Origin of the sequence: Gemella sp. zg-1178 (genome assembly GCF_018790995.1) — a bacterium.
Lineage (GTDB): Bacteria > Bacillota > Bacilli > Staphylococcales > Gemellaceae > Gemelliphila.
The window spans coordinates 1-55,830 of record NZ_JAHKEI010000011.1; the positions used below are offsets into that span (position 1 = coordinate 1).

General features: G+C 30.4%; 48 protein-coding genes. 22 read left to right on the forward strand and 26 right to left on the reverse strand.

Translation table 11 applies throughout. The annotated features are described in order from the left end of the window. The 3 genes from KMP12_RS04365 to KMP12_RS04375 form a co-directional block, all read right to left on the reverse strand. On the reverse strand, positions 1 to 3,022 hold a 3,022-nt coding region (locus KMP12_RS04365; RefSeq protein WP_215756526.1), incomplete at its 3' end, for a DUF1542 domain-containing protein. Positions 3,023 to 3,346: 324 nt separating this feature from the next. After that, a complete protein-coding gene (rlmD, locus tag KMP12_RS04370; protein ID WP_215756527.1) occupies positions 3,347 to 4,696 on the reverse strand; it encodes a 23S rRNA (uracil(1939)-C(5))-methyltransferase RlmD in 1,350 nt (449 codons plus the stop codon). Positions 4,697 to 4,792: 96 nt separating this feature from the next. Beyond that, complete coding sequence (locus KMP12_RS04375) at positions 4,793 to 4,948, reverse strand: SE1561 family protein (RefSeq protein WP_215756528.1); 156 nt, start codon at positions 4,946 to 4,948, stop codon at positions 4,793 to 4,795. A gap of 123 nt (positions 4,949 to 5,071) precedes the next feature. Between KMP12_RS04375 and cls the strand changes: the two genes are divergently transcribed. Further along, positions 5,072 to 6,586 carry a cardiolipin synthase gene (gene cls, locus KMP12_RS04380; protein WP_215756529.1) on the forward strand — a complete coding sequence of 505 codons (1,515 nt, stop codon included), beginning with the start codon at positions 5,072 to 5,074 and terminating at the stop codon, positions 6,584 to 6,586. Positions 6,587 to 6,656: 70 nt separating this feature from the next. Next, complete coding sequence (locus tag KMP12_RS04385) at positions 6,657 to 7,607, forward strand: foldase protein PrsA (RefSeq protein WP_215756530.1); 951 nt, start codon at positions 6,657 to 6,659, stop codon at positions 7,605 to 7,607. A 66-nt stretch (positions 7,608 to 7,673) separates the two neighbouring features. Here KMP12_RS04385 and pflA read toward each other — a convergent pair whose 3' ends face one another. The 5 genes from pflA to KMP12_RS04410 form a co-directional block, all read right to left on the reverse strand. Continuing rightward, positions 7,674 to 8,456 (reverse strand): pyruvate formate-lyase-activating protein, encoded by a 783-nt coding sequence (gene pflA / locus KMP12_RS04390; protein ID WP_215756531.1) that lies wholly within the window; start codon positions 8,454 to 8,456, stop codon positions 7,674 to 7,676. A 140-nt stretch (positions 8,457 to 8,596) separates the two neighbouring features. Further along, entirely contained in the window at positions 8,597 to 10,843 is a 2,247-nt protein-coding gene (pflB, locus tag KMP12_RS04395) for a formate C-acetyltransferase (protein WP_215756532.1), read from the reverse strand. Between the two features lie 331 nt (positions 10,844 to 11,174). Beyond that, a complete protein-coding gene (mutM, locus tag KMP12_RS04400; protein ID WP_215756533.1) occupies positions 11,175 to 12,029 on the reverse strand; it encodes a bifunctional DNA-formamidopyrimidine glycosylase/DNA-(apurinic or apyrimidinic site) lyase in 855 nt (284 codons plus the stop codon). A 97-nt stretch (positions 12,030 to 12,126) separates the two neighbouring features. Next, entirely contained in the window at positions 12,127 to 13,935 is a 1,809-nt protein-coding gene (pepF, locus tag KMP12_RS04405) for an oligoendopeptidase F (RefSeq protein ID WP_215756534.1), read from the reverse strand. Positions 13,936 to 14,088: 153 nt separating this feature from the next. Beyond that, entirely contained in the window at positions 14,089 to 15,375 is a 1,287-nt protein-coding gene (locus KMP12_RS04410; protein ID WP_215756535.1) for a restriction endonuclease subunit S, read from the reverse strand. Between the two features lie 324 nt (positions 15,376 to 15,699). On the opposite strand from KMP12_RS04410, the gene manA reads away from it, so the two are divergent. The 6 genes from manA to KMP12_RS04440 all read left to right on the forward strand — a co-directional run bounded on the left by manA (position 15,700) and on the right by KMP12_RS04440 (position 20,704). Then, the gene (gene manA, locus KMP12_RS04415; RefSeq protein ID WP_371821664.1) at positions 15,700 to 16,683 is read left to right on the forward strand and encodes a mannose-6-phosphate isomerase, class I; all 984 of its coding nucleotides are present in this window, start codon (positions 15,700 to 15,702) and stop codon (positions 16,681 to 16,683) included. 348 nt (positions 16,684 to 17,031) lie between these two features. Beyond that, on the forward strand, positions 17,032 to 18,018 hold the full coding sequence (locus tag KMP12_RS04420; protein WP_215756571.1) for a mannose/fructose/sorbose PTS transporter subunit IIA: 987 nt from the start codon (positions 17,032 to 17,034) through the stop codon (positions 18,016 to 18,018). Between the two features lie 12 nt (positions 18,019 to 18,030). Beyond that, positions 18,031 to 18,840, forward strand: a complete 810-nt coding sequence (locus KMP12_RS04425) for a PTS mannose/fructose/sorbose transporter subunit IIC (protein ID WP_215756536.1) — start codon at positions 18,031 to 18,033, stop codon at positions 18,838 to 18,840. 13 nt (positions 18,841 to 18,853) lie between these two features. Then, positions 18,854 to 19,768 carry a PTS system mannose/fructose/sorbose family transporter subunit IID gene (locus KMP12_RS04430; protein WP_215756537.1) on the forward strand — a complete coding sequence of 305 codons (915 nt, stop codon included), beginning with the start codon at positions 18,854 to 18,856 and terminating at the stop codon, positions 19,766 to 19,768. 20 nt (positions 19,769 to 19,788) lie between these two features. Then, positions 19,789 to 20,154, forward strand: a complete 366-nt coding sequence (locus tag KMP12_RS04435) for a DUF956 family protein (RefSeq protein ID WP_215756538.1) — start codon at positions 19,789 to 19,791, stop codon at positions 20,152 to 20,154. Between the two features lie 325 nt (positions 20,155 to 20,479). Further along, entirely contained in the window at positions 20,480 to 20,704 is a 225-nt protein-coding gene (locus KMP12_RS04440) for a hypothetical protein (RefSeq protein ID WP_215756539.1), read from the forward strand. 73 nt (positions 20,705 to 20,777) lie between these two features. On the opposite strand, the gene ychF is transcribed toward KMP12_RS04440, so the two are convergent. Beyond that, the gene (gene ychF, locus KMP12_RS04445; RefSeq protein WP_215756540.1) at positions 20,778 to 21,878 is read right to left on the reverse strand and encodes a redox-regulated ATPase YchF; all 1,101 of its coding nucleotides are present in this window, start codon (positions 21,876 to 21,878) and stop codon (positions 20,778 to 20,780) included. 212 nt (positions 21,879 to 22,090) lie between these two features. Here ychF and KMP12_RS04450 point away from each other — a divergent pair, with 212 nt between their 5' ends. Together KMP12_RS04450 and KMP12_RS04455 are read left to right on the forward strand one after the other, a co-directional pair. Next, the gene (locus tag KMP12_RS04450; RefSeq protein WP_215756541.1) at positions 22,091 to 23,062 is read left to right on the forward strand and encodes a lysylphosphatidylglycerol synthase domain-containing protein; all 972 of its coding nucleotides are present in this window, start codon (positions 22,091 to 22,093) and stop codon (positions 23,060 to 23,062) included. Beyond that, positions 23,059 to 23,661 carry a glycerol-3-phosphate acyltransferase gene (locus KMP12_RS04455; protein ID WP_215756542.1) on the forward strand — a complete coding sequence of 201 codons (603 nt, stop codon included), beginning with the start codon at positions 23,059 to 23,061 and terminating at the stop codon, positions 23,659 to 23,661. The genes KMP12_RS04450 and KMP12_RS04455 overlap by 4 nt, the downstream gene beginning before the upstream one ends. A 414-nt stretch (positions 23,662 to 24,075) precedes the next feature. On the opposite strand, the gene KMP12_RS04460 is transcribed toward KMP12_RS04455, so the two are convergent. The 3 genes from KMP12_RS04460 to KMP12_RS04470 form a co-directional block, all read right to left on the reverse strand. After that, positions 24,076 to 24,240 carry a hypothetical protein gene (locus KMP12_RS04460; RefSeq protein WP_215756543.1) on the reverse strand — a complete coding sequence of 55 codons (165 nt, stop codon included), beginning with the start codon at positions 24,238 to 24,240 and terminating at the stop codon, positions 24,076 to 24,078. Between the two features lie 334 nt (positions 24,241 to 24,574). After that, complete coding sequence (locus KMP12_RS04465) at positions 24,575 to 25,309, reverse strand: GTP pyrophosphokinase (protein ID WP_215756544.1); 735 nt, start codon at positions 25,307 to 25,309, stop codon at positions 24,575 to 24,577. A gap of 21 nt (positions 25,310 to 25,330) precedes the next feature. Next, complete coding sequence (locus tag KMP12_RS04470; protein ID WP_215756545.1) at positions 25,331 to 27,499, reverse strand: hypothetical protein; 2,169 nt, start codon at positions 27,497 to 27,499, stop codon at positions 25,331 to 25,333. A 225-nt stretch (positions 27,500 to 27,724) separates the two neighbouring features. On the opposite strand from KMP12_RS04470, the gene KMP12_RS04475 reads away from it, so the two are divergent. The 5 genes from KMP12_RS04475 to KMP12_RS04495 all read left to right on the forward strand — a co-directional run bounded on the left by KMP12_RS04475 (position 27,725) and on the right by KMP12_RS04495 (position 31,885). Then, positions 27,725 to 29,185, forward strand: coding sequence for a helicase-related protein (locus tag KMP12_RS04475; protein ID WP_215756546.1), 1,461 nt, complete (start codon positions 27,725 to 27,727; stop codon positions 29,183 to 29,185). Between the two features lie 7 nt (positions 29,186 to 29,192). Continuing rightward, a complete protein-coding gene (locus KMP12_RS04480) occupies positions 29,193 to 29,792 on the forward strand; it encodes a ComF family protein (protein WP_215756547.1) in 600 nt (199 codons plus the stop codon). 150 nt (positions 29,793 to 29,942) lie between these two features. Then, positions 29,943 to 30,488 carry a ribosome hibernation-promoting factor, HPF/YfiA family gene (gene hpf, locus KMP12_RS04485; protein WP_215756548.1) on the forward strand — a complete coding sequence of 182 codons (546 nt, stop codon included), beginning with the start codon at positions 29,943 to 29,945 and terminating at the stop codon, positions 30,486 to 30,488. Between the two features lie 75 nt (positions 30,489 to 30,563). Continuing rightward, a complete protein-coding gene (locus KMP12_RS04490; RefSeq protein WP_215756549.1) occupies positions 30,564 to 31,292 on the forward strand; it encodes a gamma-glutamyl-gamma-aminobutyrate hydrolase family protein in 729 nt (242 codons plus the stop codon). 17 nt (positions 31,293 to 31,309) lie between these two features. Then, entirely contained in the window at positions 31,310 to 31,885 is a 576-nt protein-coding gene (locus tag KMP12_RS04495; protein WP_215756550.1) for a DJ-1 family glyoxalase III, read from the forward strand. Positions 31,886 to 32,122: 237 nt separating this feature from the next. On the opposite strand, the gene KMP12_RS04500 is transcribed toward KMP12_RS04495, so the two are convergent. The 4 genes from KMP12_RS04500 to KMP12_RS04515 form a co-directional block, all read right to left on the reverse strand. After that, a complete protein-coding gene (locus tag KMP12_RS04500) occupies positions 32,123 to 33,043 on the reverse strand; it encodes an ABC transporter permease (RefSeq protein WP_215756551.1) in 921 nt (306 codons plus the stop codon). Then, positions 33,044 to 34,111, reverse strand: a complete 1,068-nt coding sequence (locus KMP12_RS04505) for an ABC transporter permease (protein WP_215756552.1) — start codon at positions 34,109 to 34,111, stop codon at positions 33,044 to 33,046. A 12-nt stretch (positions 34,112 to 34,123) separates the two neighbouring features. After that, positions 34,124 to 35,635: an ABC transporter ATP-binding protein gene (locus KMP12_RS04510; RefSeq protein WP_215756553.1), complete on the reverse strand. Its 1,512-nt coding sequence runs from the start codon at positions 35,633 to 35,635 to the stop codon at positions 34,124 to 34,126. 183 nt (positions 35,636 to 35,818) lie between these two features. Further along, a complete protein-coding gene (locus KMP12_RS04515; protein ID WP_215756554.1) occupies positions 35,819 to 36,928 on the reverse strand; it encodes a BMP family lipoprotein in 1,110 nt (369 codons plus the stop codon). 777 nt (positions 36,929 to 37,705) lie between these two features. Here KMP12_RS04515 and KMP12_RS04520 point away from each other — a divergent pair. After that, positions 37,706 to 38,530 (forward strand): purine-nucleoside phosphorylase, encoded by an 825-nt coding sequence (locus tag KMP12_RS04520; protein ID WP_215756555.1) that lies wholly within the window; start codon positions 37,706 to 37,708, stop codon positions 38,528 to 38,530. A 12-nt stretch (positions 38,531 to 38,542) separates the two neighbouring features. Continuing rightward, complete coding sequence (locus tag KMP12_RS04525) at positions 38,543 to 38,968, forward strand: HIT family protein (RefSeq protein ID WP_215756556.1); 426 nt, start codon at positions 38,543 to 38,545, stop codon at positions 38,966 to 38,968. Between the two features lie 86 nt (positions 38,969 to 39,054). Here KMP12_RS04525 and KMP12_RS04530 read toward each other — a convergent pair whose 3' ends face one another. Next, entirely contained in the window at positions 39,055 to 39,684 is a 630-nt protein-coding gene (locus tag KMP12_RS04530; RefSeq protein ID WP_215756557.1) for an NAD(P)-dependent oxidoreductase, read from the reverse strand. A gap of 148 nt (positions 39,685 to 39,832) precedes the next feature. Between KMP12_RS04530 and KMP12_RS04535 the strand changes: the two genes are divergently transcribed. Continuing rightward, positions 39,833 to 40,261, forward strand: a complete 429-nt coding sequence (locus tag KMP12_RS04535) for an Rrf2 family transcriptional regulator (protein ID WP_215756558.1) — start codon at positions 39,833 to 39,835, stop codon at positions 40,259 to 40,261. A gap of 433 nt (positions 40,262 to 40,694) precedes the next feature. On the opposite strand, the gene dnaJ is transcribed toward KMP12_RS04535, so the two are convergent. From dnaJ to KMP12_RS04570, 7 genes are all read right to left on the reverse strand, one after another. Continuing rightward, complete coding sequence (gene dnaJ, locus KMP12_RS04540) at positions 40,695 to 41,852, reverse strand: molecular chaperone DnaJ (RefSeq protein ID WP_215756559.1); 1,158 nt, start codon at positions 41,850 to 41,852, stop codon at positions 40,695 to 40,697. A 204-nt stretch (positions 41,853 to 42,056) separates the two neighbouring features. Then, on the reverse strand, positions 42,057 to 43,886 hold the full coding sequence (gene dnaK, locus KMP12_RS04545) for a molecular chaperone DnaK (protein ID WP_215756560.1): 1,830 nt from the start codon (positions 43,884 to 43,886) through the stop codon (positions 42,057 to 42,059). A 74-nt stretch (positions 43,887 to 43,960) separates the two neighbouring features. Continuing rightward, positions 43,961 to 44,551 carry a nucleotide exchange factor GrpE gene (grpE, locus tag KMP12_RS04550; protein ID WP_215756561.1) on the reverse strand — a complete coding sequence of 197 codons (591 nt, stop codon included), beginning with the start codon at positions 44,549 to 44,551 and terminating at the stop codon, positions 43,961 to 43,963. A gap of 12 nt (positions 44,552 to 44,563) precedes the next feature. After that, positions 44,564 to 45,571, reverse strand: a complete 1,008-nt coding sequence (gene hrcA / locus KMP12_RS04555; protein ID WP_252344704.1) for a heat-inducible transcriptional repressor HrcA — start codon at positions 45,569 to 45,571, stop codon at positions 44,564 to 44,566. 637 nt (positions 45,572 to 46,208) lie between these two features. Beyond that, positions 46,209 to 47,090 carry an RluA family pseudouridine synthase gene (locus tag KMP12_RS07565; protein ID WP_215756562.1) on the reverse strand — a complete coding sequence of 294 codons (882 nt, stop codon included), beginning with the start codon at positions 47,088 to 47,090 and terminating at the stop codon, positions 46,209 to 46,211. Further along, positions 47,083 to 47,895 carry an NAD kinase gene (locus tag KMP12_RS04565; RefSeq protein WP_215756563.1) on the reverse strand — a complete coding sequence of 271 codons (813 nt, stop codon included), beginning with the start codon at positions 47,893 to 47,895 and terminating at the stop codon, positions 47,083 to 47,085. The genes KMP12_RS07565 and KMP12_RS04565 overlap by 8 nt, the downstream gene beginning before the upstream one ends. A gap of 1 nt (position 47,896) precedes the next feature. Then, the gene (locus KMP12_RS04570) at positions 47,897 to 48,448 is read right to left on the reverse strand and encodes a DUF402 domain-containing protein (protein WP_215756564.1); all 552 of its coding nucleotides are present in this window, start codon (positions 48,446 to 48,448) and stop codon (positions 47,897 to 47,899) included. Between the two features lie 179 nt (positions 48,449 to 48,627). Between KMP12_RS04570 and KMP12_RS04575 the strand changes: the two genes are divergently transcribed. Both KMP12_RS04575 and KMP12_RS04580 read left to right on the forward strand, forming a co-directional pair. Beyond that, positions 48,628 to 49,221, forward strand: coding sequence for a hypothetical protein (locus KMP12_RS04575; protein WP_215756565.1), 594 nt, complete (start codon positions 48,628 to 48,630; stop codon positions 49,219 to 49,221). A gap of 28 nt (positions 49,222 to 49,249) precedes the next feature. Further along, the gene (locus tag KMP12_RS04580; RefSeq protein WP_215756566.1) at positions 49,250 to 49,378 is read left to right on the forward strand and encodes an LPXTG cell wall anchor domain-containing protein; all 129 of its coding nucleotides are present in this window, start codon (positions 49,250 to 49,252) and stop codon (positions 49,376 to 49,378) included. 155 nt (positions 49,379 to 49,533) lie between these two features. Here KMP12_RS04580 and brnQ read toward each other — a convergent pair whose 3' ends face one another. Beyond that, positions 49,534 to 50,910, reverse strand: a complete 1,377-nt coding sequence (gene brnQ / locus KMP12_RS04585) for a branched-chain amino acid transport system II carrier protein (RefSeq protein ID WP_215756567.1) — start codon at positions 50,908 to 50,910, stop codon at positions 49,534 to 49,536. A 655-nt stretch (positions 50,911 to 51,565) separates the two neighbouring features. Continuing rightward, complete coding sequence (locus KMP12_RS04590) at positions 51,566 to 52,789, reverse strand: HD domain-containing protein (protein ID WP_215756568.1); 1,224 nt, start codon at positions 52,787 to 52,789, stop codon at positions 51,566 to 51,568. Positions 52,790 to 52,954: 165 nt separating this feature from the next. On the opposite strand from KMP12_RS04590, the gene KMP12_RS04595 reads away from it, so the two are divergent. Next, on the forward strand, positions 52,955 to 54,439 hold the full coding sequence (locus KMP12_RS04595) for a DUF1846 domain-containing protein (protein ID WP_215756569.1): 1,485 nt from the start codon (positions 52,955 to 52,957) through the stop codon (positions 54,437 to 54,439). Between the two features lie 295 nt (positions 54,440 to 54,734). Further along, complete coding sequence (locus KMP12_RS07710; protein ID WP_256442622.1) at positions 54,735 to 54,860, forward strand: hypothetical protein; 126 nt, start codon at positions 54,735 to 54,737, stop codon at positions 54,858 to 54,860. Positions 54,861 to 55,830 lie beyond the last annotated feature (970 nt).

Genomic DNA, 55,830 nt, shown 5'->3' on the forward strand with positions numbered 1-55,830 from the left:
CAGTTGCTGCTTGGTCTACTTCGTCTTTGGCTGCTTGCTGCTGTTCTGGGCTTAGGTGGTTATTTTGCTCAATTGCTGCTTTGGCGTTTGATCTGGCTAGTTCTACTTCTTCTATTGCGGCTGCTTTGGCTTTGGCCAGGTCTATTCCTGGTGCTGCTGTTTGTTTTGCTGCGTTTATGCCGTTTGTATCTGCTGCTGCGTTTACTGCTCCCATTGCATCTGCTGTTGCTGCTGCTATGGCTTGTTTAGCTAAGTCTTTGTCTGCAGGATCTACGTGTTGACTGCCATCTATTGCTTTATTTGCTTGCCCTTGTTTGTCTGCTAGGTCTTTTAGGGCGTCTGCCTTGTTTTCTCCTAGGCTTTTAGCTGCGTTTATTTCGTTTGTGTTTGCTGCATTGTTTACTGCATCCATTGCGGCTGCTGTTGCGGCTGCTACTTTTTCTTTTGCTGCTAATTTGTCTTCTGGTCTTAGGTCTGGGTTGTTGTTTATTGCTTCATTGACTTCGTTTTGTTTTTCTGCCAGGGCTTTTATTGCATTTACTTTGTCTGTTCCTGTTGTTTTTGCTGTGTTTAAGTCTGCATCTGTTGTTGCAGCCCCTGCTGCTAGTATGGCTGCATTTGTTGCCGTAGCTACTGCGTCTTTAGCTTTTTGTTTGTCTTGGTCTTCTAGGCCAGCTTTGCCGTCTATTTGACCGTCTGCATTTGTTTGGGCTTGTCCTAGTTCTTGTACTGCTGTGTTTACGCTCTCACCATTAAGTGCATTTTTGGCATTTTCTAATCTTGTTTCCGCCTCATTTACCTCTGTTTGACTCGCATCTGGTTTATCCTTAATTTTTTTAGCATTTTGCAGGGCTTGGTCGAAGGCGTTCCTAAAACTTTCATGTGCTGAAGTGTACTTAGTTTGACTTTTAAGACTATCTCCTTCTGTTACCTTTGTTATTAAGTTGTCCTTATCTGTTACGTCATAAGTAATACTTTTAGTTACGGTATCACTAGTACCGTCTGGAAAGCTATAGGTTACGACTATCCTAGCAGTCTTGTTAGTGCCAGCATTTGCTGTGTCAGGGGCTGTTTGCCAAGCGTAACTTATAGTCGTCCCGTTCATAGAATCTGCTTCGATAGCACTTCTATTGCTAATAAAATCTTCTGGACTACCAAGACTTGCATTTTTTGCTACGGTCTTCTTAGTCGTAGTTGGCAGGGCTTGGGGTAGGACTACCAACAAACCCGGGTCAAGGTCGACATCAGTTATAGTGTCTGAAGTACCAGAAAAATCTGTAGCTGAAGTTCTATATTTTAGACTTCCTTTCAATTCATATTCTTTCTTTTCCGTAATATTATCAGGAACGCTTACTGCAAACTTCAGAGTCTTGGGATTATCATGTGTAAGAGTTCCTTTCGCTACTCCCTTATTCCCAGTAAGAGTCCAAGAATTCCACTCATTATTATTATTTGGACCAGCTTCGGCAAAGCTTAATCCAGAATTATTTGGTGCCGTAACAACCCAACCTTCAAGCCTGGTTGGAGCTTCTTCGGCAAAAGCTTTGACACTTACGCCGTTGAATGTCGCCTTATGTGCCACCCCACCAGAAACAGCATACTTGGTTGTAGGAACATAGTCCGTAGTTACTCCCCCAGGGTTTACAACTCTAAAATTACGTGCTAGCATGGTTGAATACTTATGAGTCCAATCAGCCGCAGAGTAGTCATCCCACATTTTAATACGTATTTTATTAACATTATCAGGTATAGAAACAAATTTTATTTGATTACCACGATTTATTTTTGTATCTTGGACAATTGCATCCTGCTCATTTCCCATGCCGTCCACAGAATATATACTAATATGTACTGGATGTCTCGTATTACTAGAACCAATGACTAAATTTGCTGAGTCGGCTACCTCAAAACCAAAAACAAACTTTGAACCTGGATTTACATCAACATCCTGATAAAATCCCTCATAACCTGCTTCTCGACGGGCATTTTGTTTTTTAAAAGATTCAGCAAATTTTCCAAGAGATAGGTATTTTGTATTGGATTTTACCGATACCCCATCAAAAGCTGACTGCATGTAGTTTTCCATAACAGTTACATAACCATTTTGGGCTATGGGTTTCCAGCCAAATGCATTCCTCTGGTCTTCTGTCAAATCACTAGGCTTAACATCAAGATATTTGACCTGTCCACCTCTTTCGGCATAAGCATTACCAGTTCCTCGACTGGACATAACCAGGTTATTCAGGGATGCAGGGAGATTATCTAAGTTCCCATTAACAAATGAACCCTGATATTCTTTCTTGCTTTTTTCACGGTCTTGAGGAAGAGTAGTCGCATTATTTCTAAACTCATGCCCACGAATATTCGTAACATTATTATTTGGAGCTGGACTAGCCTGCCTTCTACTTCTTTTTAGGGGCTTGTTGGCCTTTTTGTATTCCTGGTAGGCTTCAGATTCTTGCAGGACCTTTTTTTGCTCATCCGATAGGCTGTTTACCAATTCTTGACTAGGTTTTAGGTCTTCAAAGTCTTTAAGAGTTAGCTTTTTTAAGTCTTCAGGCTCCATGTTTTTGAAGTCTTCAATGGTAATGTGCCTCTCTTTTTCTTCTGCTTTTTCCTCTGTTTTTTCTTCTGCTGCTTCTCTATCTTCAGCTTTTTTATTTTCAGTTGCTAAATTGGCTGGGCTTTTTTGCTCAGCTGGTTTCAGACTCTCCTCTTTTCCTAAGTCCTGGTCTCCTGTCTTAGTTTCTGCCCCACTTGGCAGGACGCTTGCTTTTTCCTTGTCTTCTTGTTTGTCCTCTTTCTTATTCTCTTTAGTTGTTGCCTTACCTGCTTTTGGGCTTGTTGGATTTTCTAGACCACTTGCTTCTTGGGCTGGTTGGACACTTGTTAGAGTATCTGGATTTTCCTTTTCACTGGCAAAAACTTGTGGCGTAACTAAGAGGAAAGATCCAAGGAAAATTGAACCTACTCCTATCTTGAATTTACGTATTGAAAACCTGTCTTTTTTCTTGTGATACATTATATCCTCCTATGATTTTTTCAAAATATATGTTTATTTCTTCTAATTATTTATTTTATTTGTTTAAATAGTATAAAAATTTAGTAGTTTTAGATATATTCTACCCCCCCCCCCCGATTTTGTCAAGATTTTCAGCCTAAATTAAAATATTGCTAATGTTTTTAAGTTTCTTTTATTTTATAATTTATTTTAATAGTTCTTGCTTTTTATGTGGTCTTCCTTTAAAAAAATATTCAAAACATTTTTAATTTAAGACTTTCCACTAATAAAAAAGACAAGTAGGCTATTTTAACTTGTCTTTAAAATACATTTTATAAGGGTTTTTTATGTCTTTCTTTTAGTCAATAAGGTTACTACTTCAACACTCGCTGTTTGGGGGAACATATCCACAGGTTGAACTTTTTCCAACTTGTATTTTTTCAGCAATATTTTTAAATCTTTTGCCAGTGTCGATGGATTGCAACTCACATAAACTATACGTTTGGCCTTTGTAGTCAATAAATATTTGGCCAAATTGCCCAGCCCTGCTCTTGGCGGGTCTACAATAGCTACATCAAATTTATGACCTTCTTTTTTTAATTTTGGCAGGACTTTACTAGCATGACCTAAGTAGTAATAACAGTTTTTTAAATTATTTAATTCTGCATTTTCTTTGGCATTTTTTATGGCTTCTTCTACTATATCTATGCCGTAAACTTCCTTGCAATATTTACTCACATACTGTCCTATACTTCCTACACCACAAAAAGCGTCTAAGACCAGTTCATTTTTCTTCAAATCAGCAAATTCTACTACCTTGTCATAAAGATTTTTAGTTTGCAGTGGATTTAATTGGAAGAAAGAATTAGCCGACAGTTTATACTCAATATCTCCTATTTTTTCTGTGATGTGGTCTTGACCGTAAAGAACTATATTTTCTTCTCCCATAAGCAAATGACTTTTTTCATTTCTTATATTCAAAACTATACTTTTAACAATGCGCTCTCTTTTTAATTCCCTTACCAACTTGTCTAAACCAGCAATATTTTCTGTATTGGCAACAAATATTACCTGCATATCCCCCTTGTAAAATGATACTCTTGTTGAAATATATTTTATACCCTCAAAGCGTTTTGAAATTGATACGGGAATTTTGAATTTTGCTATATATTTTTTACAGACTTCTATAATTCTATTACTGTCTTCATGCTGAACTATGCAATCCTTAATATCCACAAGTTCGTTTGTTGCCTCTTTGTATAGACCAGCTACAACTCTTCCATCTTTATTTATGGCGACTGGAAACTGATTTTTATTGCGATAGTGATACTGTTTAGGGCTTGGTAAGACTTGTTTAATTATATTTTCTGGATTTTTTATATTTAGGTATTTATTAAAGGCATCAATAACAATTTCACGCTTAAAGTCTAACTGCTTGGCATAATTTACATGGACTAGGCCGTAGGCTCCACTTTCTAAAAATTCAGGACGCACAGCCTCAAGCCTGTCTGGACTTTTTTCCTTGATACTCAATAATTTTGCCCTAATATATTTTGGAGTCTCCTCCTCAATTTCACAATTAACCACTTCATTTGGCAAGGCTCCTTTTACAAAAGTTATTTTCTTTTTGTAATAGCCGATACCCTCGCCATTAATTCCTATTTTTTTTATTGTTAATAAAATTTTTCTAGCCATGCATTCTCCTTTTTCAAATATAATTTTACAATTATTTACAAATAAAAAGATTCAAAAGTTTAATAAAAAACATTTAGAATCTTCAATTCATCAAAATTATTTTATTGTCTTTATTTCATTGTCCAATTCTTCAACTAATTCTATTAGTCTATCAATTTCTTTTAAATCTAGGTTTTCTGCTTCAATACTTTCTAATTCCCTGGCAAAATTTTCAAATTTATTTTTTAATTCTTCTAAAATATTAGTAGTCATATCTGCTCCTTTGTTTTGCTTAATTACTATTATATTATAAAACTTGCTAAATTTCTATATTTTTTATAAAATTGTAAGTAGCTTAGGCAATTATAGTTTACTTAAGGAAGGGTTGGTAGCATTATGGCATATGTAAATTCACTACATATAAGTTTTGGTGAGTATTTTTCTAACTTCACTAATTTTTTCAGTGGTTTTAACGCCTTAGCATTTTTTTATATCTTAAATATTGCCATTGTATTTGCAATTATATTTTTAGAGTTTGAAAGAGCCACTTCTTCTTGGTCTTGGATTTTAGTTTTATTACTAATCCCCTACTTGGGATTTATTCTATACCTTTTACTGGGGCGTCCAATTTATAGGGAAAAAATATTCCCCTATTCAAAAGAAGAAAAAATTGAATTTCAAAAAAAATTATTTAATCGGAAAGAAGCCTACAAGATTACAAAAGACGACCTTGTAACCTATAATAACAGAAATTTAATAGAACTTAATTACCAATCAGACCAGGCCTTTTTATCAACCAATAATGAAATAAGAATAATTTCAAATGGAAAAGAAAAATTTAAATTATTATTCGAAGATATTGAAAATGCTAAAAAATATATCCACATTCAATACTACATTTTGAAAAAAGATAAGATAGGCAAAGAATTATTTAACCTACTCATAAAAAAATTAAACGAGGGCGTCAAGGTTTATATTCTTTATGACGATATAGGTTCTAGAACCCTAAACAAATACACCCTTAAAAAATTAATAGACGCTGGGGCAAAAACAAAAAGTTTTTTCAAGGCTAATTTCTCCCTAATAAATTTTCGTATGAACTATCGCAACCACAGAAAAATAGTTGTTATTGACGGAAAAGTTGGTTATACTGGGGGCTTTAACGTGGGAGATGAGTATTTGGGACGGGACAAAAAATTTGGCAATTGGCGGGATAGGCATCTTAGAATTGTGGGTCAGGCTGTTTCATCTTTAAATTTAAGATTTATCGATGACTGGAACTCCCAAGTTTTAAAAAATGAAAAACATGAATATCTTAATCTTGATGACTATAAGATTGTTGAGTATGAAAAATTAGACAAGACTGTTGCCATGCAGATAGTTACCAGCGGACCCGATGACCAGCTAGACCAAATTAAGTACGGCTATTTGCACATGATAAATCGGGCAGAAAAATATATTTATATTCAGTCCCCCTACTTTATTCCAGATGAAAGTATGATGGACGCCCTAACCATGGCTATTTTGTCGGGTATAGATGTTAGAATAATGATACCAGAAAAACCCGACCACATGTTCGTTCACTGGGCTAACTATGCCCATGTCGGAAAATTAGCAAAAATTGGTGCTAGGATTTACGAATATGCCGACGGATTTTTACATGCCAAATCAATAATAATTGACGACGAAGTAACCAGTGTGGGCAGCGCCAATTTTGACAACAGAAGTTTTAGATTAAACTTTGAAATTAATAGTTTTATTTTTGACAAGAAAACAACAAAAGAATTTAAAAATTTATTTTTACAAGACATGGAAAAATCAAAACTGCTAACAAAGGAAAAGTATAAAAATCGCAGTATAGCAATTAAAATGAAAGAAGCCATAGCTCAATTAATATCACCCATATTATAACTTTTTATTGTCTTTACTAATGAAATATGTTATATTTAGATGTAGTTAAATTTAGGAGGAAACTTAAAAAATGAAAAACTTAAAAAAGGTAATATTGCCAGTAGCACTATCGGTGTCCCTACTTGGTCTTACTGCTTGTTCAGCTGGTGGTGGAGACACATACGTTACAACAAAAGCTGGTAACGTAAACCAAAAAGATGTAATTGACTATATAGGCGGTCAACAAGTATCTAAGGCCGCTACTAGCCTTGCTACAAAAAAAATATTACTAGAAAAATATAGGGGTAAGCTAGATAAGTCTTATGTAGAGAAAAAAGTAGCCGCTATCCAAGCCCAATACGGTGGCAAAGAAAAATTTGAAGAATACCTAAAACAACAAGGCTACACACTTGACAAATATAAGGAAGAAATAAATTTCAGCCTTGCCCAAGCTTATATGATTAACGACTTCAAAGCCGTAACCGAAGACCAAATAAAAGCTGAATACGAAAAAGAAAAATTACAATACAATATTGCTCACATACTTATTGCTGTAAAAAGCGAAACAGCTCCTAACGGTTTAAGCGATGAAGAAGCAAAAGCAAAAGCTGATGAAATAAAGGCTAAAATAAATGCTGGAGAAGACTTTGCAACACTTGCAAAGGAAAATTCTACAGACACAGCAAGTGCCGCAAAAGGTGGAGAGCTTGGTTGGTCTTCTAAATCTAGCACATCATTCGTAACTGAATTTGCAAATGTTGCCTACTCACTTAAAAAAGGAGAGGTTTCAGATGTAGTTAAAACATCATTCGGTTATCACATTATTAAAGTTCTAGATACAAAAGAATTAACCTACGAGGAAATGAAATCTGAATTAGTTGAAAAACTTGCTGTTGCAACAATTTCAGCAGATTCAAAAGTTTATACGGACGCACTTAAAAAATTATTTGAAGAGTATGACGTAAAAGGAAACACTGAAGACCTTAAAAATTACATCTCAAATATGCTTGCAGGAAAAATCCAACCAAGACAACAACAATAGTAATAAAAAAATAGTTAGTGAAATTTTCACTAACTATTTTTTTATAAAGTAGCTTGCTAAAATATTTTATTTTAAATCATATCTTGCACCCAAAATTTTAATTGCATTCTCTATTCTATCCTGGCTAGGTGGCTCGATGTGGTCTATCTCATATACAATTCCTAGTTCCTTATATTTGTACTTGGCCATATCGTGATAGGGTAATACCTCGACACGTTCTACCCCCTTTAGCGTATCTATATAATCTCTAAGCTTTTGCAAGTCGTCATCAAAGTCTGTCCACTCAGGAACTAGTACGTGCCTTATCCACATTTTTGCCCCATTATCACTTAGAAAATTAGTAAACTGAATAATATTTTTATTGGTTCTCTTGGTTAATCTAGTATGGACTTCATCATCTATATGTTTTAAATCCATTAAAAATAAGTCTGTAAGAGATATGAGTTCTAATATTTTTTTATTCATGGAAGGTGCATTTACATAAAATCCCCCACAGGTATCAACACAAGTATTTATACCTATTGCTTTTAATTCTCTAAATAATTCTAAAATAAAGTCTAATTGTAGTAGAGATTCTCCACCACTTACCGTAACTCCCCCACCTTCACTAGCTTCAAAAAAGGGGCGATACCTAACTATTTTTTTTACTAAGTCCTTTACTGTATATTTAGTAGCCTTGTCATTATGTAATTTCCAAGTGTCGGGATTGTGGCAATATTTACAGCGTAACATGCAGCCTTGAAAAAATATTACAAATCTTATACCAGGGCCGTCAACATTACCAAATGATTCTATGGAATGGACCAGACCTGTTAACTCTTTTACTTCTGTCCTTTCTGTAAGTGTCATAAAATTAGCCTCCTCCTGCATTAATTATATTTTAAATAAGTTTTTACTAAGATAATTAATTGAAATTCACATGTCTAATAAAAATTTATTTAAAAAGGAAGGCTCGATTTAATAGCCTTCCTTAATTTTTCAATAATTAATTAGCGGAATTGGTGCATTGTACGGCTTAATACATCACGTTGTTGTTCTGGTGTTAAGCTGATTAGACGCACTGCATAGCCCGATACACGGATTGTAAAGTTTGGATATTCTTCTGGCGCTTCGATAACTTTAAGCAGGGTTTCCTTGTTAAATACGTTAGTATTTAAGTGATATCCCCCTTGTAAGAAGTAGCCGTCCATCATTGCTACTAGGTTGGTAATTCTGTCTTCGTGATTTTTACCTAGTGAATTTGGTGTAAATGCAGCAGTTAGTGAAATTCCATCACGGCTGTATTCATATGGTAATTTAGCTACTGAGTTTAAGCAAGCTAAGGCTCCAGATTGGTCACGTCCGTTCATTGGGTTAGCTCCTGGTGAGAATGGTTCGCCAGCACGACGTCCGTCAGGAGTGTTACCAGTTTTCTTACCGTAAACTACGTTTGAAGTAATTGTTAAAATTGAAGTTGTAGTTTCATTTGCACGGTAAACTGGATGTTTTTTAAGTTTTGTCATGAATTCTTTTAATAATTCAACTGCGATTGTATCTACACGGTCATCGTCGTTACCAAATGTAGGGAAGTCCCCTTCAACTTTGTAGTCTACGGCTAAGCCTGTTTCTTCGTCTACGATTGGTGTAACCTTAGCATATTTAATAGCTGATAATGAGTCGACTGCTACTGAGAAGCCAGCGATACCAGTTGCCATAAATCTTCTTACATCTGTATCGTGTAGGGCCATTTCTAATGATTCGTAAGAATATTTATCGTGCATGTAGTGGATAACGTTTAATGTATTGATATATAGTTTACATAACCACTCCATAAAGACATCGAATTTTTCCATAACTTCTTCGTATTTAAGTTCACCACGGATTGGTTCAGTTTTTGGACCAACCTGTGCTCCAGAGATTTCATCACGTCCACCGTTGATAGTGTATAGTAAGGCTTTTGCTAAGTTAGCACGGGCTCCGAAGAATTGCATATCTTTACCAGTAGTCATACCAGATACACAGCAAGCTATTGACTTATCACAAGTCTGTAAGAAGTCTGCTAATAATTCATCACTTTCGTATTGGATGGCACTGTGGTTGATTGATGATTCGGCACAGAATTCTTTAAATCCACGAGGTAATTTTGTTGACCAAAGAATTGTTAAGTTGGGCTCTGGTGAGTTACCCATGTTGTCTAGTGTGTGGATAAAACGGAAGTCTGTTTTTGTTACTAGTGATTTTTCTTTATCTAGCATTTCACCAACGATTAAAGTTGCCCAGATTGGGTCTCCAGAGAATAGTTGGTTGTAGTCGGGTGTACGAGCGAATTTAACGCAACGTAATTTCAAGACTAAGTGGTCGATTAATTCTTGGGCTTCGTCTTCTGTAAGAGTACCGTCTTGTAGGTCTCTTTCAATGTAGATGTCTAAGAAGGTAGCAATGTTACCGATTGACATGGCAGCACCATTTTGTTGTTTGATTGCTGCTAGGTAACCGAAGTATAACCATTGAACTGCTTCACGAGCATCTTTAGCTGGTTCGGAAATATCAAATCCGTAGATTTTAGCCATTTCTTTTAATTGACCCAAGGCTCTGATTTGTTCGTTTACTTCTTCACGGTCACGGATAATGTGTTCAGTCATAATTCCGTCTGCACCGATAGATGCTAAATCAGCTTTTTTAAATTCGATTAATTTATCTACACCGTATAGGGCAACACGGCGGTAGTCGCCAATTATACGACCGCGTCCGTAAGCGTCTGGCAAGCCAGTGATAACACCCGATTTACGAACTGCTCTCATTTCTGGAGTGTAAGCATCGAATACCCCTTGGTTATGAGTTTTACGGTAGTCGGTAAAGATTTTTATTACCTCTTCATCAACTTCGTATCCGTAAGCCTTGCAAGAAGCAACAGCCATATTAATACCACCGAAAGTCATAAGAGCACGTTTGAGTGGTTTGTCTGTTTGTAGACCCACTATTTTTTCACGGTCCTTATCGATGTAGCCTACTCCGTGAGAAAGAATTGTTGATGGAATAGATGTATCCATATCAAGAGTTCCGCCTGCAAGGCGTTCTTGTTTCATTAATTCGTTGAACTTTTCTACTAATACCTTAGTATTTTCTGTCGGTCCAGCTAAGAAAGAAGAATCTCCACGATATTCTGTGTAGTTAGATTTAATGAAATCTACTAAGTTTACTTCTGTTTCCCAAAGACCACCAAGAAAAGCTTTTTTAGTTTGTGTTGTTGTTGACATTGTTTTGTCACACTCCTTTATTTTTTATTTTGCACTTTAAGTGTACATCAAACAAGTACACATTTCAATAACTAGCAAAAGAGAAATGTGAATTTTTTGTGAACTAATAATCTATAACAACTAAGACAAAAAAGCTGATATATATATGTAATTCCCTCTTTTCTATTAATTAAATCTATGAAAAAACTTGTAAAGGGGTTGTAAAATTTGGGAAAAGGTATTTTAGCAAGCCTTCTAAGGACTGGTTCCTATTTTATTATCTGTTACTTTAGCTGTTATATTTTTAATTGCTTTACTATTATTTTTTATACAGTAAAATAGTTTTTTATCATTATTTTTGACAAATTGGACAAAAATATGTCGACCTAGTTTTAATGCTTATGTTTTCTGTCCCATGACCCATGGGACAAACTTTTTTTCCGTATATCTGTAAAAAGTTCTGCATATTTCCTTTAGCTCCGTCAGTATGGACATAATCAGATACGGTGCTTCCCCCCTGACTAATACTAAATTTTAATATATGAACTAGACTATTAAATAAGCTTATTTTTTCATCTAAGTTCAAATCTTTTGCTAACTTCTCAGGATTTATTCTTTCTTTGTAAAGAACTTCACAGGCATAAATATTGCCGCAACCACAAAATACACTTCCTTGTAGCAATAAGGCCTTTATTTTTTGTTCCCTATATCTCTTACTATCTAATTTTTCTAAAAAATATTCTAGGGCCTTTTTATGAAAAGGTTCTGGTGCTAAACTAACAAATGGTTTAAAAGAAGATATGTCTTCTAGATACCTAACTTCTCCGAAACGTCGAATATCACTAAAGACCATTTTTTCACCGCTATTGAAATAAAATATTATATGTCTGTGCTTGTAATAATTTTTATTTGTAATTTCTGATAAATCATTTACTAGAAAATAAGCTCCCGTCATCCCAAAGTGTGTAAGCATATATCCCTTATTTAAAGTAAAATAAATATATTTTCCCCTACGCTCTAAATTTAGAATTTCCTTTCCCCTTATTTTTTCTTTAAAATATTCTAATTCATCTTTTACTATTGCTTTTTTCCCCTGCTCATGAGAAATTTTTACAAGATCAGAAAATTCTATATCTATTATTTTTTTATTTACAACGTTTGGTTTTAATCCTATTTTTATATTTTCAACTTCTGGCAATTCTGGCATAATTTTTTTCTCCTGTTTTTATAAAATTATAGCATAAAAAGAATAATAAAATAATTCTCAAGTAAAAAAGAGCTACAAAATTTTGTAGCTCTTTTTTTTATTTTTCAAAATAAATTTTTTCAAATTCATCAATTTTTTTAGCAAAATCTTTAATTGCTCTTTGAATAGGTTCTGGCTTAGACATATCTACTCCAGCATTTTTTAATACTTCTATTGGGTAGTTAGAATTTCCTTTTGATAAAAATTCTTCAATATATCGGGCTGCATTTTTATTATCTTCTAAGATTAGACTAGACAGGGCTTGGGCTGCCGAAAAACCAGTTGCATATTGGTAAACGTAGTAGTTATAGTAGAAATGTGGTACTCTTGACCATTCGTATTGAATTTCATCGTCATATTCAAAGGCGTCGCCGTGATATTTTTTAACTAGGGCTAGGTAGTTTTCATTTAATAATTCTGCTGTTAATACTCCTCCCTCTTGTAAAGTCTTATTCATAAAATGTTCAAACTCTGCAAACATTACTTGTCTGTAAAGTGTTCCTACATAGTTAGATAGTTCTTGATTTAAAACTGCCAACATGGCATCACGATTACCTTCATTTTTGAATTTTTTGTATAGGTAGTCTGACAAGAGGGCTTCGTTGCAAGTAGATGCAACTTCGGCTACGAATATAGAATAACTTCCATAAGTTTGGGGCTGGTGTTTTCTTGTGTAGTAGGAGTGCATTGAATGCCCCAACTCATGAATTAGGGTATAGACATAGTTTAATGTGTCGTCATAGTTTAATAAAATATAGGGTCTTGTAGCATAGCCTCCAGATGAGTAAGCGCCTGAACGTTTGCCCTTGTTAGGTCTTATATCAATCCAACGTTCATCGAATGCTTTTTTCATATCATTTACATAGTTTTCACCCATAGGTTTGACTGCTTCTAAAACTATATTTTTTGCCTCTTCAAATGTGAAAACTGGAGGTTCTCCCTCTATCATGGATACCGACCTGTCATATAGCCTAAAGTCTTCTGTTTTGGCAACTTTTTTCTGCAATCTGTGGTACTTGTGCAAGACTTCTAAACTATCATTTACACTTGCCACTAAGTTGTCATAAACTTCTTCTGGTATGTGGTTATTTGACAGGGCTGCATGGCGTGTTGACTTGTAATTGTGGGTATCTGCATAATACTTATTAGCTTTCAAGGTACCAGACAAGGTAGAGGCTAAGGTGTTGATATGGGCTTTATAGAATTTATACATTGCCCTAAATGAATTTTCACGCAAGACTCTGTCTTTACTTTCCATAAATTTGCCGTAAGTTCCAAAATTCAGGGGTAAAACTTTACCGTCTTTGTCTTCAACACTTCCAAAATCTACGTCCGTATTATTTAAGGCTGAAAAAGTTTCTGGCGAAGCTGACAAGGCACTTCCTGCCATAGAGATAATTCTTTCTAATTCCTTGTCTAGAGTGTGGGGTCTTTTTTTATTTAATTTTTCCAAAGTGAATTTATAAAGTTCTAGTTCTCCTAATTCATCTACATAAGAATTTAATCTTTCTTCTGCAACTTCCATTATTTCTGGACTTAAAAATGACCACTCTGTATCTGTTCTCACATACAAGTCATAAGTTTTGGCATACATTTCCTTATAAACTGGATTTGTAGTATCCTGGTCGTGTTTTAAGTGGGCATAAATAAATAGGGTTTGAATACGCAGGCTATAGGCTTCATTTTCTTTTAAAACTGCTAATAAATCTGCCGCACTATTTTTTAATTTATTTTGATTGTTTTTTATATTTACTAAAGCCTCTTCCGCTTCTTTAAAGACTTGCCAAAAATCTTCGTCTGTGGCATAGATATTTGTTAAGTCCCATGTTTCTTCTAATTTAATATCTTTTCTAAGTAGTTCAGACATATATTCCTCCTAAAATTAAAATTTCTCTAATTATAACAAAAAAAACTTAAAAATAGTATAATAATTATTTAGTGTGTTTTTTCTTATTTTTTAATTTTAAAATTTTCAAGTTTATACTTCTTTTTACATTTCTAAAATTCTTTTTATTTTTCTTTAGTCCCTCCTATATTCCTCTGGTATTTCTATTTCTCTTACATCCATTTTACCTGTAACTACATCAGATATTAGGCTTTTTTTTAGCTCCTCAAGGTAGGTTATTTGGGTTTCAGTACATCTTTTCATATCAATTAGCTTATCTTGTATTCCATCTAATTTTGATACTATGTTTTCTTGTATTGATAAGTCAGGAAATACTACAGATGTTTGTTTTAAAATCTGTTGAGTTATACTATATACTTTAATTCCATTTACTGCTTTTCTTATTTGTGTTCTCCATAAATCGCTTTCTAATTGATAAGCTAAAAATCTGCTATTGAATTTTATTTTTGGTTTACATACAATAGTATGATATCCTGCATATACTTCACTATCTAAGCATTCTAAAAAAGTGAAATTCCCACTTCCTATTAAATCTTCTGATGTATCCGCAAAAATGAAATCCCCCTTAGAAAGATTCGCAAATTCTGTTATAGTTATTCCTTCTACATTGGAAAGACCTTTTAACAATTTATCTTTAGAACTAAAAGAAAACTTTAATTTGCCATGTATCTCCCCATAATTAATACATCTATATCCGTATTCTCCTAAGTTCTCTTTAGTTATTCCTAAACCCTTACCAAAACTAAAAATATATTTTAATCGTTTTTTTTCACCACTAATATTATCAAATATATTATTTAATATTTTTCTATATAACTCCCCCAACCTCTCAACTTTCCTCTTCTCCAACCCCACCAACCTATCAATCTCCCCTATTTTCCAATCAAGAAAGTTAGCTATTTGGTTTTGTTCAGATAGGGGGGGGATAGGTAAAAGTATTTCTTTAAAAATATCAAATGTAAAATTAGTAGATCTTTCTCTAATTCCTCTATAAAGAGACTTTATATAACCCGTATAAGCCATATATCTGAGTAAATACTTATAATAATAGTTATTTAAATCTACTTTTGCTGTACATACAATATATACAGGAGTAGATTTTCCATCAGAATCCGAAACACCTATAGCTCCAGCAAATGCGTCCATTACATGTATTACTAAGTCCCCTTTTTTTATTCTTTGATATCCATATTCGTTTATTGCTTCAGTATAACCTTCTAATCTTCTGTTTTTCCTTAATGTAACAATGCCATCTCTAAAACAAGTTATTATTTCATCGTTTTTTTTTACAGCTCTCTTTTCCCTGTTAAAAAGATGTTTGGCTTTTTTTAATTCCCAATGTTCTGGCACTTCCTTTAACCAGGGTAAATCTACCCTCTTATATTTTTTATATATTTTCATTATTTCTTAATTCCTTGGTTCTTACTTTATTTCATCAAATTTAATTTTTTCTACTAGGGCTAAGTATAATATAGCACATGGATTTATTATTTAAAAGTATTTTAACACTAGCTAATTTAGAGATTTTTGTGTTAAATAGATAAATATTGTAATTAATTTAAGCTCATACTCTCTATAATACTTTAGTAGAAACTACTAAATATGGCTAGTAATTATTTTCTTTTGTCATTTTAAGATAAAAATACTTTTGAAAAAAGCTTGAGAATGATATAATTACTTGGGTAAAGATGAGGAAGGGCTATTACAAAAAATTATTAGAAAAAGGTGGAGGTCTTTATGGTAGATAATAAGGAAGTAATTTTTTTAAAGCCTGTCTTACAGGAAAAAATATGGGGTGGTAATAAATTAGAAACAGAGTTTGGTCTGCACTTGCCTAGTCAAAAAATAGGAGAATCATGGAGCATTAGCACCCATCCGAAGGGCGTGTCAATAATTAGCTACCCAAAAATGTTTGAAGGTATGGGATTGGATAAATTTTATCAAACATATCCAGATTATTTTGGTGGTAAGGTAGAGGAGCCTTTCCCCCTGCTTACAAAAATTTTAGATGCTAGTGATGACTTATCTGTGCAAGTCCACCCCGACGATGTTTATGGCTTGAAACATGAGGGAGAATTAGGAAAAACAGAATGCTGGTATGTGATTTCAGCAGAAGAAGGATCCAAAATCATTTATGGCCATAAAGCTAAGACACAAGAAGAGTTTAAAGAAAAAGTTGAAAAACAAGAATGGAAGGATTTATTTATTGAAACACCTGTTCAAGCTGGTGATTTTTTTGATGTGCCTCATGGTACCATTCACGCAATTGGAAAAGGTATTGTGATATTAGAAACACAGCAAAATTCAGATACAACCTATCGTGTATATGACTATGACAGGCTGGATGAACAGGGGCGTAAAAGGGATTTACATATTCAACAAGCCTTAGATGTAACACGATTTCCACATCAATATCCTGTTTTGAAAGACACTAGACAGGATATAGAAGATGGTTATGTCCACCATTATTTGAGCAATGATTATTTTAGTCTTTGGAAGTGGCAAGTAGCTGGACAAATGTCCATTTGCTTAGACCAGGGCTATTATTTGGTAACTGTAATAAAAGGAGCAGGAAAAATGAGAATAAATAAGAGAGAGTATCAGCTCTCTTTAGCTCATTCATTTATTTTACCATTTGGCACACAAAAAATTATATTGACTGGAGATTTAGAACTAATTGCATCCAAACCAAATAGGCGAGTAGGTTAAAACTACTTGCTTTTTTGCTATAAATACATAGATATATTTAAAAATGGCAGATTGAGGCTAAAAGGAATTTTTACTAGATAAAGATTTTTTGAAAATAGAATTTGAGAAAAAATGACAAAAGCTTGATTTAATAGAATTTTAATATATCAACTTTGCAGAAAATAAAAACAAGCATTTTCTGAATCCATTTTTATAGTGATTTTATACCGCCCTCTTATTTTTATCTCATCTTTTAGCATTTTAGAAGATCAAATTTCTAAAAAAGCATTTACATTTATATTTTTTTTTGATATTATAAATATAGAAATTATTTATGATTTCAGAAGAAAAATTAAAGGAGGTATTTTGATGGTAGGTATTATTATTGCAAGCCATGGGGATTTTGCATTAGGAATAAAAAAATCTGCGGCAATGATTTTTGGTGAACAAGAAAAAGTCGAAGCAGTTACATTTATGCCCAACGAGGGTCCTGAAGATTTAAAGAGAAAACTTCATAAAGCAATTGCTAAATTTGGTACTGAAGAGGTATTATTTTTAGTGGATTTATGGGGTGGTAGTCCATTTAATCAGGCAAATATTTTGCTTGAAGAATCCCCAGAAACAAGGGCGATTATTTCAGGCATAAATTTACCCATGTTGATCGAAATTTATGCAAGTCGTATTACAATGACAAAAGCCCATGATATTGCTAAAGCGATTCTTTTAAAATCTCAAGAATCTGTAAAAGTAACACCTGAAAAACTACAACCAGTTGTTGAACAACAAATAGTAGCACAAAAAGAAGAAGGTCTAGGATCTATTCCTGAAGGAACGGTGCTAGGTGATGGAAATATTAAATTTGTCCTTGCTCGTGTCGATACACGTTTATTACATGGACAAGTTGCAACAACATGGACAAAAACAACGAACCCTGATCGTATTATTGTTGTCTCTGATAAGGTATCCCAAGATGAGTTACGCAAAAAGCTGATTGAACAAGCTACTCCTCCGGGTGTAAAATCACATGTTATTCCATTGAAAAAATTAGTAGAAGTTACAAAAGATACACGTTTTGGTGATACAAAGGCATTATTATTATTTGAAAATCCACAAGATGTGCTAGAGGTTGTTGAACAAGGTGTTAATATTAAAGAATTAAACATTGGGTCTATGGCACACTCTGTTGGAAAAGTGCTTATTAGTAGTTCCTTATCAGTTGATCAGGAAGATGTCAACACCTATAAAAAATTAGCTGATTTAGGGGTTAAATTTGATGTTAGAAAAGTCCCAGCAGATAAACAAGCAGATTTATTTAAATTGATTTCTGATAAAGCATCTGAAGGCTTATCATTATAATAGGAGGAATTTATGGATTTTAATTTAATTTCAATAATTTTAGTACTCGTTGTAGCTTTTTTAGCGGGTATGGAAGGTATTTTAGACCAATTTCAATTTCATCAACCGATTATTGCATGTTCATTAGTTGGATTAGCAACGGGACATTTAATTGAATGTATTATTTTGGGTGGAGCATTACAACTTATTGCATTGGGATGGTCTAATATTGGTGCCGCTATTGCACCAGACGCGGCCTTTGCTTCTGTTGCTTCAGCAATTATTTATGTAAAAGCAGGTGTTTTTGATTTAGCAGGACGCCAAGTAGCGATTGCTTCGGCGATTACATTAGCAACAGTTGGACTGGTGCTAACAATGGTGATGAGAACTGTTTCTGTTGGGCTTGTTCATCAAGCGGATAAGGCTGCAAGAAATGGTGATTTTAGAGGCGTAACAATGTGGCATTTGGTTGCCTTAGCAGGTCAAGGATTACGTGTAATGGTACCGTCAGGATTATTACTGTTTGTACCTTCTGAAACAGTAAAAAATATATTAGGTTCACTACCTGCATGGTTTACTGAAGGTATGGCAATCGGTGGAGGATTTGTTGTAGCCGTAGGTTATGCAATGGTTATCCACTTAATGGCAACAAAAGAAGTATGGCCATTCTTCTTCCTAGGATTTGCATTAGCACCGTTAAACGAATTAACTTTGATTGCAACAGGTATTATCGGTTTAGCACTAGCTGTTATCTACTTGAATTTATCTAAAAAGGGTGGAAATGGCTCAGGTGGCTCACAAGCTTCTGGTGATCCTTTAGGCGATATTTTGAATGATTATTAAGAGGGGTAAGAGTATGACAGAAAATAAAGTAATATTAACAAAAAAAGATCGTCGTAGTGTTATGCTTCGTTCACAACTTTTACAAGGTTCTTGGAACTATGAACGTATGCAAAATGGTGGTTGGGCCTATGCTTTAATCCCTGCCTTGAAAAAATTATATACCTCAAAAGAAGAACGTTCAGCAGCTTTAGAACGACACTTAGAATTTTTCAATACACATCCATATATTGCAGCTCCAATTTTAGGGGTAACATTAGCACTAGAAGAAGAACGTGCAAATGGTGCAAATATTAATGATTCTGCTATTCAAGGGGTTAAAGTCGGTATGATGGGACCTTTAGCAGGTATTGGGGACCCAGTATTCTGGTTTACGGTACGTCCAATTTTAGGTGCGATTGCAGCATCATTGGCCATTGGTGGTTCTATTATTGCTCCATTATTCTTCTTTGTTGTATGGAATGTTATTCGTGTATCATTCTTATGGTATACACAAGAATTTGGATATAAGCAAGGTTCAGAAATCACAAAAGATTTATCTGGTGGCTTATTGCAAACTATTACAAAAGGAGCATCTATTTTAGGGATGTTTGTTATGGGGATTTTAGTACAACGTTGGACGTCTATTAACTTCCCAACGGTAATATCAAAAGTAACATTATCTGAAGGAGCATATGTGAATTTCCCAGAAGGTAACGTTTCTAGTGAGCAATTACAACGAATTTTAGGAGAAGTGGCAAGTGGAAAAGCAATTTCTCCAGAAAAAGTAACAACATTACAAGATAACTTGAATCAGTTAGTTCCAGGTTTTGCAGCCTTATTATTAACTTTCTTATGTATGTGGTTATTGAAGAAAAAAGTAAACCCAATTATTATCATCTTCGGATTATTTATTGTGGGTATCTTAGGACATTTAGTAGGTATTTTATAGGACTGAAGGGATAATATGAAATGGTGGCATCACAAAATACAAAAGTAGATTTTAAAACAAAAGCAAATTCTTTTCACAGTGGCATTACAGCTAAAAATGGTTCCATTTTAATTGGTGATAAAGCAATTGAGTTTTATTATGAAAAAAATCCGAATGATTTTGTGCAAATTCCGTGGCAAGAAATTGATAAGGTAAGAGCTCAACTTTACTTCAATAATCGTTATATTCGCGGTTTTTTCGTTGACACTAAGAAAAATGGTAGTTTTAACTTTGTCGTCAAAGATGCTGGTAAAGCATTAAAAATTATGCGTGAATATTTAGGTAATGATAAAATCGTCAAAAATGTACCATTTCTTTCTTTAAAATCCTTATTTAAAAGAAAATAATAATTTCTATAAAGTTGTATGATTTTATAGAAAGTTGAGACTGTTGACAAATTAAAGTGTCAACAGTCTTTTTTTATCAGGCCTTAAGTAGTAGGGCTTAGCCAGGTGTAGAGGAGTCATGGCAGGCTAATAATTAGATTACAATATCTGATACGATAAGACACTTAAAAGAGCTATAATAGATAAAAGAAAAAGGGGCTAGAAAACTATGCATATAAAGAAAATCACCCAAAGGGCCAACGAGAATCTATTGAAAAAAACTTTTTAACTAGCCTCATAAAATTATCTCTAAAAGCAGTAAAGAAAGTAGGACTAATCCAGAAAGTTGTCATTAGAATGGTTTCATAAAAAAAAAGAATTTATAGACTTAGCCCAGACTTACGTGGATGGTAAACACAATTTTATTGTAAGCTTATTTATTAGACCCAGCAGAAATGTAGACGATAGTCTGCCTTATGTGTCCTTATTAGACTATATTGTGGACAAATTTAATTTTGATGTTAATTGTGTTGCCTTAGATAGGGGCTATTATTATAAAAAGAAATTTTAAAATTTTAAGAATATATTTTTTAGTGATTTTTCTAGTAAATATTACAGAAAAAATCTTTTTAACTAATAAATTTTTAAACATTAAATCTAAATAACATTATGTCTCCGTCTTTTACTTCGTATTCTTTTCCTTCAAGGCGAACTTTACCAGCTTCTTTTGCTTTTACCATAGAACCGTATTCTAGTAAATCATCATAGCTTACAGTTTCAGCACGGATAAAGCCTCTCTCAAAGTCTGAGTGAATAATTCCTGCACATTCTGGAGCTAGCATTCCTTTTTTAAAAGTCCAAGCTCGAACTTCTTGTACTCCAGCTGTAAAATAAGTTGCTAGCCCTAATAAAGAATAACTGGCTTTTATTAGTTTATCAAGTCCACTTTCTTCAATGCCTAATTCTTCTAAAAACATTGTCTTTTCTTCATCTTCTAAAGATGCAATTTCTTCTTCTATTTTTGCACAAATAACGATAACTTGGCTAGCCTCACCAGCGGCAAATTCTTTTACAGATTTTACAAATTTATTGTTATCAATATCTAGTAGGTCATCTTCACCCACATTAGCAACATAAAGCATAGGTTTTAATGTTAGTAAATGTAAATTTTTTGCTATTTTTTCTTCTTCCTTATCAAATTCTAATAATCTAGCTGGTTTTTCTTCTTTTAAAATATCTCTTACCTTACTTAATACTTCAAATTCTAGCAGAGCATCTTTGTCTTTTTGTTTAGCCATTTTTTCTACACGGCCGATACGTTTTTCAACACTCTCAAGATCAGCTAAAATTAATTCTAAATTTATTACTTCTATATCGTATATGGGGTCTACGCCACCTGCAACGTGACTTATATTTTCATCTTCAAAACAACGAACAACTTGACAAATTGCATCAACTTCTCTTATGTGGCTAAGAAACTTATTTCCTAGTCCCTCTCCCTTTGATGCTCCCTTAACTATTCCTGCAATATCAGTAAATTCAAATGAAGTTGGTACAGTTTTTTTTGGTGTAACAAGTTCTGTTAATTTTGTTAGTCTGTGGTCGGGTACTTCTACAATTCCTACATTGGGGTCGATTGTTGCAAAAGGATAGTTGGCGGCCAATGCTCCTGCCTTTGTAATTGCGTTAAATAGTGTCGATTTTCCTACATTTGGTAAACCTACAATTCCTGCTGTTAATGCCATTAATTTGTTTCTCCTAAAATTTTATTTTTAATTTTTTTATTATAAATTATGTCTAGTCCAAAGTCAAATAAATCTAGTGTTTATAATATTTAGTGTGAATTTAAAAATTTAAGTTTGCTAGGTTACTTTTTTGTTACAAAAATTATGAAAGATTGAAAAAAAGAGTAATAAATGTTATCATAATAAGGAAATTTAATTATAAGGAATATTTAATGGAAACTAATAAAAAAAATAAATATTCCAATATTCTAAAAGCGTGTATTCAAATACTTGTAGGTTCAATTATTTTTTATATGATATATTCCTACTTCAAAAAAGAAATTATTTCCCTAGATTTAGAAAAAGTAAAAAGTCTAATATTGGATTTGGGAGAGGTAAAATTTTTAATAATTATTCTTCTAGGAACATTTGGAATGGCAATACTATCCCTGTATGATTTTTTTGTATTACGTGCAATAGCAATGCACAAAAATTTATCGACTCTAAGAATCTTTAAAATTAGTTTTATGACTAATTCCCTAAATATGATTTTAGGTTTTGGCGGTTTTATTGGAGCGGGTTTACGCTATTATATGTATAAGCCCTATTCAAAGGATAATAAAAAATTAGTAGTAGCTATAGGCATGATAATTATATCTATGTTGTCAGGTATAAGTTTATTATCCATCTTAGTAATTTTAGGTTTTTTACCAGGTGAAGATTTGTATTCAAAAAATATTAGTCTCTATTATTTTTTAATAAGCATGTCATTATTCTTACCTATCTATCTATTTATAAATTTAAGAAAACCTAAAATAAAAACAGATAAATTTTTATCTATTAAACTTGCTATTATTTCTTTTTTTGAATGGATATATGCAGCTTTCTTAGTTTTACTAATTCTCTACACATTCGAGGAGGATTTTGTACTTGACAAGGAACTTAGAATTATTGGAATAATAGTTATTGCATCAATCGCAGGTCTTATAACCATGATACCAGGTGGGGTTGGAACTTTTGATATTTTAGTTTTAGTAGGTTTAGCACGCTTAGGTTTCAGTTACGAAATAGTAGCCGCATCGATACTTATTTACAGACTGTCTTATTATGTTATACCATTTCTGCTAGGATTTTTACTTTTATTAACAGAAATTTTTACAGCATTTAAGAAAAAATTCTTTAACACTAAGGAGGGGATTTTATGATAATTAATATAATATATTTTATCTTTGCCTATTTACTGGGAAATGTTCTGGGTGGAAAAATAATTTCTATTTTATATAAAGAAGACTTTTCACAATATGGTTCTGGTAATATAGGAGCAAGAAATGCAGGTCGCATACTTGGCCCAAAAGCATTTTTATTTGTCGCAACAGTAGATATATTTAAAGGTTTTTTAATAGTTATTATGTTAAAACTTTTCAATGCAGAAGCAAAAATTATAGCAATCTGTATCTTGCTTGTAGTCTTGGGTCATATTAAGCCAATAGCCTTCGGTTTAAAAGGAGGTAAGGGGGTTGCAACATTTGTTGGAACACTCTTAGCCCTGTCGCCAAATTTAGTATTCGTATTAATTCTAGGATTCCTGCTAATATCATTTATAACAAGAAGTACAACAATAGGTTTTTATAGTACCCTGCCAAGTTTAATATATATCCACTACTTAGATTTTAGGTCACTAACGGCAAGTGCAGTACTAGCCCTAGTACTTGCTCTGCTTTTCTTTGTAGCAAGAGAAGATATTAAAAAAGCATTCAAAAAATACTTTGCACCAGTTAGAAAACGACCAGTAAAAAGAACATAAAAACTCTCCAAAATTTTGAAGAGTTTTTTTTAATTTCAGCAACTTAGGAAAAATATAAAATAATTAAATTTAAAAATTTTTAATATTTTAGAAATAATTTTTTAAATTTTATTTCTTGAAGATTATAAAAATATAAATTTTATGAAGCTAGACTTAATTATAAAAAATAAAATTTTTCACCCTATTACAAGAAATCTAAATTATTATTTTAACTGCTTAATAATTTTAATATTATAAATATCAAACTTTAGTTTTATTTTAAATTATAAATCTTAAATAAAATATTAAAATTTACCCTTAAAGTAGATATTAAATTTTAATATTAAAACATTTCACCGTCAATTGTTTCTGCATCTCCATTAAAAAATATGCAGGAATTTTTATCGCCTCTGGATTGTCAGAATTTTCTATTTCTTACCTGTAAACTTTCTTTACAGTCTGATAAGTATTGTCTACCATAAAAGCATAATCATATATATAAAAAACATATTCATTAATATCTTTTGTCTTATCTTCAAAAAATTTTTCTATTGCCCCAACCTTGCTACTATATAATAATTCTAATTCCTCTTTATTCATTTTAATACTCCTTTTTTATTGTTTCATTACTATATAGTAAATAAAATTAAATTTTAAAATTATATTTCAAAAATATCTATTTATAATTTTTATTTTTATAGCAAATATGCATTTTCTCTTTAAAGATAAATACAGAAATTTTTTTAATATTTTATTTTTTAATAGATATGTATTAAGAAATAATTTTCATTTTTACTATTAATATTTTTATAATTTAAGTAGTATAAAAATTTTTAAATTTTAAAAATGATGTAATTCTTATATAATTTGTTTTTAATCTAACTAAAATATTATTAATTACTTCTTAATAAAAAGATTAGACTTTTGTCTAATCTTATATTATTGATATGTCTAATTTTTTTAGTTTTTCTATAAATTTTTCTTCTTGACTTTTTTCTATTTTTAAATTATTAATTGATTCTCTTATGCTTTGCATTTTCATATCTGTTTGTGCAATGCTTTCTGCACATTGTCTTAATTCTTCAATTATATTGTCCGCTTCATCGAGTTCTGTTTTTTTATAACGCATTTGATGTTCGAGTGTTGCCCAAAAATCCATTGCTATGGTTCTGATTTGTACTTCTACCTTGACTTCTTTTGTAGTGTCTGCAAAGAAAACTGGTATTTTTACGATTAAGTGCAAACTTCTGTAACCATTTGGTTTGGGATTTGAAATATAGTCTTTACGAGTTAAGAGTTCAACATCATTCTGACGAATTAATGAGTCTGCTATTTTATAAATATCGTCTATATAGTTACAAATTACCCTAACCCCTGCTATGTCTTCAATATATTTTTCTATACTATCTACATCAGTAGCGATTCCCCTACGGCGTATTTTTTCCATAAGGCTTGAATTACTTTTTAACCTAGAGTGAATAGAGCTTATTGGATTACGTTGATGTTTTATTTTAAATTCTGAATTTAGAATATCAAACTTTGTACGAATTTCTTTAATGGCACAATCGTAAGCCAACATCATATCTTTATAATCAAGTACTGTATCAACTACCGACATGAAATAATTAGTAACTTGATTCTCTAATGCTTTTTGTAAATAATTTTCCATTGTTATCTCCTAATAGAGTTTTTATTTTAAAAAGTTTAGTGGTCCTAAGGCCCTATATATTGGATTGCTATAATCTCTTTCAAAACTTGAATTTAAAATATTTTCTGTATATATATGATTGCTTAAAATATCCTTATCTTCTATACCTCCGATTAGTACAAAATGTGCTATGAATGTTAAATTTTTATCTGGAACGATAGTTTCAAATTCTTGTAAAGAAATTTTTTCTCCAAGTTTTACAAGTCTGCTACTCCCGTCCTTGCTTTTAACTGTAAGAGGTAGGGTTGATGTGAAATGTGAAAATTTAAAATGTGAATTTGCTAGTAGTAGTAACCTATTATCAGCCAACATATTTTTTATACTCAATCCTTGTTTACAGTCAATCACATTTCCATCTTGATTAGCAACAAATATTTCTCCTTGCCCATTTGTTTCAAGAGAAATTTTATAAGTTTCTAAATATTGAGCATTAAAAATAAGATTTTGTCCCTTGCTTGTTAAAACGTGGGCTAGGTCAATATTTTTTAAAATGTAATCCTTGTTTCTGACTAAAATTTTTCCATCTACTTCAATCTTATAATCAAGGTTTGCAGTCCAGCCTAAAAATTCTTTACTACTTCCTTGACTGCTGGGTAAGTTTATAGTGTCAATTCTTCTGCCTGCTAAAACTTCTTGGCCGTCAGATAAAAATTTGTCGATACCTTCTCCAACAAACTTGACATTAACCCAGTCTTCTTCATTTTTTTTGAAATATATTTCTAGTGTTATATCTTCTTTAATCAAAGTTTCTGGATTTAATTTTTTTCTATTGACACGATATTCTAAAACATAGCCCTCCGATGCTTTTATATTTGGCCTAAGTTTTTCTAAAAGTTCTCCTATTGGTTTGGTGGCACTCCATTCTATATCCTTATTTTCAATGCTAGCATCGACACTGCCGAAACGTTTATTATAATCATCTTGGCGAACCATTATCTTGTATGTTTTTTCTTTGTAGTTGGGTTTTATAGTAATACTGTTATCAACTGCTACATCCTCAAGCTTAGTTGCTATTTTTTCTTCCTTGGTTTCAGCGTCTATCACTGTATAATTTTCTATATTATAATTTTCTTTTTGGAAATCAGACAGGTCTAACTTGCTAAGTTTATCTCCTGTTGCAAGAGTAAATTCTTTTTCTAAGTCATCATTTTGAACTTTTATTTTAGTATTATAAATGGCTTTTACTAAAATGTCATCATTAACTACTCCCTCATAATTTCTAAAATCTAGACTGCCGATACGGTAAGACAAAAAGGAATAATTTTCATTATCTGTTTTAACTTCTATAAGCTCCCTACTATTATTTATTTTGAAATCTGAAAATCTTGAACCTTTTTTTATATAAAGATTCCTATTATTTTCTTTTAAAATACTCGGATATGTAATTTTTACTTTTGCCCACTGATTTTCTACTCGGCTAAGGTCTATTACTATATCTTTAGCAAAAAGTGGAATTTGTAGTTTGTCATTATCAAGAATAGTTTTTATTCCGTCTATTTTAATTTGACTTGCTTCATAAGAAAAATATCTGTCAACAGAATATTTTTTCAAGTCTGAAAATTTTAAATTAACTTTATTATCTTCAACCTCATAGTCGGAGAAAATAATGTTATTACTATAGACTAGCTTGTCGCCCTCTTTAATAGTCAGATTATATTCTCTTGGTGTGTAGTAGTACTTGCTGTCTTGAGAATATAATTTTTCAACAACCTTATTGTTTTTAATTTTAAAACTTTCTGTCCTAAACATTAGACTCATATTATTTTTTATCAGACCTAAAATCTTAGAATCGGTAATTGACAAATTCCCTGAATTATTAACTTGATACCTAAAAATTTCTTTTTTTTTGCTTTCTTCATCAAGACTATAAACTACCAAAAATTTATAGCTATCCTTGTCATAAGTTGGTAATTGTAAATTTAACTCTAGTTTGCTAAGTCCGTCATCAAAATTACTAATTAATTCAGGAGACTTAGCCTGATTATCTTCTTTTTGAAACAGGGGAAAAGTAACAATATCTTTAAGTTGATTTGGTAATATATCCCTAGCTTCTAAAAAATTTACCTCTTGTGCTTTTGCATTCTTATTTGAAAAATCACTAGCACATAAAAGAACTGACAAAACAAAAACTGAAATAAAAATTTTCTTCATAGCTAAAACTCCTTTCTTTAATAATTTTAATTTACAACATTATACTATTTACTAGATTTTAGGTCAATTTATCTCAAGATAATTATATAATAAGCCTAGCTATTTAATAGTAGAATTTAATAGTAGAATTTAATACTATTATATTATTTTTAACCATAATTTAACCTAAAATTGTTTTACTAAATATTTTTTATTTTGTATAATTGGGCTAGAGGAAGTGGTTTTATGTATTTTGATGAATATAGTGAGTTTATTCACGCTTTTTATAGTGCTTATTACAGTAGTTATGACGAAAAAATTAAAAATAAAATTTTAGATGATGTTTATAATGAGTACCTAGAATCTGATTTTTTTGATAGCCAAATTGACAACTTATTTTTAGAATTAAAAAATCAAAATTTTGAGGCTCAAATAGATTATGATTTTTTAGAAAAATATAATGGCAGAATATTTTCTATTCAGGAATTATTGGTTAAAAAAGTTAAAATTCATTATTTAGTTGCTAGCCAGTATGTGCAAAAAATACTTACCCTAAAAAATAATAAGTGCTTGCAATGTGGTAATAAAAAAGATTTTTTCAGTTATCAAAATAGTTTCAGCCAAGTTACCTACTGTAAAAAATGTTTGCACTTGGGTATTAGTGATAATATAAATTTTAAATTTATTATTAACTATCCTAATAAAATTGATTATAGTGGTCTAAACTTTCCAAATATATCTCTAAGTTCTGAACAAGACAAGGCTTCTAAAAAATTATTAGAAAATATTAAAGTAGGAAAAAACTCTCTTGTTTGGGCAGTGTGTGGGGCTGGAAAAACAGAAATTATCTACGAAACTTTATTTTATAGTTTGAAGCTCGGTAAAAAAGTTTGCATAGCTATACCACGCAAGGATATTGTAAAAGAACTTGCTCTGAGAATAAAAAAGGATTTTGCTTTAGATATAAATATTTTGCATGGCGATGAAAAAATTTTACTCTCTTCTTCTATTTATATAATGACTACTCATCAACTTACTAAATACTACAAATTTTTCGATTTAGTAATTGTTGATGAAGTTGACGCTTTCCCCTATAATAGCGACAGCATCTTAGAATATGGTCTTGAAAAATCCTTAATAGATAAGGCAAATATAATATTTTTATCAGCAACCCCATCTAAAAAAATTAAAAATTTTGTAGATGATATTTTTAAAATTCCTATTCGCTACCACAAACACCTCCTGCCCCTGCCCAAAATTTCTTGTGAAAAAGATAGGCTAGAAAATTTTATAGCTGAGATAAAATCTACTAGCAGACGGGCTTTAATATTTGTAGCGGATATAAAAACAGGTAAAGAACTTGCTAAAAAATTAAATTTTCCTTTTGTGAGTAGCAAGGAAGAAAAACGTAATGAAATTCTTGAAAATTTTTATAATAAAAAATTTAATATCCTAATAACTACCACCATACTAGAACGTGGAGTAACCTTTGACTATCTTGATGTTTTAGTCTTTGACGCTAGCCACATACACTTCACCAAAGAAGCCCTTATTCAAATAGCTGGGCGTGTCGGCAGAAAAGATTATGACACAAGCGGGCAGATAATATTTTTTGCTGATAAAAAAACTAAGAATATGACTTCGGCAATAAAAGAAATAAAATACATGAACGCCTTAGCCAAATATAGAAAATTAAATATAAGGTAGAAAATTTATGAAATGTGATTTTTGTGAAAAAAATATAAAAAATAAAATAGGATTTGCTAATATTTTTAAAAGTTCAGAAAGTATTTGCCAAGAATGTAAAAAAATTTTAACTGTAAAAATTAATAAAATAAATTATACTCACTACTACCTTGCAAATTATGAGGATATAAAAGAAATAATTTATGACATAAAATATTTTGGGCATACTGAACAGGCCAAAAAATTTAGCTTGCCCTTAAAAAATTTTTTAAAAAATAATAATTTTGATTTAATCACTCTAGCTCCGACCAATAAAACTAGAGAGGCCATAAGGGGGTTTAATCATGTAGCCCTTATATGTCAAATCTGTAAAATTAATTATACAGAAATTTTTAGTGAAAAGTATCGTCCAAAGCAGGCTAAAATACACAGCAAAAGAAATTTTCATGAAGTTAGTATCCTGGATAATAAAAAAGATTTTTTAAAAAATGTAAAATCAATTTTAATTATTGATGATATTTTTACGAGTGGCAAAACTTTATTATCCCTAGCTAGGAAACTTGAAAATTTTAATTCTCATATAAGTATTTCATTTCTAACCCTAGCCAAAAGTAATAAAAATTTCTAATTAAGATAAAATAATATTTATAAAGCAAGCTAATTTTGCATTCATTAATATTGATATTGTTTCCATAAAATGATATAATATAAATATAGAATATTATGGGGTCAAAAGACCTTAAAAGTAGTTTTCTACTTTTGAAAGGAGTGCTTAATTATGTTAAGATATCAAGTAAGAGGAGAAAACCTAGAAATTACTCCATCAATTAGAGAATATGTAGAAAATAAAGTTGCAAAACTGGAAAAATACTTCTCTAGTGAACTAGATGCAAATGTTTATGCTAATGCTAAAGTGTATAAAAACGGTAATCAAAAAATTGAAATTACAGTTCCCTTAAAAGGAGTTACACTTCGTGCAGAAGAAACAAATACTGACCTTTATGCAGCAGTAGATATAGCAGTTGACAAGTTAGAACGTCAAATGAGAAAACATAAAACAAGAATAAATCGTAAAGGTAAAGAAAAAGGAATTGTATCTGAAGCCTTACTAACAAATGAGTTAGAAGCTACAGAAGAAGATAAATTAGAATTTGTAAAAGTTAAAAAAGTTCCTGCCAACTTAATGAACAAAGAAGAAGCTATTTTACAAATGGAACTTATAGGACATGATTTCTTTATATTCCTTGATGAAGAGACTAGCGAATTTTCTGTTGCTTACAAGCGTAAAGACGGTAAATACGGAGTACTAGAGTTAGAAAAATAAACTTTAAGTTATAATTTCAAAAGATACAAGCTGTTAAGTTTGTATCTTTTTTATCAAAATAAAAAGGAGATTGATATGCGTCCAATTATTGGAATAGTTACAAGTCAGCTAAATGAGCAAATAAAAGAATTAAGCTATACAGAGATAGCCTATACACCCCTAGAAACGATAGAGGGAATTTACAAGGCAGGAGGAAGCCCATTTCTCCTACCCATTACAGATAAAAAATTAGCAAAACAATACGCCAAAGAAATAGATGGTTTAGTCTTATCGGGTGGTCATGATGTTAGCCCTATTTTTTACGGTGAAGAACCCTCTCCAAACCTTAAAGAAACTTTGCCACCACGTGATGAATTTGAAATAGAGTTAGTAAAAGAAATATTAATTTTACAAAAACCGATTTTTGCAATATGTCGAGGCTTGCAAATTTTAAATGTGGCCTTGGGAGGAAATTTACACCAAGACATAGACAGTCTTGACAAAACAAGAATCAAACATCTACAAACAACCCACCCAAAATTTTCTAGCCATTCTGTAAATATTGAAAAAGATAGTTTACTTTATAAATTACTAGGTAAGACAACTTTGGTAAATACCCTACACCACCAAGCAATAAAAACTTTGGGGCAAGACTTAATCGCAACAGCCTTTAGTAGCGACGGCTATATAGAAGCAGTAGAATCAAAAATTCCAGAACAATATATCATGGCTGTTCAGTGGCATCCAGAAATATTATTAATAAATGATAATGAAGAAGCAAAAAAATTATTTTCAAACTTTGTAGAAAATTGTACAAAAAAATAAAATTATAGGAGAAGAATATGACGAAAAAAGTGGCCTTATTTATAGAAAATGGAAGTGAAGAATTAGAATTTATCGCTCCGCTAGATGTTATGCGACGTGGAGGTTTGCATGTAGATTTAATATCTGCAAATGAAGAATATCAAGTAACAAGCTCGCATGGCGTAAAAATAACTGCTGATAAAAAAATTTCAGAAATAAAAAATATTTTAGAATATGATGCAATCGTTGTGCCAGGAGGTTTACCCGGAGCTGAATATTTAAAAAATAATAATAAACTAATAGAATTTTTTAAAACTATGTATTCAAATAAAAAATTAGTTGCCGCTATTTGTGCAGCTCCCATAGTTTTAAATGAAGCTGGTATTACTAAAAATAAAAATATTACCTGCTATCCAGGTTTTGAAAAAAATATTGACTACAAAAATTACTCTAGCACAAAAGCAGTTGTGTTAGATGAAAATGTTATTACCAGTCAAGGCCCGGCTGTTGCCCTCCTATTTGGTTTAGAAATATTAAAATATCTACTGGGAGAAGAAGCTAGTAATAATGTAGCCAAACCAATGCTTATTGATGTTTTGAAAAATAATTTGTAACTAGGAGCAAGGTATGCTTACCATATCCCAAAAAGAATTTTTAACTACTAAGAAAAAAATATTTTTTACTACTCCCTTATTACTACTACAATTAAATTATTTTATAAAAAACAAAACTTGAAGAAATTTTTTCTCCAAGTTTTTTATTATAAATTTCACAATATATCTAAAGTTCCGCAATAATAATTTAACATAAAAAAATTGCTAATTATTAACAATCTTTTTATTTTTATATTTTTATCTTTGACCCTTGTCATAAGGAATACCCAGAGCTTCTGGAGCTGATGATTTTTTAGAAAAAATAATCAATGCTACAATAGTTGCTAGGAATGGGAACATATTCCAAAATGAAACTGGAACTGGCAAATTAGGTGCTAAAATAGAAACTTTTTCTGCGAAAACTTTAGTTCCTCCAAAGAATAGAGCTGCTAAGGTTACACTTATAGGATTATACTTGCCAAAAATAAGTGCAGCTAAGGCTAAATAACCAAAACCATAAACTGTAATTGAAGAGTTAAATCCTTGAGAAAATGTAGTTGCAATAATTCCACCTGATAGGCCTGCTAAAGAACCTGAAATAACTACACCTATATAACGATATTTATATACGCTAAGCCCTAAAGAGTCTGCTGCTTGTGGATTTTCACCTACTGAACGCAAACGCAAACCGAATGGACGTTTATATATTACATAATAAGTAACTATTACTAATATTACAGCTATTATTATTGTTGGATAAACAGTCAACTTTCCTACTATTGTATGACGAGGAAAACCTGTTTTTAAAAGTAATTCGTAAGTTCCGTTGTAGTGATTAACCAAGAATAATGCTATGGCTGGAGTTATTAAGTTAATAGCTGTCCCTGAAATTGTTTGGTCAGCCTTTAAATTAATACTTATAAATGCATGGACTAAAGACATCAAGCCACCAGCAATAGTAGCTAGAATTAAACATATTATAAGGTCTGTTACTGTTGGTTCTCCTGCATATATGCTAGTTGCAAAAAACGATACTATAAATGCTCCGAATATAACAAAACCATCTAAAGCTATATTTACTACCCCGCTTTTTTCAGAATAGAAACCACCTATGGCCGCAATAAGAATTGGTGCTGTATATTGTAACATAGAGTCTAATAGCGATAAAAATGTATCCATCTATTTTTCTCCTTTCGTTTTTTTGTTTTTCTTAAATATTTTACTTAAAACTTTAGATTCAAACATGGCTTTTGCGGCTACAAATAAAACAATAAGCCCTATTAAAATATTAGCTATATCTTTTGGTATTCCTACAAAGGCTAAGAGAGGTGTAAGAACTGCTAAGAAACCAAATAATAATGAACCTAGTAATACTCCTAGAGCTGTATTGGCACCGATAAGAGCAACGGCTATACCCATATAACCATAACCTTGGAATGTAGTACCAACAACTACTTGACCAACAGGTCCTAAATTATAAAGAGTTCCACCTAAGCCAGCAAAACCTCCTGCTATAAACATAGATAAAACTGTATTTCTATTTACTTTCATACCTACAAATTCTGAAGCGTGTTTATTATAACCTACTGAACGTAATTCATAACCAAATACTGTTTTTTCCATAACTATGTAGAAGATTACTAAACTTAATAGGGCTAATATTAAATCTGTTCCTAGGCGATTATTGCCAAAAATAGAGAATATAAAACTATTTTCTAAATAACCTGTTCCATCTGTATGTTCTATAGTTTTTGAAATAACATCATTTGTACCACGAATATATCTCGGCACAAAAAATTGAACAAAGTAAAGTGCTATGTAGTTTAGCATAATTGTAACTACAACTTCACTAATATTAAATCTTGATTTTAAATAACCAGCAATTGCCGCCCAAAAACCACCAGCAAAAATCCCTGCTAAAACACTAGATAAAAGAACTAAATAAAAATTAGCCCCTTGCATCATTATAGCTACAAAACCTGAAGCTAATCCACCAATAATAAACTGACCTTCTGCCCCAATATTAAACATACCTGTTCTAAAGGCAAAAGCAATAGATAAACCAGTACATATAAGGGGAATAGTAGATACTAATATTTCTGATATGCTAGATTGGTCTATAAATACGCTACCGATTACTTCCATAACAGCAACGGGTTCTGCCCCTATCATGCTGATAATTATAGCTCCTAATAAAAATGAAGCAAAAATAGGTAGTATTGCATTAATTAAAACTTTTTTAAACATAATTTCCCCTTCCTACTTCTTCACACCAGCCATTAATAAACCTAGCTGTTCTTTAGTTACATTCTCATCATTACCAAGAACATCAATAATATTTCCATTATAAATAACAGCTATTCTGTCAGATAATGTCAATATTTCGTCCAAGTCGTAAGAAATTAACAATACAGAATTTCCCTTATCACGATAAGAAATTAACATTTTATGAATGCTGTTAATAGCCCCCACATCAAGCCCCCTAGTTGGTTGAGTAGTTACCAATAATTTAGGTTCTAACTCTAAAGCACGACCTATTATAAGTTTTTGTTGATTACCACCACTCATGCTACGAGCTGAAATTTTTTCGCCACCTGCTTTACGCACGTCATATTTTTCACAAAGTTCTTTTGCAAATTTTGATATGGTAGCTTTTCTTAAAAATCCTTTATTTGAATACTTAGCTGTGTAGTAGTCTTCTAAAACTGCATTTTCTTCTATGCTAAAATCAAGTACTAAACCGTCTTTGTGTCTATCTTCTGCTATTATTTCTAAGCCTAATTCTTTACGTTTTGCAGTAGAAATTTTTGAAATCTCTTTACCTTCAAAAATTATTTCGCCATTTGTAGTTTTTAGCAAGGCATTCAACACTTCTACAAATTGTTGTTGCCCATTACCATCAATCCCTGCTATACCTAAAATTTCTTTTTCACGAATATCTAGGTTAAGGTCGTGTAAAATATTTTTTTTCTCTTCAGAATCAGCAAAAACTCCTTTAACTTCTAATATTTTTTTTACTCCATCTATTGAGCGTTCATAATTAATAATTTCTAGGTCTTTACCTATCATTAGACTTGCTAATTTTTCTTTTGTAGTTTCTGCTATCTCCACAGTTCCAAAATATTCTCCACGTCGAATAATACTACATCTATCAGCAACTGCCATTATTTCATTTAATTTATGAGTTATTAAAAGAATAGTTTTACCTTCTGCTTTTAAGTTTTTAAGAATAGTTAAAAATTCTTCGATTTCAGCAGGTGTCAAAACAGCAGTGGGTTCGTCAAATATTAATATATCAGCGTTACGATATAACATTTTTAAAATTTCTACCCTTTGTTGCATACCGACTGTAATATCACTAACCAGAGCTTTTGGATTAACTTCCAAACCATATTTTATTGAAAGGTCATGAATTTTTTTAGAGGCAGTTTCTATGTCTATTTTACCACCTTTTACTTCTTCCATACCTAAAATTATATTTTCAGCTACCGTGAAATTTTTTATTAATTTAAAGTGCTGATGAACCATACCTATACCTAATTCGTTAGCATGTTTTGGGTCTTTTATATTAACTTCTTTTCCATTTAATTTTATAACTCCTTCTTCTTGGTGATACATTCCAAAAAGTACAGACATAAGGGTTGATTTACCTGCACCATTTTCTCCTAAGAGTGCGTGTATTTCATTCTTCTTTACCTGAATAGTTATATCTTTATTTGCGTAGAAGTCACCAAACTTTTTAGTTATGCTTAGCATTTCTATTGCATACATATAAATACCTCTCTTATTTTCTATACTCTATAATTATAATATATTTTAGGCTAAATGTACACGTTTTTTCTTATAATTGTCAATATTTTATTACTTTTAAAAAATTATAGTTGTTTTATTTTTTATATAAATAAAAAACAGCTTGGAAAATTCCCAAGCTGTTTTTGCTATATTTTAGAAGTATTATACTTCTCCGTTTACTTTATCTTTGTTTGGTAGTTCATCCCCAATTGTTGCAATTTTTACAGAACCAGATTTTAATTCTTCAATTACTTTTTTTACTTTAGCTACTACATCATCACTTAAGTTAGGGTTTTTCTCAGGAAGCCCTACTCCATCATCTTTAATTGTAAGAACTTGTGTGTTACTTGCTCCGCCTTTGAAAGTTCCAGCTTTAACTGAATCAAGAGCTTTTACAACAGCTAAGTCTATACGTTTAACTGCTGAAGTTAAAATAACTGATTTAGTTACTTCTTTACCCTCTTTATCTTTAGCTTTGAATACCCCGTCTTCGTATTGGTCTTTATCAACACCTATTACCCAATGTTTAACTTCGCCACTTTCTTTTATATCATTAATAGCTCTTTCTTGAGCTTCTTTAATTACACCACTTCCAGCACCACCAGCCGCAGCAAAGATAATATCTGCTCCTTGGTCGTACATTGTTGCTGCTAAAGTTTTACCTTTATTTGTATCATCGAATGTACCGCTGTATTGATAGAATACTTCAATGTTTGGATTTGCTGCTTTAGCTCCTTGAACAAACCCAACTCCAAATTTAATTACTGGAGGAATTTTTGTTCCACCAATAAACCCAACTTTCCCAGTTTTAGATTTTAAAGCTGCGGCATATCCAACTAAGTAGCCTGCTTCATTCTCTTGAAAAGTAAATGATGCAACGTTTGGTTGGTCAACCACCGCATCTAATAAAATATATTTTTTATCAGGGAATTTTTTAGCAACTTCTGGTAAAGTTTTTTCGAAATAGAAACCAGCTATTGATACTACATCAGAAACTTTTGATGCTGTTTCTAAGTTAGGAATTATTTTATCTTGGCTCTTAGTTTCAATAGGTTGTTGAGCCGTAGCACCATTGCTCTTAGTCCATTTTTCTACTGTTTCAACATTACTCTGGTTAAAAGACTTATCTTTTGCTCCACCTGAGTCAGTTACTACAGCAACTTTTAGTCCTGAGTTTGTTGATGTTGAAGTTTTTGAAGACTTAGATGAACAACCAACAAAAACTAAGGCAACAGACAGGGCTACTGCTAAAATTGAAATTATTTTTTTCATAATAAAGTTTTCTCCTTTGAGTGATTTTATATAAGAATGATAACATAAATATATTTAAATATCAATATTTCTAAATTATATTTTTTATGTCTTGTAATCATATTCAAAAATAATTTTTAAATCTGTAATATTTATAATTTATTCTAATCTAATATATAAAATCCTCTTACTTTAAAATTAAAAATATAGCAACTATATAAATCATATAAGACTTTATTTATATACTTTTAACTTTTAAAAAATTTTTTATAGTTTTATTATTTTTCGCTAATTTTTACGATTTTAAAAATAAAAAAAGAACCCTTGTTAATAAGGGTTATTGATTTTATTCCACCTTCTCCAGTTACCACTCCTATTTTAAGTTCATCTTTATTAGAAGATGATGTCCCTTTTTAGAAGAGCAAGCTGTGAATATTAATATTACTGATAGCAGCACAGCTAGCACTGAAATTATTTTATTGATGAAAATAAATCTACCTTCATTAATTTTTTATATATAAAATATAGTACAATTTTTTGGGGAGTACAAGCGTTTTTCAGAAACTGTTTTTATCCTTATTAATAAAATAATAAAACAGTTTATCTTAATATAAAAATAATAAATAATCCCCTATTAATTTAATTTACCTTACATAATTTTATTGTATATTTTTATCAAGTTTAATAAAAATTAAAAAAATTTATAAAATAAAAAATCATAATTATATATACTTAATTTATTTTTAAAAGTTTTTTTGCTATAATTACTATATAAACTAAACTACTAAGGAGAAATTTATGACTTATTACGATAAAATTATCGAAACTGCAAAATTTATTTCTGATTTTTACGGAGAAAAAATTGATTATGCAGTAGTTTTAGGAAGTGGTATTTCTTTAGAACTTGATAATCAAAAAGAACTAAGTTACGCTGACATTCCAAACTTCCCAGGAAATAATAAATCAAGTCATGTTAAGGGACACGCAAACAAACTTACTTTTGGTAATGTTGCTGGAAAAACTGTTATGGTTCTTAATGGTAGACTACACTACTACGAGGGACACAGCATGAAAGATGTTGCCTTTATGACTTATGTTGTAAAATTTATGAACATTAAAGGGCTATTCATAACAAATGCCTGCGGTGCTATAAATACAAATTATTCTGAAGGTGATATAGTTTGCCTAGATGATTTTATATCCCTAGTAACAGACAATCCACTTATTGGAGCAAATGATGACAGACTTGGACAAAGATTTGTTGATATGACTACTCCATTTAATCCAAAACTTGTAGAAACTCTAAGTAAATCTGCTGAAGAATTAAATATAACTTTACATCATGGTACTTACGGATTTTTCATGGGCCCATACTTTGAAACTCGTGCAGAAATTCAAGCATTCAAAACCATGGGTTGTGATTTAGTTGGTATGTCAACTGTACCAGAAGTTATAGCTGCTAATCATGCACAATTACCAGTTGCAGTTCTTGCTTGTGCTACAAATATGGCAACTGGAATACAAGAACGCAAACACGACCACGAACACGTTTTAAAAACAGCCCAAAAAATTAGTGGTAATCTAAAACAATTACTAACTAAAACATTAGAAAAATTAGATTAATAGGAGAGAATTATGGAAAAAACTATTTTTGAAAAAATATTAGATAAGGAAATACCAAGTTACAAAATTTATGAAGATGAGTATGTATATTCATTTTTAGATGTTTTCCCAATAACTAAGGGGCATACATTAATCATACCAAAAAAACATAGTAGAAATATTTTTGACTGTGATAGTGAAACTGCTGCCCACATAGGAAGAGTATTGCCAAAAATTGCCAATGCAGTAAAAGAAAGTTTTGGCGCTGACGGCGTTAATATCTTCCAAAACAATGAAGAATATGCAGGACAAAGTGTTTTTCACCTACACTTCCACGTAGTACCAAGATATAAAGACAAAGAAAATAATTTTGATAACTTAGAAGTTAAATGGCCACCACAAAAAGTTAGCCCAGAAGAATTTGCTATTATCCAAGAAAAAATAACAAAAAATTTATAAAAAAAGTAGGAATTACTGAATTAAAATTCAAGAGTTGGATTTTTTATATCCAACTCTTTAAAACAATTCAATTTTTCCTACTCTTTTTATTTTCCTAATAAACTAATTCTTTCTTTAGAATATTTACCACTTTCTGCTATATCAACTAAGGCTGCTGCGTAATCTGCATAAGAAATTATACTTTCTCCTTTTTCATTTACAGTAAATACTTCACCAGCTATAATATATTGTCCAGTTTTCTCACCATCTTCTACAAAATCAGCAGCTGGTGAAATAAATACCCAGTCTACATCATTTTTAGTTCTTTGCACTGCTAAAGCATCTGTCATTGCTTTTGCTAACGGATAAAATTCAGCTGGAAAATCTGGAGTGTCTAATAACTGAACTTTATGGTCTGAATCAACATAAAGACTACCTGCTCCACCAACTATTAATAATTTTACTGAACTACCAGCTAATATTTCTGATAAATGATTTGTTACTTTTGTAAATAATGGAAATTCTTCTTCTGTCCAAACTCCAAAAGCATCAACAACAACATCATAACCTGCTAAATCTTCTTTTGTTAAATCAAAAATATCTTTTTTAATAAAATTCTTTACATTAGATTTATTTTCAGAACGACTAAAACCTGTTACCTCATGACCACGAGATAAAAATTCATCTACTACTAGACTTCCTACTTTTCCATTTGAACTTAATACTGCTACTTTCATTTTAATTCTCCTTAAATTTAATTTTTAGTTGTAATTTTTTTTGTTACAACTAAAGTTTATCATTTTAAGGTTGTAATGTCAATAGTTACAACTAATATTTTTAAAAAAATATTTTTTATGCTATAATGTATCTACAAAGGAGATTTATATGCAATTTTCTTCAAAATTAACAATAACATTACATATATTACTTACAATTTATAAATTTCAAAATGTAGACAAGGTAACATCTACTTATATCGCAGAATCTTTAACAACAAATCCTGTAATTATAAGAAATATTTTAGGAAAACTTAAAAAATCTGGCATAATTTCTGTAGAAACAGGTGTTGGTGGAGCGAAAATTATTAAAAATATTGAGGATATTAGTCTATTAGATATATTTTTAGCTATTGAAGATGATAATAAAAAATTATTTCTAAGCCACGACAATGTAAACACAGACTGCCCTGTCGGAGCAAATGTCAAAGATGTTATCAATCCTGTCTTTAATGAAATTCAAATAGACTTTGAAAATTCTCTTAGAAAAATAAAATTTTCTAGTCTATGTTATGATTTAGATAAAAGAATAAAATAAAAGTCAAGACTTTACTAGCTTGACTTTTTTATTTTATATAGAAGTAATTAGTATTATTTTTTAATTATTATAAAATTATTAATTTAAAAAATTTTTATCAGTAGTTATTTATAAAGTTATTAATTTGAAATTTTTTATCATTAACCATTTATAAAATACTTAGTTTTTGTTGCCTCTTTGGCAAGTGCGTTGATGAAAAAAATTGATGATAAAATATTTTGATTTATCAAAATGTTGATATAATAGGCTTTTTAAAATGAAAAGTTTGAAATATTTATTTTTATTTTTAATAAATATTATATATTAATTACTTTAGCAATTTTAAATATAAAAAAGACAACTTTGCAGTTGTCTTTTATTTTTAACCTAGTAAAACTTATAATATAAAATAATTATTTTATATTTTTAAAGTCAGTCTTAATTTATAATTTTATTACAAATCATCTAAGGCTTCATTTATTTTTCTTTTAGCTTTTTCAAAAAATCCTTCTTGCGAAGAATGTTTTTCTCCACGAATTTTAGCTAATTCTTCATAAAGTTCACGCTCTTTGTTGCTTAAATCTTTAGGAATTTTTATTGTTGTGATTATGTAGTGGTCGCCTGTTCCATAGCCCATAACATTATTAACACCCTTACCAGCTAACTTGAATTTTCTGCCATGTTGTGTTCCTGCTGGAATATTCAGTTCAATTTCTCCTGTTAGGGTACGAACATCTATTTTTGCTCCAAGTGCTGCTTGGGCTGGAGAAAGTTCTAACTCTGTATAAATATCATCACCTTCTCTGTAGAAATAGCTATCTTCAGGGACTATTACTTCTATAAATAAATCTCCTGCTGGTCCTCCATTAGCACCTGGTCCACCCTTACCTTGCAATCTAACTCTTTGTCCAGATTTAATACCTGCTGGTATATCTACTTCATATTCTACTTCTTTATTGTTGTGTCCTTTACCAAAGCAATGAGAACATTTATCTTTAACTATTTTTCCGCTTCCCTTACAGTATGAACATGTTCTTTGACTTTGCACTTGTCCAAAAACACTTTGTTGAACATAAGTTTCAACTCCACTTCCGTGACAGTTTCGACAAGTTTCTACACTAGAAGAATCTTTTGCCCCACTTCCATGACAATAGTCGCACTCTACATCTTTACGCAGTTTGATAATTTTTTTAATTCCAAATACAGAATCTTTAAAACTAATATTCATCCTGTGTAACAAGTCTTCCCCCTGACGTGGTGCGTTAGGATTTCTTCTACGTGCAGAACCACCAAAGAAACTAGAGAATATATCTCCTAAATCATCAAAATCTGCCCCAGAAAAACCACCAGAAAATCCTCCAAATCCACCACCAAATCCTGCACCACCTTGTTCAAAGGCTGCATGACCGAATTGGTCATATTGGACTTTTTTATTTTCATCACTTAATACTTCATAGGCTTCCGTAATTTCTTTAAATTTTGCGTCAGCACCTGCTTCTTTGTTTATGTCTGGATGGTATTGTTTTGACAATTTTCTATATGCTTTTTTTATTTCTTGGTCGCTAGCTCCTTTGCTTATGCCTAACACCTCATAATAATCTCTTTTTGCCATTATCTACCTCTGTTATACTTATATAAGGGAGTAGGTTGTAGCCTGCTCCCCTTATTGTTATCAAAATATTTTAAAAGTTTTATAAAATAATTTTCAACTAATTTTTTATAAAGCATCTATTGCTAGAAAATTTTTATTAAAATATTTTTAGTCGTTTTGAAATAAGATACTTAATATTTAGTCATATTTTATTTAAAACTATATTTATTTTTTCTCTGTGAAATCAGCATCTACTACATCGTCATTGTTATTAGCTGATGAAGAATTTTGATCTGCTCCAGCAGCAGCCGCTTGTTGTGCTGCATTTGCTTGTTCGTAAAGTTTCATTGTCATTTCTTGAACTGCCTTGCTAAGTTCATCTTTAGCTGACTTCATAGCTTCTAAATCATTATTTTTAATAGCTTCTTTTAAGACATCATTTTTTTCTTTGATTCTATCTAAGAAACTTTGGTCAACTTTATCTTTACCATCTTCTAGTGCTTTGTCAGCTTGGAAACTTAATTGGTCTGCTTCATTACGAAGGTCAGCTTCTTCTTTACGTTTTGCGTCAGCTTCTGCATTTGCTTCTGCTTCTTTAACCATTCTGTCTATATCTTCATCTGTTAGTGATGAACTAGATTCGATAGTAATTTTTTGTTGTTTTTGTGTTCCTAAATCTTTAGCCGTTACATTTACGATACCATTTTTGTCAATATCAAATGTTACTTCTATTTGAGGTACTCCACGAGGCGCTGGCGGTATATCAGATAATTGGAATCTTCCAAGAGTTTTATTATCAGATGCCATTGGTCTTTCACCTTGTAGCACGTGAATATCTACTGCTGGTTGATTATCTGCTGCAGTGGAGAATACTTGTGATTTGGATGTAGGTATAGTTGTATTTCTCGGTATTAATACTGTCATTACTGAACCCATTGTTTCAATACCTAGTGATAATGGTGTAACATCTAGTAATACTACATCTTTTACATCTCCAGTTATAACTCCACCTTGAATAGCTGCACCCATCGCAACTACTTCATCTGGATTAACTCCCTTGTGAGGTTCTTTACCCATTTCTTTTTTAACTGCTTCTTGCACAGCTGGAATACGAGTTGAACCGCCTACTAAGATTACTTGGTTAATTTCACTCGGATTAAGTCCAGCATCTTTAAGAGCTTGACGGGTAGGAACTAAAGTTCTTTCTACTAATGAATGAGTTAATTCATCAAATTTTGCACGAGATAGAGTATTTTCTAAGTGAACTGGTCCATTTTCTCCTGCTGAAATAAATGGTAATGAAATTTGTGTAGAAGTAACTCCTGATAAATCTTTTTTAGCTTTTTCAGCAGCATCTTTTAGACGTTGCATAGCCATTTTATCCTTAGATAAATCTAGTCCTTGTTCTTTTTTAAATTCTGCTACAAGATAATCAATTATAGCTTGGTCAAAGTCATCTCCACCTAGTAAATTATCTCCTGATGTAGCTAGAACTTCAAATACTCCATCACCTAATTCAAGAATAGAAACGTCAAATGTTCCACCCCCTAAGTCGAAAACAAGAACTTTTTGGTCAACATCAGTTTTTTCTAAACCGTAGGCAAGAGCTGCGGCTGTTGGTTCGTTAATTATTCTTTCTACTTCTAAACCAGCAATTTTCCCTGCATCTTTTGTTGCTTGACGTTGTGAGTCATTAAAGTAAGCTGGTACTGTAATTACAGCCTTAGTAACTTTTTCTCCTAAATAACTTTCAGCAGTTGCTTTTAAGTTTTGTAAAATCATTGCTGATATTTCTTGAGGAGAATATTCTTTTCCGTTTACTTTTTCTTTATAATCTGTTCCCATATGACGTTTTATTGAAATTACAGTATTAGGGTTAGTGATAGCTTGGCGTTTTGCAACTTCACCAACTTGAATTTCTTCACCCTTAAAGGATACTACTGAAGGAGTTGTTCTGTTACCTTCTGGATTTGGGATAACTTTAGCTTCTCCTCCCTCTAATACTGATACACATGAATTTGTTGTTCCTAAGTCTATTCCTATTATTTTTGACATTTATTTTTTCCTCCAAAATTTTAATTCTATATTTTTATAAATGTAATTTTATAACTTATTATTTTAATTTTATATTAAGAGCTTACCTTAACCATGGCTGGTCTAATAACTCTATCTTTTAACTTATAGCCTTTTTGGAATGTTTCTAATACAATTCCCTCTTCTTTTTGACTATCACTATCCTGCATTACTGCCTGATGGAAATTAGGGTCAAACTCTTTTCCAGTTGCTTCTATTAATTCGACACCTTCTGAAGATAAGGCCTTTTGCAAACCTTCATATACCATCTGTACTCCTTTTAATAATCCTGAATTGGCTTCAGTTTCCTGAGTACTTGCCAATGCACGTTCTAAATTATCAAGGCTAGGTAGTATTTCTGATATTAATTTCTGACTTTTATACTTGTTGTTAGTTTCTATTTCTTGGTTTTTTCTTTTTTTAAAGTTTTCAAATTCTGCATAAAGTCTTAAATATTTATCTTCTGAAGATTTAACTTCTTCTTCTAATTTTAAAACCTTAGCTTCTAAAATTTGCTCTACACTCTCCTCTATTTCTTCTTCTGAAGTTTCTACTCCGTCCAAAGTTTCTAAGTCTTTTATTTCTTCAGAATTTTCTGTTTCTGCTAAAATTTCTTCTTTTAATTCTTCATTTTTTTCAGTAGTCATTTCTACCTCCTATTACTTTAAATTATTATTTAAGTTATCTTTAACACAATTAATAAGTGTCATAACCTTTTTGTAATTCATTCTTTTTGGACCAAAAACAGCAATTACCCCTTCTCCTTTGTCGCTAGAAAATGTACTTGATACCAATGACAAATCAGTAATTTTATCCAGTGAAAGTTCATTACCGATTTTAATTGATGTTTCTCTGTACTTAACATTTTCATCTATTAAATCAATAATTTTATCATCTTCCAAAAGACTAACTACCTCTTTTAATTTATCTAAATCATCTATATCAGGTTGTTTTAGTAGATTGTATTTCCCACCAAGTGCAATAGTTTTTTTCATCTTATTACTTAGTAGCCTATTCAAAGCAATAACTATCATGTCATAATTATTAACACACTCTTTTAAATATTTTTCTAATTCCCTGTGCAATAATATATGGGCTTGTGCCATTTCTACATCGTAAAAATAAGTCTTTAAAATTTTATTAACTTCTTCTATTTCTTCAGACGTAAAATCTGCCTGCATCTTATAATTTTGTTGATGAACTTCGCCAGTATTCGTAATTAAAATAACTAAAATACTCTTACTACTTAATAAAATAACTTCTATTTTATTTATACGTTTGTCGGTTTTTGTTGGTGCTAATATAACTGCAGTACAATCTGTCAAATCGGATAAGACTATTGCATTTTTTTCTAAAAAATTTTTTTCAGAATAAATATCTTCTGTCAAAATAGAATTTAATACACTATTATCCTTGTCTGTTAGCTTATACTCAGTATTTATATAATCAACATAATACCTGTAACCTTTTTCTGATGGTATCCTACCAGAAGACGTGTGAGTCTTCATTATAAATCCCTCTTTTTCTAGCTTGCTCATATCATTACGGATAGTTGCAGAAGAGAATTTCATATCTTTTGAAATATGTTTTGAACCTATTGGTTGATTGGTAGTAATAAAATTTTCTACTATGGTTTGAAGAATAAGTATCTGCCTATCTAATAGCATAGTAATCACCTTCTTATCTTCATAAATTAGCACTTTAAATCAATGAGTGCTAATTCATATTTAAAATATTAACATTATAGTCAAAAAAAGTCAATAGATAAAAATTAATTTTTTGATTTTTTTTGACTTTTATTTTAAAAACTATATTTTACTTATTTACAGTAGCCTGTATTAAAAAATAATTTATTTTAAATTTATTTGAAGTAATATTTTTTATAAATTTTTTTGAAATTAAAATCATATATTGAGATTATTTTTTTAAAATTTAATAAGGTTACTTAAATTCATAAAAAATTAAATTGGATAAAAATCTCTTGATTGAAATAATTTTTTAAAATGATAAACTTAGACTTATTTTTATGAATTTATTATAAATAGAATAAAAATATTTTTAAGTCTTATTAAAAGAAATTTTTAAAAATTAGTTTGTTTCAAGGAAATTAAAAATAATATCCTTTAAATATTTGTATAAAAATTCCTTAGACTAATTTGCCATATAAAATTTAAGTATTACAAAAATAATTTTTCTTAAATAATTTCTACTAAATTTTAAAAATTAAGTTGCAGACTAAAATTTAACTACAAAAAATTACATCTAACAAAATTAAGTTAGAGCAAAATAAAAAACGTCAAATTTTTATTTGACGTTTTTTATTAAGCAAGCCATATCATAAGTTAATTCACTTTTAATATTAATTTTTTTATTGGTTATGGGGTGATTGAAAATTAAATTATGACAATGTAGCGCCTGCCTTTTAATCAGGTCTTTTTTACCGCCATATAATTCATCTCCCAGAAGTGAATGTCCTATACTCTTAGAGTGAACTCTTATTTGATGTGTTCTACCTGTATATAATTTGAATTTTACCAAAGTAAAATCAAATTTTTCATTATAGGCTAATCTTTCTAAAGAAGTCTTTGCATATTCTCCATCAGGACTTATTATTCTTTCTATAATGCTATTACTTGCACAAGCAATATTTTTTTCTATGATTAATTCTTTGGGGCTATTGCCATGTAGCAAAGCCAGATAGTATTTATCAATATCTATTTTGCTAAGTAAGGAGTGAATATGCCTGTGTTTTGCTATTAGAACTAAACCACTTGTATTTTTATCAAGTCTAGTAACTATGTGTGGAATCGTCGAAAAATTATTTTTTACAAAATACCCATTTATCTGTTCTAATAAACTTTTATCCGAGGAGTTTCTTGACGGAATTGTGGGGAGGTCTGCTCCTTTTTCTACTATTAAAATATATTCATCTTCATATAAAATATTTATTTTATCAAAAAAGTAGCGGATATGACTAGAAAAACTTTCACTAGGTAATGTAATTTCAACCACATCTCCTAGTAAAAGTTTATATCTAACATTTTCTTCTTTATTATTAACCTTAATACTGCCGTCTTTATCAAATTTAATTCTAATAAGAGTTTTTTTAGAAATATTTTTACTTAGTAGGAAATCTCGTAAAATCTCTTCTTTTTTAACCACATATCTTAAAGTTAAATTATTCACCGATAAACGACCTCTTAACCCTTTGCCAAAAACTCACTTGATTATATCTGATAAATGAAATTTTGCGTGTTTTCGATAGGGTTACTTCTATTTTAGATAGGGAGTCATAGCTATAAAAAGATTGGTCAATGCTTAATCTGTGATTATTGTCTTGTTTCTTTGGTTTAATAGTAAGTTTTTCATCTTTTGATAAAATCATAGAATTACCTAAAGTTCTATACACTAAATTATTTAATGCCGCTATTTCAGTTACTTGAAAAACGTCAAGCCCTGGGTGAATAACCGCTCCAGCTAAACTTTTATTATAGGCTGTTGAGCCTGTTGGGCTACTTATGCAAATTCCATCGCCTCGAAAATTTTCAAAATGTTCGCCGTCAATAAGTAATTCTGCAATGTAGGTAGTCCCCAAAGAATTATTTAAGGTTATTTCATTTAGGGCGTAACTCTTCGTTAATAAATTACCACTTTTACAATAGGCTTCCACTGCCACAAGAGGATAACTTTCAATTTTTGGTTCTTTTGAGAGCATATCGTCAAAAATTTTTTCATAGTCCTTTGCTTGATAGTCTGTATAAAATCCTAAATGTCCTGTGTGGATAGATAAAAATTTAACCTTGTTAATTATATCTAGGTATTTTCTAAAAGCCTTTAATACCGTACCATCGCCACCGACTACAAAAATATATTCAGGACTTGTTTCATCTTCTTGCATCTTATTTTTTAATAAAAAATTTTTTAGTTTCAAAGCTATTTCTTCTGAAATTTTATCTTTTCTAGTTATTACTGTAAACTTTCCTAGCAACATATTAGTAAACCTGCTTTTTCATATTTTCATAATTTTCAGTCCATACATGGATAAATTCTTTAGAAAAAGGTCCCAAGTCGTAGTCAATCCAATGTTTTAATTTATTGACGTTATATCGTAATATCTTGTCTATATTTTCCCCATAATTATGCTGAAGTTTATGTAAGTTATATTCATCTTCATCTAATAAAAAATACTTGCCGTCAGGATATCTCTTAATATCCAAGTCATAATCAATATATTTAATACCGTCTACATCTGATGCGAATGGTGAACTCAAATTGCAGTAGTAGTGTATCCCATCTTCCCTAAGCATACAAACTATATTGAACCAACAATCTATATGAAAATAAACAAAGGCTGTTTCTTTAGTAACCCAAGTACGATTATCACTTTCTGTTACAGATGTTTTATGGTTAGCTAGTATCACAAATTTTTCACTAGCTTCTAATACGGTATTTTTATGCCAAATTCTGTGAATAGAACCATTATGTTTATATGCAATAATTTTTACAATATCGCCCTTTTTAGGTTTTATATTATCTCTATACATACTGCCTCCTTTCAAAAATTTCTAAAAAATATTAATCTATATAATTATAACACAATTTAAAAATATTAAGAAAAAATAAAAATTATTTTCCAAATTTTTTTATATGTTATTTTATACTATTTTTTAAGTAAGTGTGTTATAATAAATTAACTTAATAAAGATGAAACGAGGAATTTATTGTGGTAAAAATATCAAAATTACTATTACTAGGTGCTGGAGCCTATGCTGTTAAGTACTATCTAGATAATCCAAAAAAAGCTGAAGAACATAAAGAAATTTTAAAAGAAAAGGCTAATAATTCTATATCTTATACAAAATGTATGTGGAACTATACAAAAGAAAATGGTATAGCAGAATCTGCTGAACACCTGAAAAATGACTTGGAAAGAGTTACCAAAGAAAATATAGAAAAATTAAATAACAAGGTAAATGATACGGTAGAATACGGTAAGCAACTAGTTAACGACAGTGTGGCTATTAAAGACAGTGCCTTTGCTATTAAAGACAAGGGAGCTGAACTTACTAACAATCTAACAGAAGCTACAAAAATTTTAAAAGAAGAAATCACACCTGCCTTAAATAATTATATTAATGATGTGAAGGATATAGTCAGCAGAATTTCATTAAAATCTGAAGAACTTAAAGAAATTGTAAAAAAAGACAATGTCGAAGGAAAAATAAAAGAATATAAAGAAGATATTGATTCAATAGTTGTAGAAACTAAAGAAAAAATAGAAGAAATTTCAAGAGAAGAAAAATCTGAAATAGCATAATAAAATAAATCAAGCTAAAGGAGTTCTTATGAAATTATTAGCTAGACTGCCCCATACTGGAGAAATAATAAGTGATTATAGTTCTTATGTAGGACTCGTGTTACTATTTATAATAGTTTCTTACTTGGTATGGCGTAAAAATAATAAGAAAAAATAAAAGCTACGGAAATATTTCCGTAGCTTTTTTATATGTAAATATTAATAAAAATATTTTTATTATCTTTTCTTAAAATAATTTTTTAAATATTTATTTTAAATTATTTTTCTAAATTTTTAATGATAGAAAATTTACATTAGAAAATTTTTACTTAATTACTTCTTTACTACTTTTACATAGATAAAACTTACCACAAATCCTACAAGAGAGAATCCTAGCCAACCTAGAGAATAATTTCCTAGAGGTACTGTTTCTGTAAAGAATTTTGTTACACCTGCTGGAACTTTAAACCATTCTGTCAGGGCAGAAAATGTTGAAATAGAATCATACAGGGCTGGGACAAATGTGAACCCTACCGTAGTAGCATAGACTTCTCTTCTACTATCAAAAATTTTATCTAAAAATGTAATAAATACTAAGATTACTGTTGGCGGATATAGTAAGTAAAGGACTGGTACTGACCATTTAATTATATTTGTTAAACCGTTAAAATAAAGTAATGTTGAAATTATTGTAAATAATGTTACCCAAAATCTTTCTGAAAATTTTGGCATTAATCTATGGAAATATTCAGAACAAGCAGTAACTAAACCTGTAGAAGTAGTTAGACATGCTAAAAATATTATAGCAGCTAAGACAACTTGTCCTAAATTACCTAAAAAATAATCAGAAGTTAAACTTAATACTATACCACCTGAAATGGCATCTCCTTTATAAGTTAAAGCTCCTCCTTGTAATGAAAACAAATCTTGTGATATTGCTCCTATTCTGGCAATAAATATATACACTACAGCAAGTAATGATACAGATAATAAACCTGATTTTAAAGTAATAGATGATACTTCTTTTCCTGTTTTCGCTCCAAATAATTTAGCCGCATTGATGACTATAATTGCAAAAGCTAAAGAGGCCAAAGTATCCAATGTTCCATATCCTTGAATAAACCCCGCTACAAAAGGAGTGTCAGCGAAAGAATCAGCTACTCCCTTACCTGAATTTAAAGGTGTACCATAGCCTGAAGTTGCTTTTAAATAAGACGCTGTCGCCAAAATGCCTATAACTATTAACAAACTAGGTGTTAAAAATTTACCCACACGATCAGCAATTTTGCTAGGGTTAATTGCTAGAAAATATGTAATACCAAAAAATACTAAAGCGTAGATAATTTTAACAGTAAGACTTGTTCCAAATATAGGCTCTATACCTATAGAATAAGAAGTTGCTCCAGTTCTAGGTATGGCAAAAAGTGGTCCTATAGACAAATAAAGGGCAACTGCAAAAAATACACCAAAAGTTTTTGATACACGTCCAGCATAATCTGCAACATCAGAAGAACCTGAATAAGCAATAGCCGCTACCCCCAACATAGGTAAACCAACACCCGTAATACAAAAACCTAATATTGCAAGCCAAACATTTTCTCCTGAATAGGCTCCAAGAAAGGCTGGAAATATTAAATTACCTGCCCCAAAAAATAGGGCAAATAGCATTAGTCCTATGGTTACATAAGAATTTTTTAAAAATTTTGACATAAATACCTCCTAAATAAATAATATTTCAAAAATTTTATATTTCAAAAATTTTATGAAATATATATTAATATATATTCATAAAAAAGTCAATATTTTTTTCAATAACTTTTTGAATTGTCAGAAAAATTATTTTAATATACAAAAATATAGCATTCTAATACTTATAATTATAATTATTTTCTAAAATTTCTATTATATTATATTTATAAATATAAATATAATATATAACTTACTAGAAGTTTATTATTTCTACACCATACTTTAAAATTTGCATTTTTTATTATTCCTTATTAATTTCATTTATTTTAGGATATTTATTAAAATTTATGTTTTGTGAAATAATGTTTACACAAGATGAAATTTTTTCACTTTAACTAGGTATAAATAAATTACCTTTTAAAAGTTATCTATATTTTTCCATATGGAATATTATCATTCACTTGAAGATTATAATTATTTTCTTCTATAAATTAAAGATAGCAAACTACATATTTATTATTAGTATCATTAGTAAAATACTTTAAAAACTTTTAACAAAAGTTATTACTAGAAAAATTTTTTATTTTTTATAAATATTACTATATAGCAGATTTTTATCTAAAAAATAAAATACAATAAAAATAATTTTTATCGTATTTTATCATCTTCTTAAAAATTAATTTAGTTTTGGATAGAAAATTGTTCCCTCTTTTTTTGTGTCTCCCTTAGTTATGGCAGCAACTATATTACTAGCTTTTTCTAGGGCTATAATCTCTCCGTTTTTCTTTTCGATTAGAATTTTTTGCCCAGTATAGGGCGTGTAGGGGCTTTTTTCTATATTTTCTTCTCTTAAATAATATTTTTCATCTAAATTATATTTTTTTAATTTCTCTTTTATTTCTAGTAATTTTTCTTCTGAATAATCTACATATTCAAAAAGTTTTCTATTTAATAATCTACTTGCTAAATCTTTAGCTATTTCATCGTCTTTTTCTTGAATTATATTGCAATAATACTGCACAACACTTTCATCAAGTTTAAAATATTCTTCTTCTGTAACTTCTTCTTTGGTTAAAAATGGAATAATCACAGGCAAGTCTTTAAAATATTTTTTATTTTCCTTGTAAATATCTTTTAGTCTGCTGAAAAGTTGAATAAATATTGCTTCGTAACTTCTGGCTACTGGGTGAAAATAAACTTGCCAATACATTTGGTATCTTGCCATAATATAATCTTCTACACTATGTATACCACTTTCTTTAGTAACTATATATTTTTTTCCGTCAGTATGTTCTCTTACCCTAAATGTTCTAAGTATTCTTTCCAAGTCAAATTGACCGTAACTTGTCGCTGAAAAATAAGAATCACGCAATAGATAGTCCATTCTATCTGCATCTAATTGGGCTGATACAAGCTGATTTAACAAATCATTTTTATGTTCATGATTAATTATAGCTACAACATCTTGAGCAAGACTAGCAGATACTTTTGTTAAAATTTTATTTATTTCTGTATCACCTAAAAGTATTTTTATTGTATAGTCTTCGTGATTATGACTTGTTACCTGTTCAAAGGCGTGAGAAAATGGACCATGCCCTATGTCATGTAAAAGTCCTGCAAGCATTACTGCAAGTCTGTCATATTCACTTAATTCTGCATGCAAGGATTTTATTTCTGTAACCATGCGTCTAACTATTTCATAAACACCTAGCGAATGTGTAAATCTTGAATGTTCTGCAGTTGGATAAACTTGAAAATCTCCACCCAACTGATGAATACGTCTTAAACGTTGAAATTCTTTTGTGTCTATGGCCTGCCAAATAATTTTGTATTCTATATTTATATAACCGTGTATAGAATCTCTTATAACTTTTCTTTCTGATAATTTTTCTAATTTCATATATTCTTCCTCTTAGACTTATTACTAAAATTTTATAAACTAATCTATTTATTGGTATTGTATCACTTTATAAAAAAATAATAAAGTTTTATTGAAATTTACATTAAAATTTTTCCAATATAGATAAATTTTTGTTATAATATTTGTTTGAGGTGAAAAAATATTATGAAAAAACAAGCATTCGATTCAGAAAAATATTTGAATTTACAACGTAACCATATACTAGAAAGAATTAATCAATTCGGTGGCAAACTCTATATGGAATTTGGTGGGAAAATGTTAGAAGATTTTCACGCTGCAAGAGTATTACCTGGTTATGAACCAAATAATAAAATAAAATTATTAAAAGAGTTAAAAGATGAGGTTGAAATTGTTATTGCTATTAACGCTAATAATATTGAGCAATCTAAAGCTCGTGGCGACTTAGGAATATCTTACGACCAAGAAGTTTTAAGACTTATCGATACATTTAATGAACTTAATATTTATGTAGGTTCTATCGTTATTACTCAATACGCAAACCAAAGTGCTGCCGATAACTTTCGCAAGCAACTAGAAAAAAATAGTATTAAATCTTACCTGCACTATCCCATAGATGGCTATCCTACAAATATAGATTACATCATATCTGAAAATGGTATGGGAAAAAATGATTACATAGAAACAAAACGCAACTTAATTGTTGTTTCTGCTCCAGGCCCTGGGTCAGGTAAATTAGCAACTTGTATCTCGCAACTTTATCATGACCAAATAAGAGGTATTGAATCTGGTTATGCAAAATTTGAAACATTCCCAGTCTGGAATTTACCTTTACACCACCCAGTAAACTTGGCTTACGAAGCGGCAACAGCAGACTTAGATGATGTTAATATGATTGACCCATTCCACCTAGAAAAATACGGAAAAACTGCCGTTAATTACAATCGTGATATTGAGGTATTCCCCGTTTTAAATCGTACATTTGAAAGAATTTTAAACAAATCACCTTATTCTTCACCTACTGATATGGGTGTAAATATGGTTGGCTTTTCGATAATTGATGAGGAAGCTGCAATAGAAGCATCAAAACAAGAAATTATTCGTCGCTACTACCAAACACTTGTTGACTTAAAAGCAGAACGTGTTAGTAAACAAGCAATTAAAAAAATAGAATTATTGATGAATGAAATTGGAGTTACTCCAAACGACAGAAAAGTAACAGACATAGCTAGGGAAAAATCAGAAAAAACTAACTCTCCTGCCCTAGCATTAGAATTGCCAAATGGCGAAATAGTAACGGGAAAAAGGTCGGAACTATTTGAACCGTCAGCTGCACTTATAATTAATGCAATTAAAAAATTAGGAAACATAGATAAGGAAACTAGACTAATAGAACCAGAATACGTTAAACCTATCCAAAATCTAAAAATAAATCATCTGGAAAATAAAAATCCTCGTCTGCACGCCAACGAAATTTTAATAGCCCTAGCCATAACTGCTATGAACAATAAAGATGCCAACAAGGCAATGAAAGAACTTGGAAATCTAAAAGGTAGTGAGGCTCATTCTACTGTAATGCTAAAAGAAGAAGATAAAAATACCTTGAGAAAATTAGGAATAAACCTAACTTTCGACCCAGTATTCCAACAAAATAAATTTTACAGAAAATAAATTTTAAAATTAATAATAACCAACTTATCTAAAAAAATTATAAAAAATGGTTGAATTTAAAATTCAGCCATTTTTTATTATATTAAAATTTAGTTTTAAAATTAGTAGTTGAAAAAATAATTTTTTGAAAATTTTTTAAATTTTGAAATCGCAATACCCTTTATTATACCATATATTTTTTAAAAAAAGATAATTCTTGTTTTTTTTATAATTTTAGTGATATAATAAAAATGAAAATAAAAGAGCTAATGCTATTTAAAATATAATAATTTACTCTTAAAGTAAGAAAATTAATATGAATAAACAATTCAAATTTGCTAGTGCTGTTTTAGCATCTATCTTAATTATCACACCTATTTCTACTTTAGTTTATAATTATAAAAATGTGGCAAAAGCTGAAAAAGTAAAAAATAAGATTTGAAGTGATATAAAATGAAAAGAGAGCTTATAGTAACAACTTTATTTGTAATATTATTTGCATACCTATATTATAGAAATGTATTATCTAAATATATGTCTTTTACTCAAGAAAATATTAACTTTCTAATATTTTCTATAATATTTATGTATACCTATGCAATCACCTCAAATATAGTAAGAAAATATATAAAAAATCGCAAGAAAAAACAAACAAAATAAATGGTTGAATTTGAAATTCAACCATTTTTTAGTTGCATATTTTTTGAAGTCATTAATTTATTTTTTAAAGATATAAAAACAGTTTTTTTCTTTATGTATGCTATAATGAATAATATAAATATACTTTCATGCTTATTTAGTAATGTGTTGTTATTGCAGTTGCATATTAACCTTTATTTCATAAAAGGAGGAGTCCTTATGAATAATAAATTTAAAAGCATGCTTACTTTAGTTGATAGGATTTATCAAAATTATGGTTATCTTAAAATTACATCACATGATTTTAAAATTGGAGATACCTTTGAAATGGGGGCAGTACGATGATTCAAATCTTATGTAATATTTTGTTAGTATTGTGCTTACTAGGAATAATATCAAATTATAAATTATTAAAAAAGCGTAGAAAAAAAGATTAAATATTAAGAATTTATCTAAAAATACAAAATAGAATAACTTTAAAAATAAATGCTTGTATTTTTATTTTAAATTACATCATTTATTTTTTCATTATCTTCTTAAATTTTTTATTTCAAATAAAAAACCTAACCTTTAAAAGCGGTAATTATTTAGTTATATCATATATCCCTTAAAGTTTGTGGCTTGATTTTTATATTTTAATATGTTAAGTAAATTATATAATTAAGTTAGCCAGTAGTACAAAAAAAGCATCTCATAGGATATACTTTTAGTAACTACAAAAAAAGGATACCAAGAGATGCAAGAACATTATAACACAAAAGGCAAACACATTA

Excerpts from the sequence above, each read along its gene's own strand:
- rlmD (WP_215756527.1), bottom strand. The coding sequence starts at position 4,696 with ATGGCTAGAAAAATTTTATTAACAATAAAAAAAATAGGAATTAATGGC.
- KMP12_RS04375 (WP_215756528.1), bottom strand. The coding sequence starts at position 4,948 with ATGACTACTAATATTTTAGAAGAATTAAAAAATAAATTTGAAAATTTT.
- cls (WP_215756529.1), top strand. The coding sequence starts at position 5,072 with ATGGCATATGTAAATTCACTACATATAAGTTTTGGTGAGTATTTTTCT.
- KMP12_RS04385 (WP_215756530.1), top strand. The coding sequence starts at position 6,657 with ATGAAAAACTTAAAAAAGGTAATATTGCCAGTAGCACTATCGGTGTCC.
- pflA (WP_215756531.1), bottom strand. The coding sequence starts at position 8,456 with ATGACACTTACAGAAAGGACAGAAGTAAAAGAGTTAACAGGTCTGGTC.
- pflB (WP_215756532.1), bottom strand. The coding sequence starts at position 10,843 with ATGTCAACAACAACACAAACTAAAAAAGCTTTTCTTGGTGGTCTTTGG.
- mutM (WP_215756533.1), bottom strand. The coding sequence starts at position 12,029 with ATGCCAGAATTGCCAGAAGTTGAAAATATAAAAATAGGATTAAAACCA.
- pepF (WP_215756534.1), bottom strand. The coding sequence starts at position 13,935 with ATGTCTGAACTACTTAGAAAAGATATTAAATTAGAAGAAACATGGGAC.
- KMP12_RS04410 (WP_215756535.1), bottom strand. The coding sequence starts at position 15,375 with ATGAAAATATATAAAAAATATAAGAGGGTAGATTTACCCTGGTTAAAG.
- KMP12_RS04420 (WP_215756571.1), top strand. The coding sequence starts at position 17,032 with ATGGTAGGTATTATTATTGCAAGCCATGGGGATTTTGCATTAGGAATA.
- KMP12_RS04425 (WP_215756536.1), top strand. The coding sequence starts at position 18,031 with ATGGATTTTAATTTAATTTCAATAATTTTAGTACTCGTTGTAGCTTTT.
- KMP12_RS04430 (WP_215756537.1), top strand. The coding sequence starts at position 18,854 with ATGACAGAAAATAAAGTAATATTAACAAAAAAAGATCGTCGTAGTGTT.
- KMP12_RS04435 (WP_215756538.1), top strand. The coding sequence starts at position 19,789 with ATGGTGGCATCACAAAATACAAAAGTAGATTTTAAAACAAAAGCAAAT.
- ychF (WP_215756540.1), bottom strand. The coding sequence starts at position 21,878 with ATGGCATTAACAGCAGGAATTGTAGGTTTACCAAATGTAGGAAAATCG.
- KMP12_RS04450 (WP_215756541.1), top strand. The coding sequence starts at position 22,091 with ATGGAAACTAATAAAAAAAATAAATATTCCAATATTCTAAAAGCGTGT.
- KMP12_RS04455 (WP_215756542.1), top strand. The coding sequence starts at position 23,059 with ATGATAATTAATATAATATATTTTATCTTTGCCTATTTACTGGGAAAT.
- KMP12_RS04460 (WP_215756543.1), bottom strand. The coding sequence starts at position 24,240 with ATGAATAAAGAGGAATTAGAATTATTATATAGTAGCAAGGTTGGGGCA.
- KMP12_RS04465 (WP_215756544.1), bottom strand. The coding sequence starts at position 25,309 with ATGGAAAATTATTTACAAAAAGCATTAGAGAATCAAGTTACTAATTAT.
- KMP12_RS04470 (WP_215756545.1), bottom strand. The coding sequence starts at position 27,499 with ATGAAGAAAATTTTTATTTCAGTTTTTGTTTTGTCAGTTCTTTTATGT.
- KMP12_RS04475 (WP_215756546.1), top strand. The coding sequence starts at position 27,725 with ATGTATTTTGATGAATATAGTGAGTTTATTCACGCTTTTTATAGTGCT.
- KMP12_RS04480 (WP_215756547.1), top strand. The coding sequence starts at position 29,193 with ATGAAATGTGATTTTTGTGAAAAAAATATAAAAAATAAAATAGGATTT.
- hpf (WP_215756548.1), top strand. The coding sequence starts at position 29,943 with ATGTTAAGATATCAAGTAAGAGGAGAAAACCTAGAAATTACTCCATCA.
- KMP12_RS04490 (WP_215756549.1), top strand. The coding sequence starts at position 30,564 with ATGCGTCCAATTATTGGAATAGTTACAAGTCAGCTAAATGAGCAAATA.
- KMP12_RS04495 (WP_215756550.1), top strand. The coding sequence starts at position 31,310 with ATGACGAAAAAAGTGGCCTTATTTATAGAAAATGGAAGTGAAGAATTA.
- KMP12_RS04500 (WP_215756551.1), bottom strand. The coding sequence starts at position 33,043 with ATGGATACATTTTTATCGCTATTAGACTCTATGTTACAATATACAGCA.
- KMP12_RS04505 (WP_215756552.1), bottom strand. The coding sequence starts at position 34,111 with ATGTTTAAAAAAGTTTTAATTAATGCAATACTACCTATTTTTGCTTCA.
- KMP12_RS04510 (WP_215756553.1), bottom strand. The coding sequence starts at position 35,635 with ATGTATGCAATAGAAATGCTAAGCATAACTAAAAAGTTTGGTGACTTC.
- KMP12_RS04515 (WP_215756554.1), bottom strand. The coding sequence starts at position 36,928 with ATGAAAAAAATAATTTCAATTTTAGCAGTAGCCCTGTCTGTTGCCTTA.
- KMP12_RS04520 (WP_215756555.1), top strand. The coding sequence starts at position 37,706 with ATGACTTATTACGATAAAATTATCGAAACTGCAAAATTTATTTCTGAT.
- KMP12_RS04525 (WP_215756556.1), top strand. The coding sequence starts at position 38,543 with ATGGAAAAAACTATTTTTGAAAAAATATTAGATAAGGAAATACCAAGT.
- KMP12_RS04530 (WP_215756557.1), bottom strand. The coding sequence starts at position 39,684 with ATGAAAGTAGCAGTATTAAGTTCAAATGGAAAAGTAGGAAGTCTAGTA.
- KMP12_RS04535 (WP_215756558.1), top strand. The coding sequence starts at position 39,833 with ATGCAATTTTCTTCAAAATTAACAATAACATTACATATATTACTTACA.
- dnaJ (WP_215756559.1), bottom strand. The coding sequence starts at position 41,852 with ATGGCAAAAAGAGATTATTATGAGGTGTTAGGCATAAGCAAAGGAGCT.
- dnaK (WP_215756560.1), bottom strand. The coding sequence starts at position 43,886 with ATGTCAAAAATAATAGGAATAGACTTAGGAACAACAAATTCATGTGTA.
- grpE (WP_215756561.1), bottom strand. The coding sequence starts at position 44,551 with ATGACTACTGAAAAAAATGAAGAATTAAAAGAAGAAATTTTAGCAGAA.
- hrcA (WP_252344704.1), bottom strand. The coding sequence starts at position 45,571 with ATGCTATTAGATAGGCAGATACTTATTCTTCAAACCATAGTAGAAAAT.
- KMP12_RS04565 (WP_215756563.1), bottom strand. The coding sequence starts at position 47,895 with ATGTTGCTAGGAAAGTTTACAGTAATAACTAGAAAAGATAAAATTTCA.
- KMP12_RS04570 (WP_215756564.1), bottom strand. The coding sequence starts at position 48,448 with ATGTATAGAGATAATATAAAACCTAAAAAGGGCGATATTGTAAAAATT.
- KMP12_RS04580 (WP_215756566.1), top strand. The coding sequence starts at position 49,250 with ATGAAATTATTAGCTAGACTGCCCCATACTGGAGAAATAATAAGTGAT.
- brnQ (WP_215756567.1), bottom strand. The coding sequence starts at position 50,910 with ATGTCAAAATTTTTAAAAAATTCTTATGTAACCATAGGACTAATGCTA.
- KMP12_RS04590 (WP_215756568.1), bottom strand. The coding sequence starts at position 52,789 with ATGAAATTAGAAAAATTATCAGAAAGAAAAGTTATAAGAGATTCTATA.
- KMP12_RS04595 (WP_215756569.1), top strand. The coding sequence starts at position 52,955 with ATGAAAAAACAAGCATTCGATTCAGAAAAATATTTGAATTTACAACGT.
- KMP12_RS07710 (WP_256442622.1), top strand. The coding sequence starts at position 54,735 with ATGAATAAACAATTCAAATTTGCTAGTGCTGTTTTAGCATCTATCTTA.